Origin of the sequence: Streptomyces sp. NPDC014734, assembly GCF_043083325.1 — a bacterium.
Lineage (GTDB): Bacteria > Actinomycetota > Actinomycetes > Streptomycetales > Streptomycetaceae > Streptomyces.
On sequence record NZ_JBIBYN010000018.1, the window covers coordinates 142,193 to 199,863 of the forward strand.

47 protein-coding genes, 1 tRNA gene and 1 riboswitch (1 of these 49 cut by a window edge) are annotated in these 57,671 nt (G+C 71.1%); of the genes, 28 read left to right on the forward strand and 20 right to left on the reverse strand.

Features of this window, described 5'->3' with window-relative positions:
- Positions 1–179: 179 nt before the first annotated feature.
- The 7 genes from shc (at position 180) to ACF1CT_RS26105 (ending at position 6,681) form a co-directional block, all read left to right on the forward strand.
- Positions 180–2,180: a squalene--hopene cyclase gene (gene shc / locus ACF1CT_RS26075; RefSeq protein ID WP_391786380.1), complete on the forward strand. Its 2,001-nt coding sequence runs from the start codon at positions 180–182 to the stop codon at positions 2,178–2,180.
- The gene (locus ACF1CT_RS26080) at positions 2,180–2,839 is read left to right on the forward strand and encodes a 1-hydroxy-2-methyl-2-butenyl 4-diphosphate reductase (RefSeq protein WP_391786381.1); all 660 of its coding nucleotides are present in this window, start codon (positions 2,180–2,182) and stop codon (positions 2,837–2,839) included. The genes shc and ACF1CT_RS26080 overlap by 1 nt, the downstream gene beginning before the upstream one ends.
- 5 nt (positions 2,840–2,844) lie before the next feature.
- Entirely contained in the window at positions 2,845–3,864 is a 1,020-nt protein-coding gene (gene hpnH, locus ACF1CT_RS26085; protein WP_391786382.1) for an adenosyl-hopene transferase HpnH, read from the forward strand.
- A 177-nt stretch (positions 3,865–4,041) separates the two neighbouring features.
- The gene (locus ACF1CT_RS26090) at positions 4,042–4,389 is read left to right on the forward strand and encodes a hypothetical protein (protein ID WP_391786383.1); all 348 of its coding nucleotides are present in this window, start codon (positions 4,042–4,044) and stop codon (positions 4,387–4,389) included.
- Complete coding sequence (locus ACF1CT_RS26095; RefSeq protein WP_391786384.1) at positions 4,386–5,783, forward strand: aspartate aminotransferase family protein; 1,398 nt, start codon at positions 4,386–4,388, stop codon at positions 5,781–5,783. Before ACF1CT_RS26090 ends, ACF1CT_RS26095 begins: the two co-directional genes overlap by 4 nt.
- Positions 5,784–5,871: 88 nt before the next feature.
- A complete protein-coding gene (locus ACF1CT_RS26100; protein WP_391786385.1) occupies positions 5,872–6,480 on the forward strand; it encodes a helix-turn-helix domain-containing protein in 609 nt (202 codons plus the stop codon).
- 33 nt (positions 6,481–6,513) lie between these two features.
- On the forward strand, positions 6,514–6,681 hold the full coding sequence (locus ACF1CT_RS26105) for a DUF6126 family protein (RefSeq protein WP_177328335.1): 168 nt from the start codon (positions 6,514–6,516) through the stop codon (positions 6,679–6,681).
- 22 nt (positions 6,682–6,703) lie between these two features.
- Here the strand turns inward: ACF1CT_RS26105 and ACF1CT_RS26110 are convergent, their stop codons facing one another.
- A complete protein-coding gene (locus tag ACF1CT_RS26110) occupies positions 6,704–7,513 on the reverse strand; it encodes a tyrosine-protein phosphatase (RefSeq protein WP_391786386.1) in 810 nt (269 codons plus the stop codon).
- 253 nt (positions 7,514–7,766) lie between these two features.
- Between ACF1CT_RS26110 and ACF1CT_RS26115 the strand changes: the two genes are divergently transcribed.
- The 3 genes from ACF1CT_RS26115 (at position 7,767) to ACF1CT_RS26125 (ending at position 12,329) form a co-directional block, all read left to right on the forward strand.
- Positions 7,767–9,863 carry an alpha-galactosidase gene (locus ACF1CT_RS26115; RefSeq protein ID WP_391786387.1) on the forward strand — a complete coding sequence of 699 codons (2,097 nt, stop codon included), beginning with the start codon at positions 7,767–7,769 and terminating at the stop codon, positions 9,861–9,863.
- A 306-nt stretch (positions 9,864–10,169) separates the two neighbouring features.
- Positions 10,170–10,324, forward strand: a riboswitch (cyclic di-AMP (ydaO/yuaA leader).
- A 5-nt stretch (positions 10,325–10,329) separates the two neighbouring features.
- The gene (locus tag ACF1CT_RS26120) at positions 10,330–11,283 is read left to right on the forward strand and encodes a peptidoglycan DD-metalloendopeptidase family protein (RefSeq protein ID WP_391786388.1); all 954 of its coding nucleotides are present in this window, start codon (positions 10,330–10,332) and stop codon (positions 11,281–11,283) included.
- Between the two features lie 200 nt (positions 11,284–11,483).
- Positions 11,484–12,329, forward strand: coding sequence for an SGNH/GDSL hydrolase family protein (locus tag ACF1CT_RS26125; RefSeq protein ID WP_391786389.1), 846 nt, complete (start codon positions 11,484–11,486; stop codon positions 12,327–12,329).
- Between the two features lie 62 nt (positions 12,330–12,391).
- Here the strand turns inward: ACF1CT_RS26125 and ACF1CT_RS26130 are convergent, their stop codons facing one another.
- The 6 genes from ACF1CT_RS26130 to ACF1CT_RS26155 all read right to left on the reverse strand — a co-directional run bounded on the left by ACF1CT_RS26130 (position 12,392) and on the right by ACF1CT_RS26155 (position 18,582).
- Entirely contained in the window at positions 12,392–13,258 is an 867-nt protein-coding gene (locus ACF1CT_RS26130) for an STM4011 family radical SAM protein (RefSeq protein WP_391786390.1), read from the reverse strand.
- Positions 13,259–13,265: 7 nt separating this feature from the next.
- Positions 13,266–14,630 carry an STM4012 family radical SAM protein gene (locus ACF1CT_RS26135; RefSeq protein ID WP_391786391.1) on the reverse strand — a complete coding sequence of 455 codons (1,365 nt, stop codon included), beginning with the start codon at positions 14,628–14,630 and terminating at the stop codon, positions 13,266–13,268.
- Positions 14,627–15,442: an STM4013/SEN3800 family hydrolase gene (locus ACF1CT_RS26140; RefSeq protein WP_391786427.1), complete on the reverse strand. Its 816-nt coding sequence runs from the start codon at positions 15,440–15,442 to the stop codon at positions 14,627–14,629. The genes ACF1CT_RS26135 and ACF1CT_RS26140 overlap by 4 nt, the downstream gene beginning before the upstream one ends.
- A 73-nt stretch (positions 15,443–15,515) precedes the next feature.
- Positions 15,516–16,676: an STM4014 family protein gene (locus tag ACF1CT_RS26145; RefSeq protein WP_391786392.1), complete on the reverse strand. Its 1,161-nt coding sequence runs from the start codon at positions 16,674–16,676 to the stop codon at positions 15,516–15,518.
- On the reverse strand, positions 16,657–17,619 hold the full coding sequence (locus ACF1CT_RS26150) for an STM4015 family protein (RefSeq protein WP_391786393.1): 963 nt from the start codon (positions 17,617–17,619) through the stop codon (positions 16,657–16,659). Before ACF1CT_RS26150 ends, ACF1CT_RS26145 begins: the two co-directional genes overlap by 20 nt.
- Before the next feature lie 6 nt (positions 17,620–17,625).
- Complete coding sequence (locus tag ACF1CT_RS26155) at positions 17,626–18,582, reverse strand: STM4015 family protein (protein WP_391786394.1); 957 nt, start codon at positions 18,580–18,582, stop codon at positions 17,626–17,628.
- A 198-nt stretch (positions 18,583–18,780) separates the two neighbouring features.
- On the opposite strand from ACF1CT_RS26155, the gene ACF1CT_RS26160 reads away from it, so the two are divergent.
- Entirely contained in the window at positions 18,781–19,107 is a 327-nt protein-coding gene (locus tag ACF1CT_RS26160; RefSeq protein WP_391786395.1) for a hypothetical protein, read from the forward strand.
- A gap of 235 nt (positions 19,108–19,342) precedes the next feature.
- Positions 19,343–20,344, forward strand: coding sequence for a DUF6745 domain-containing protein (locus ACF1CT_RS26165; RefSeq protein ID WP_391786396.1), 1,002 nt, complete (start codon positions 19,343–19,345; stop codon positions 20,342–20,344).
- Between the two features lie 263 nt (positions 20,345–20,607).
- Here ACF1CT_RS26165 and ACF1CT_RS26170 read toward each other — a convergent pair whose 3' ends face one another.
- Positions 20,608–21,198 (reverse strand): carboxymuconolactone decarboxylase family protein, encoded by a 591-nt coding sequence (locus tag ACF1CT_RS26170; protein ID WP_391786397.1) that lies wholly within the window; start codon positions 21,196–21,198, stop codon positions 20,608–20,610.
- Positions 21,199–21,359: 161 nt separating this feature from the next.
- Here ACF1CT_RS26170 and ACF1CT_RS26175 point away from each other — a divergent pair, with 161 nt between their 5' ends.
- From ACF1CT_RS26175 to ACF1CT_RS26205, 7 genes are all read left to right on the forward strand, one after another.
- The gene (locus ACF1CT_RS26175) at positions 21,360–21,800 is read left to right on the forward strand and encodes a PPOX class F420-dependent oxidoreductase (protein WP_391786398.1); all 441 of its coding nucleotides are present in this window, start codon (positions 21,360–21,362) and stop codon (positions 21,798–21,800) included.
- 99 nt (positions 21,801–21,899) lie between these two features.
- Positions 21,900–23,144 carry an MBL fold metallo-hydrolase gene (locus tag ACF1CT_RS26180; protein ID WP_391786399.1) on the forward strand — a complete coding sequence of 415 codons (1,245 nt, stop codon included), beginning with the start codon at positions 21,900–21,902 and terminating at the stop codon, positions 23,142–23,144.
- Between the two features lie 723 nt (positions 23,145–23,867).
- Positions 23,868–25,814, forward strand: a complete 1,947-nt coding sequence (locus ACF1CT_RS26185) for an ATP-binding protein (protein ID WP_391786400.1) — start codon at positions 23,868–23,870, stop codon at positions 25,812–25,814.
- Positions 25,815–25,821: 7 nt separating this feature from the next.
- Entirely contained in the window at positions 25,822–26,256 is a 435-nt protein-coding gene (locus ACF1CT_RS26190) for a roadblock/LC7 domain-containing protein (protein WP_391786401.1), read from the forward strand.
- Between the two features lie 2 nt (positions 26,257–26,258).
- The gene (locus ACF1CT_RS26195; RefSeq protein WP_391786402.1) at positions 26,259–26,630 is read left to right on the forward strand and encodes a DUF742 domain-containing protein; all 372 of its coding nucleotides are present in this window, start codon (positions 26,259–26,261) and stop codon (positions 26,628–26,630) included.
- Between the two features lie 328 nt (positions 26,631–26,958).
- Positions 26,959–27,519 (forward strand): ATP/GTP-binding protein, encoded by a 561-nt coding sequence (locus ACF1CT_RS26200; protein WP_391786428.1) that lies wholly within the window; start codon positions 26,959–26,961, stop codon positions 27,517–27,519.
- The gene (locus tag ACF1CT_RS26205; RefSeq protein WP_391786403.1) at positions 27,516–28,097 is read left to right on the forward strand and encodes a GAF domain-containing protein; all 582 of its coding nucleotides are present in this window, start codon (positions 27,516–27,518) and stop codon (positions 28,095–28,097) included. Before ACF1CT_RS26200 ends, ACF1CT_RS26205 begins: the two co-directional genes overlap by 4 nt.
- 66 nt (positions 28,098–28,163) lie before the next feature.
- Here ACF1CT_RS26205 and ACF1CT_RS26210 read toward each other — a convergent pair whose 3' ends face one another.
- The 5 genes from ACF1CT_RS26210 to ACF1CT_RS26230 form a co-directional block, all read right to left on the reverse strand.
- Positions 28,164–30,074, reverse strand: a complete 1,911-nt coding sequence (locus tag ACF1CT_RS26210) for a DUF2264 domain-containing protein (RefSeq protein WP_391786404.1) — start codon at positions 30,072–30,074, stop codon at positions 28,164–28,166.
- Positions 30,075–30,195: 121 nt separating this feature from the next.
- Positions 30,196–32,619 (reverse strand): polysaccharide lyase 8 family protein, encoded by a 2,424-nt coding sequence (locus ACF1CT_RS26215; protein WP_391786405.1) that lies wholly within the window; start codon positions 32,617–32,619, stop codon positions 30,196–30,198.
- Between the two features lie 21 nt (positions 32,620–32,640).
- Positions 32,641–34,071, reverse strand: a complete 1,431-nt coding sequence (locus tag ACF1CT_RS26220; RefSeq protein WP_391786406.1) for a M60 family metallopeptidase — start codon at positions 34,069–34,071, stop codon at positions 32,641–32,643.
- A 158-nt stretch (positions 34,072–34,229) separates the two neighbouring features.
- Entirely contained in the window at positions 34,230–35,324 is a 1,095-nt protein-coding gene (locus ACF1CT_RS26225) for a LacI family DNA-binding transcriptional regulator (protein WP_391786407.1), read from the reverse strand.
- A 62-nt stretch (positions 35,325–35,386) separates the two neighbouring features.
- On the reverse strand, positions 35,387–36,373 hold the full coding sequence (locus ACF1CT_RS26230) for a hydroxyacid dehydrogenase (protein ID WP_391786408.1): 987 nt from the start codon (positions 36,371–36,373) through the stop codon (positions 35,387–35,389).
- 338 nt (positions 36,374–36,711) lie between these two features.
- On the opposite strand from ACF1CT_RS26230, the gene ACF1CT_RS26235 reads away from it, so the two are divergent.
- From ACF1CT_RS26235 to ACF1CT_RS26255, 5 genes are all read left to right on the forward strand, one after another.
- On the forward strand, positions 36,712–37,725 hold the full coding sequence (locus tag ACF1CT_RS26235; RefSeq protein ID WP_391786409.1) for an ABC transporter permease: 1,014 nt from the start codon (positions 36,712–36,714) through the stop codon (positions 37,723–37,725).
- 82 nt (positions 37,726–37,807) lie between these two features.
- Positions 37,808–38,668 (forward strand): carbohydrate ABC transporter permease, encoded by an 861-nt coding sequence (locus ACF1CT_RS26240; RefSeq protein WP_391786429.1) that lies wholly within the window; start codon positions 37,808–37,810, stop codon positions 38,666–38,668.
- 105 nt (positions 38,669–38,773) lie between these two features.
- On the forward strand, positions 38,774–40,447 hold the full coding sequence (locus ACF1CT_RS26245; RefSeq protein WP_391786410.1) for an extracellular solute-binding protein: 1,674 nt from the start codon (positions 38,774–38,776) through the stop codon (positions 40,445–40,447).
- Positions 40,444–41,913, forward strand: a complete 1,470-nt coding sequence (locus ACF1CT_RS26250; RefSeq protein WP_391786411.1) for a M1 family metallopeptidase — start codon at positions 40,444–40,446, stop codon at positions 41,911–41,913. Before ACF1CT_RS26245 ends, ACF1CT_RS26250 begins: the two co-directional genes overlap by 4 nt.
- Complete coding sequence (locus ACF1CT_RS26255; protein ID WP_391786412.1) at positions 41,910–44,129, forward strand: right-handed parallel beta-helix repeat-containing protein; 2,220 nt, start codon at positions 41,910–41,912, stop codon at positions 44,127–44,129. Before ACF1CT_RS26250 ends, ACF1CT_RS26255 begins: the two co-directional genes overlap by 4 nt.
- A gap of 125 nt (positions 44,130–44,254) precedes the next feature.
- On the opposite strand, the gene ACF1CT_RS26260 is transcribed toward ACF1CT_RS26255, so the two are convergent.
- Both ACF1CT_RS26260 and ACF1CT_RS26265 read right to left on the reverse strand, forming a co-directional pair.
- A complete protein-coding gene (locus ACF1CT_RS26260) occupies positions 44,255–45,157 on the reverse strand; it encodes a transketolase family protein (protein ID WP_391786413.1) in 903 nt (300 codons plus the stop codon).
- An 86-nt stretch (positions 45,158–45,243) separates the two neighbouring features.
- Positions 45,244–45,945 carry a transketolase gene (locus ACF1CT_RS26265; protein ID WP_391786414.1) on the reverse strand — a complete coding sequence of 234 codons (702 nt, stop codon included), beginning with the start codon at positions 45,943–45,945 and terminating at the stop codon, positions 45,244–45,246.
- 127 nt (positions 45,946–46,072) lie between these two features.
- Between ACF1CT_RS26265 and ACF1CT_RS26270 the strand changes: the two genes are divergently transcribed.
- A tRNA-Pro gene (locus tag ACF1CT_RS26270) sits at positions 46,073–46,146 on the forward strand.
- A 692-nt stretch (positions 46,147–46,838) separates the two neighbouring features.
- Here the strand turns inward: ACF1CT_RS26270 and ACF1CT_RS26275 are convergent.
- Genes ACF1CT_RS26275 through ACF1CT_RS26290 form a run of 4 tightly spaced genes read right to left on the reverse strand, consistent with a single transcriptional unit; the run spans position 46,839 to position 50,670 of the window.
- Positions 46,839–48,050 (reverse strand): cytochrome P450, encoded by a 1,212-nt coding sequence (locus ACF1CT_RS26275; protein ID WP_391786415.1) that lies wholly within the window; start codon positions 48,048–48,050, stop codon positions 46,839–46,841.
- Positions 48,051–48,079: 29 nt separating this feature from the next.
- Positions 48,080–48,919: a phytanoyl-CoA dioxygenase family protein gene (locus tag ACF1CT_RS26280; protein WP_391786416.1), complete on the reverse strand. Its 840-nt coding sequence runs from the start codon at positions 48,917–48,919 to the stop codon at positions 48,080–48,082.
- Between the two features lie 60 nt (positions 48,920–48,979).
- A complete protein-coding gene (locus tag ACF1CT_RS26285) occupies positions 48,980–50,209 on the reverse strand; it encodes a beta-ketoacyl-[acyl-carrier-protein] synthase family protein (RefSeq protein WP_391786417.1) in 1,230 nt (409 codons plus the stop codon).
- Positions 50,206–50,670, reverse strand: a complete 465-nt coding sequence (locus tag ACF1CT_RS26290) for an acyl carrier protein (RefSeq protein ID WP_391786418.1) — start codon at positions 50,668–50,670, stop codon at positions 50,206–50,208. The genes ACF1CT_RS26285 and ACF1CT_RS26290 overlap by 4 nt, the downstream gene beginning before the upstream one ends.
- A 209-nt stretch (positions 50,671–50,879) precedes the next feature.
- Here ACF1CT_RS26290 and ACF1CT_RS26295 point away from each other — a divergent pair, with 209 nt between their 5' ends.
- On the forward strand, positions 50,880–52,037 hold the full coding sequence (locus ACF1CT_RS26295) for a cytochrome P450 (RefSeq protein ID WP_391786419.1): 1,158 nt from the start codon (positions 50,880–50,882) through the stop codon (positions 52,035–52,037).
- Positions 52,038–52,298: 261 nt separating this feature from the next.
- Here ACF1CT_RS26295 and ACF1CT_RS26300 read toward each other — a convergent pair whose 3' ends face one another.
- Positions 52,299–52,607 (reverse strand): hypothetical protein, encoded by a 309-nt coding sequence (locus tag ACF1CT_RS26300; protein ID WP_391786420.1) that lies wholly within the window; start codon positions 52,605–52,607, stop codon positions 52,299–52,301.
- 407 nt (positions 52,608–53,014) lie between these two features.
- Between ACF1CT_RS26300 and ACF1CT_RS26305 the strand changes: the two genes are divergently transcribed.
- Positions 53,015–53,230, forward strand: a complete 216-nt coding sequence (locus ACF1CT_RS26305) for an MbtH family protein (protein ID WP_391786421.1) — start codon at positions 53,015–53,017, stop codon at positions 53,228–53,230.
- 124 nt (positions 53,231–53,354) lie between these two features.
- On the forward strand, positions 53,355–57,671 hold part of the coding region annotated (locus tag ACF1CT_RS26310; protein WP_391786422.1) for a condensation domain-containing protein (this coding region is incomplete at its 3' end). 208 nt of the annotated region lie beyond the right edge of the window; 4,317 of 4,525 annotated nt are visible.

Here is a 57,671-nt window from a genome sequence, read left to right on the forward strand (position 1 = left end):
GTCTCGCGCCCCTTGCGCGGGGGGGTGCCGGTGGGGGTTTTGGTTTTTTGTTTGATTCAATTATTGTTTGTGCCCTATGGTGCTCATTGGCCGGCCGGGGGGGGGGCGGCCCCCCGGGGGGGCCCCCCCCCGACGGAGACCCCAGCACAGCAGAGGAACCACTGCACGAAGGGGAAGCCATGACAGCGACGACCGACGGAAGCACCGGGTCCGTGAATTCCCGTGCAGCCGCGGCCAGCAACCCGACCGACACGAGCCTCGCCGCGGACGATGTGCTCGAAGCCGCGCGGCGCGCCACGGAACGCTCGGTGGAGCACCTCCTCGGCAGACAGGACGAGCAGGGCTGGTGGAAGGGCGACCTCGCCACCAACGTCACCATGGACGCCGAGGACCTGCTGCTCCGTCAGTTCCTCGGAATCCAGGACCAGGCCGTCGTGGAGGCGGCAGGCCGCTTCATCCGCGGCGAACAGCTCGCAGACGGCACCTGGGCCACCTTCCACGGCGGGCCCGGCGACCTCTCCGCCACCATCGAGGCGTACGTGGCCCTGCGGCTGGCCGGGGACCGGCCGGACGATCCGCACATGGCCCGCGCCGCACGCTGGATCAGGGAACAGGGCGGCATCGCCGGGAGCCGCGTCTTCACCCGCATCTGGCTCGCCCTCTTCGGCTGGTGGAGCTGGGAGGACCTGCCGGAGCTCCCGCCCGAGCTGATGTTCTTCCCCAAGTGGGTTCCGCTCAACATCTACGAGTTCGGCTGCTGGGCCCGCCAGACCATCGTGCCGCTCACCGTCGTCTCGGCGAAGCGGCCGGTGCGCCCGGCCCCGTTCCCGCTCGACGAACTCCACACCGACCCGCGCCGCCCCAACCCGCCGCGGCGAGCCGCCCCCGCCGCCAGTTGGGACGGGGTCTTCCAGCGCCTCGACAAGGCCCTGCACCTGTACCACCGGGTCGCCCCGCGCCGTCTGCGCCGGACCGCCATGAACGTCGCGGCCCGCTGGATCGTCGAACGCCAGGAGAACGACGGCTGCTGGGGCGGTATTCAGCCGCCCGCCGTGTACTCCATCATCGCCCTGCACCTGCTCGGCTACGACCTGGACCATCCGGTGATGCGGGCCGGTCTCGCCTCGCTCGACCGGTTCGCCGTGTGGCGCGAGGACGGCGCCCGGATGATCGAGGCGTGCCAGTCCCCGGTCTGGGACACCTGCCTCGCCACCATCGCCCTGGCCGACGCCGGGGTGAGCCCCGACCACCCCGCCCTGGTCAGGGCCGCGGACTGGATGCTCGGCGAGGAGATCGACCGGCCCGGTGACTGGGCGGTGCGCCGTCCCCGGCTCCAGCCGGGCGGCTGGGCGTTCGAGTTCCACAACGACAACTACCCGGACATCGACGACACCGCCGAGGTCGTCCTCGCCCTGCGCAGGGTCCGCCACCCCGACGCCGCGCGCATCGAGGCGGCCATCGGGCGCGGCGTGCGCTGGAACCTCGGCATGCAGTCCCGCAACGGGGCCTGGGGCGCGTTCGACGCCGACAACACCAGCCCGTTCCCCAACCGGCTGCCCTTCTGCGACTTCGGCGAGGTCGTCGACCCGCCGTCCGCCGACGTCACCGGACACGTGGTGGAGATGCTCGCCGTCGAGGGACGCGCGGGGGACCCCGCCACCCGGCGCGGCATGGAGTGGCTGCTCGCCGAACAGGACGCGTGCGGAGGCTGGTTCGGCCGCTGGGGTGTCAACTACGTCTACGGCACGGGGTCCGTGGTGCCCGCCCTGGTCGCCGCCGGACTGCCCGCCGCGCACCCGGCGATCCGCCGCGCGGTCGTCTGGCTGGAGTCCGTGCAGAACGACGACGGCGGCTGGGGCGAGGACCTGCGCTCGTACCAGGAGGACAAGTGGATCGGCCACGGGGCCTCCACCGCCTCCCAGACCGCGTGGGCGCTGCTCGCCCTGCTCGCCGCGGGACGGCGGGACAGCGCGGCCGTGCGACGAGGCGTCGCCTGGCTCACCGACACCCAGCGGAGCGACGGCTCCTGGGACGAGCCCTATTTCACCGGCACCGGCTTTCCCTGGGACTTCTCCATCAACTACCACCTCTACCGGCAGGTCTTCCCGCTCACCGCACTCGGGAGGTACGTGCACGGCGAACCGTTCGCCGGCCGCACGGCCGGCCGCGAGGGGGCCTGATGGGCGATGGCCCAGGGCACGCCGGCCCCGCGACCCCGCTGCTGATCGCCTGTGCGCTCGGCATCGAGCAGTTCGCCCTGCGCAGCGGCAGGAGCAGGGCCGGAGCGGCTGCCGGCCCCGTGACCGTACTGCGTACGGGCATGGGCCCCAGGGCCGCCGGGACGACCGTGTCGCGGGTGCTCGGCCGGGACCGGCCGCCCGGCACCGCGGTCCTCGCCTCGGGCTTCTGCGCCGGGCTGTCACCCGGCATGCACCCCGGTGACCTGGTGGTCGCCGACGAGACCCGGGGCGCGGGGGACCCGACTCCCTGCACCGGCACGGGGCTGCTCGCCGAGGCCCTCGCCCGGGCGGTTCCCGGCCGCACCGTCCACATCGGCCCACTGACCGGTTCCGCCCATGTCGTGCACGGACACGAGCGGGCCGAACTGCGGGCCGCCGGAGCCATCGCGGTGGACATGGAGTCCGCCGCCACCCTGGGCGCGGCGCTGCGGTCCGGGCCCCGCCCGGTTGCGGCCGTACGGGTGATCGTGGACGCTCCGGAGCACGAGCTCGTCCGTATCGGGACGATACGCGGTGGAATATCGGCTTTCCGTGTTCTCCGTGCCGTCCTGCCGGCTTTCTATGAATGGCACCGTTCCTTGCCGCTCCCCAGGAGGTGAGCCAGATGGCCATGCCGCTCCGTCAGTCCATCAAGGTCGCGACGTATCTGATGGAACAGAAGCTCCGCAAGCGGGACAAGTTCCCGCTCATCGTGGAACTGGAGCCGTTGTTCGCCTGCAATCTCGCGTGCGAGGGCTGCGGGAAGATCCAGCATCCGGCAGGGGTGCTGAAGCAGCGCATGCCGGTCGCCCAGGCCGTGGGCGCCGTCCTCGAATCGGGCGCCCCGATGGTCTCCATCGCCGGTGGCGAACCGTTGATGCACCCTCAGATCGACGAAATCGTCCGGCAACTGGTGGCCCGGAAGAAGTACGTGTTCCTCTGCACCAACGCCATGCTGTTGCGGAAGAAGATCGAGAAGTTCACGCCCTCCCCGTTCTTCGCGTTCGCCGTGCACATCGACGGGCTGCGCGAGCGGCACGACGAGTCCGTCGCCAAGGAAGGCGTCTTCGACGAGGCGGTGGCGGCGATCAAGGAGGCCAAGCGGCGCGGTTTCCGGGTCACCACGAACTCCACCTTCTTCAACACCGACACCCCGCAGAACGTCATCGAGGTCCTCAACTACCTCAACGACGAGCTGAAGGTCGACGAGATGATGATCTCGCCCGCCTACGCGTACGAGAAGGCGCCCGACCAGGAGCACTTCCTCGGTGTCGAGCAGACCCGCGAACTGTTCAAGAAGTCGTTCGCGGGTGGCAACCGGCGGCGCTGGCGGCTGAACCACTCACCGCTCTTCCTGGACTTCCTGGAGGGCAGGGCGGACTTCCCCTGCACCGCGTGGGCCATTCCGAACTACTCGCTTTTCGGCTGGCAGCGGCCCTGCTATCTGATGAGCGACGGATACGTTCCCACGTACCGCGAACTCATCGAGAAGACCGACTGGGACAAGTACGGACGCGGCAAGGACCCGCGTTGCGCCAACTGCATGGCGCACTGCGGCTACGAACCCACAGCCGTCCTCGCCACCATGGGATCGCTGAAGGAGTCGCTGCGCGCCGCGCGTGACACCGTCTCGGGCAACCGCTGACGACGACGACCGCAGGGGAACCGGCTGCCGGCCCGGCCGTCCGCGACGCGCCGCGCCGTGCGAATCGGCCGGGCCGGCGGCGCGTCGGCGGCCCGGGGCACGGGCGGCGCGGGAACCCGCCGGGCGCTCCCGCGCCGTTGTGGGCCGAACAGGATGCAGGGAGAGGGGGGAGCGGGCGTGACGTCCGTCGAGAACATCCGCGGGCCGCGCGTGCTCAGGACGCCGGGCGAGGAACGACTCACCGAACCCGCCCGGGAAGCCGGGGAGTTGCCCGGTCCGCGCGGTGGGTCCCGTCACCGGCGCACTTCACCCGGTCGCCGCCGTCCGCGCCGCCTTCTCGGCCGGGCCCCCGGCCCGGCCCGCCGGGGGGCGCGCGCCGACGTCCCCGAGCGGCTCCCCGCCCACGGCAGGCGTGCCGGGGCACCGCCGGACAGCGGACTCGCCCCGGTCGGGATCGACGGAAGGATCAGCGCCGATCCGGTCACCGGGGGAGCGGCGGAACGGAGTGAGGAGAGCGCGGAATGAAGGACGACGGATCCAGCGGTTTCGATCTGGCTCGGCTCCTCGCGGAGCGCGGCGCCGAGCGTTACGAACTGCACACCAGGCACCTCAACCACCAACTGCCCCGGATGCTGCACACGATCGGCTTCGACAAGGTCTACGAACGGGCCGAGGGCGCGTACTTCTGGGACGAGGAGGGCAACGACTACCTCGACATGCTCGCCGGATTCGGCGTGATGGGTCTCGGCCGCCACCACCCCGTCGTGCGCAAGGCGCTGCACGACGTCCTGGACGCCTCGCTCGCCGACCTGACCCGCTTCGACTGCCAGCCACTGCCGGGACTGCTGGCCGAGCGGCTGCTCGCGCACAGCCCGCACCTGGACCGGGTCTTCTTCGGCAACAGCGGCACGGAGGCCGTGGAGACCGCGTTGAAGTTCGCGCGGTACGCCACCGGCCGGCCCAGGATCCTCTACTGCGCCCACGCCTTCCACGGGCTGACGACCGGCTCGCTCTCGGTCAACGGTGAGAGCGGATTCCGGGACGGCTTCGCCCCGCTGCTGCCGGACACCGCCGTCGCGCTCGGCGATCTCGACGCGCTGGACCGGGAGCTGAGGCGCGGCGACGTCGCCGCGCTGGTCGTCGAGCCGATCCAGGGCAAGGGCGTCCACGCCGCACCGCCCGGCTATCTGCGGGCCGCGCAGGAACTGCTGCACCGGCACCGGGCGCTGCTGATCGCCGACGAGGTGCAGACCGGCCTCGGCCGCACCGGCGACTTCTACGCGTACCAGCACGAGGAGGGCGTCGAGCCCGATCTGGTCTGCGTCGCGAAGGCTCTCTCCGGTGGCTATGTGCCCGTCGGGGCGACGCTCGGCAAGGACTGGATCTTCAAGAAGGTCTACTCCTCGATGGACCGGGTCCTGGTCCACTCCGCGAGCTTCGGCTCCAACGCCCAGGCGATGGCGGCCGGGCTCGCGGTCCTCGCGGTGATGGAGGACGAGGAGATCGTCGCCCGCGCCCGCCGCACCGGAGATCTCCTGCGCGAACGGCTCGGCGCGCTGGTCGGCCGCTACGAGCTTCTGCACGAGGTGCGCGGTCGCGGACTGATGATCGGCATCGAGTTCGGCCGGCCGTCGTCGTTGAAGCTGCGCGGCGGCTGGACGATGCTGCAGGCGGCGCGCAAGGGCCTCTTCGCGCAGATGGTGGTGGCACCCCTGCTGCGCAAGCACCGCATCCTCACCCAGGTCTCGGGCGATCACCTGGAGGTGATCAAGCTGATTCCTCCCCTGGTGATCGGGGAGCCGGAGGTGGACCGGTTCGTCACGGCCTTCACCGCGGTGATGGACGACGCGCACAGTGGCGGCGGACTGATGTGGGACTTCGGCAGGACCCTGGTGAAGCAGGCCGTCGCCAACCGCTGACCGTCCGCGCCGGTCCGCCGGGGCGATAGGCTTTTGCCTCGGAGGCAAGAGATTTGCCTCCGAGGAAAGTTTTTGGCCCAATGGGCACATGAACACTCCGGATGGAGCGGCGGCCGACGAGCTGCCCGAGGTCGCGCCGAGGCTGCGCGATCTGCGCCGGGGCCGCGGTCTCACGCTGGAGGCCGCCGCCCAGCGGGCCGGGCTGTCGCCCGCCCATCTCTCCCGGCTCGAAACGGGCCGTCGCCAGCCCTCGCTGCCGATGCTGCTCGGTCTTGCCAGGATCTACGGTACGACGGTCTCGGAATTGCTCGGCGAGACACCCCCGGAACGTGACGCGATCATCCGCGGCGGAACGTTCGAGGGGGCCGAGGCCGACGGCTGGCTGTATCGACGGGCCGGCGGTTCGGGCCACGGGATGCAGGCACTCCGCGTCCGGGTCCCGTACGGCGCGCAGGGCGACCTGGTGCGTGTGCACCCGGGCGAGGAGTGGCTGTACGTGCTCGCCGGCCACCTGCGGGTCACCCTCGGGGACACCCTGCACGATCTGGCGCCGGGGGACAGCGCGCATTTCGACTCGCTGACCCCGCACCGGATCACGGCCGTCGACCGCGACGGTGCCGAGCTCCTCTTCGTCCACACCCTGCTGCAGAGCCCCGCCGCCGAGCTGTGTCTCGGCGGCGGCATCCACCGTCACTGAGACCGGTCCGGCCGGTTACCAGAGAGGACTGTCATGTCCGATTCGGAGAACTTCGACCCGCTCGGGTCGACCAAGAAGTACGAGGCCCAGGAGCGGAAGTTCCCCCGCGGCGTGGTGATCCGGCTGTTCGCGTATCTCATCGCCGGACACATCTTCGCGGCCTTCCTCTACCTGTTGTTCGCGGTGGCGGGCAAGGGCTGACCGCCACCGCGGACAGCCGTCGTCAGGCCGTGTCCAGAAGCCGGTCGCGCAGCCGCTCGCGGGCCCCGGGGGTGAGCCCCAGCCCCTCGGAGAGGTAGCGCTCCGTGCTGCCCCAGGTCTCCTCCATGGTGGCGAAGGCCGCGGCGAGGTAGTCCGGCTGGGCGCCGAAGAGCGGATTCAGCAGCTCCATCACCTCGGCCGACATGCCGTCCGCCGAGGTGTCGCTGCGGTGGATCCGGTACCGGCGGTGCGCGTCGTTGGACTTCAGGTAGTCGGCCTCGATGGCGTCGCGCTCGACGCCGACCGCGAGCAGCGACACGGCGATCGACAGACCGGCACGGTCCTTGCCCGCGGCGCAGTGCATCAGAGCCGGAACACTGTCCTCGGCCAGGGCGCGCAGCACCCGGCCGTGCTCGACCGTGCGGTCCAGGACGATCGAGCGGTACGAGGCGATCATCCGGTCCGCCCCCTTGCCGTCCGCGAGGAGCGAGCGCAGCTGGTCGAGGTCGCCGTCGCGCACCATCCGCCAGAATTCGGCGCCGTCGGCCGGGTCGGAGAGCGGGATGCTCAGATTCCGCACGCCCGGCAGCTCCACGTCGAGGCCGTCGAGCCGGCGATCGGAGGCATTGCGGAAGTCGAAGACCGTGTGCAGCCCGAGACCGCTGAGGAACGCGGTGTCCGCGGCCGTGGCGTGCGCGAGGTGCCCGCTGCGAAACAGCCTCCCGTGCCGCACCCGTCGGCCGTCCGCGGTGGGCAGTCCGCCCACGTCGCGGAAGTTGCGGACGCCCGCCAGCTCCGGTTCCGTCGACGGGATCTGCGGCTGCTGCGTCACGGTGACTCCTGAGGGTGTGCTGGCGTCGACGCGAGCCGCCGGCAAGGCCACCGGCCGCGACGCTACGACATCGGTTCCTCAGGCAATCATCTCGTCCCTTCTCCTGTCGATACCCCGCCCCCTTCCCGTGCCGTCACACCGCCGGCCGTCGTGCAAGCGGTCGTGAGTCCGTCGGTGGATCACGCGTCGCAACCGTTGCCCCGCTGCCTGTGATGGTTGATGATGTGCGGAACTGTTGGAATGTGGGGATGCGATGATCGAGACGGGCGACTCGGGCCGGACCTGGCTGCTCACCGGGGCGAGCAGCGGCTACGCACTACGGCTCACGGAGCGGGACGAACTGATCCACCTGCACTGGGGGCCACGGATCTCCCTCGCGGCGGCGGAGGCCCTGGCCGCCGCGCCGGAGCCGCCGCCCAGGGGGTTCGAGTCCCCGCTCGACGGCCGCGAGGAGTATCCGGTCGAGGGCGGCCCCCGGTTCGTGCGTCCGGCCCTCTCGGTGCGCACCCCGGAGGTTCGCGGCACCGAGTGGACCTTCGTCGACGCCGTGGTCGAAGGCGACGAACTGCGGGTCCACTTCACCGACCGGGTGCACCGACTCGCCCTCACCCTGCACTACCGGATGCGGGACGACTCCGACGTGATCGAGCGCTGGGCCACCGTCGCCCACGCCGGGCCGGACGGACCCTCGCTGGAACTGCTGCGCGCCGACGCCGCCGCGTGGACGCTGCCCGCCCGGGACGGCTGGCGGCTGAACCGGCTGCACGGCCGCTGGGCGGCGGAGACGCGACTCGCGCGGACGGAGCTCACCTACGGCGAGAGCGTCATTTCCAGCAGGCGAGGCCACACCGGGCACCAGCACCTGCCGTGGGTCGCGCTCGACGCGGACGGCGCGGCCACCGAGGAACACGGCGAGGTGTACGGCTGCGCCCTCGGCTGGTCCGGCTCATGGCGGATCTCCGTACAGCAACTCCCCGACGGGGTCGTGCAGATCACCGGAGGCGCCGGCCACGACGACGCGGGGCTGCTGCTGCTCGCGCCGGGCGAGTCGTACGTCACCCCCGTCTTCGCCGGACTGTGGAGCGGGGAGGGCTTCGGCGGTGCGAGCCGCGCCTGGCACGCCTGGCAGCTGGCGCACGTCGTCCCGGACGCACGGCAGTTGCGGCCGGTCCTCTACAACTCATGGGAGGCGACCGGCTTCGACATCTCCCGGGACCAGCAACGCACCCTGGCGGAGCGCGCGGCGGCGATGGGCGTCGAGCTGTTCGTCGTGGACGACGCCTGGTTCGGGCGGCGCACCAGCGACCGGGCCGGACTCGGGGACTGGACACCGAATCCGGACCGCTTCCCCGGCGGGCTGAAACCACTGGCCGACGAAGTGCACGGCCTCGGCATGCAGTTCGGCATCTGGGTCGAACCGGAAATGGTCAATCCCGACAGCGATCTCTATCGTGCGCACCCCGAGTGGGTGCAGCATTTCCCAGGACGTGAACGGACCGAGTTCCGTCATCAACTGGTGCTCAATCTGGCCCGGAGCGACGTTCGCGAGTATCTCTGGGAACAACTGGACGCCCTGCTGACCAATGCTCCGATCGATTACGTGAAATGGGACTTCAACCGCAGCTTCACGGACGCGGGATGGCCGGGTGAGGAATATCCGCAGAAACTCTGGGTCGAACATGTCGACGGTCTGTACGCGTTGATCGACCGGCTGCGGGCCGCGCATCCCTCGGTGGCCTTCGAGTCCTGCTCGGGCGGCGGTGGCCGGATCGACCTGGGCATCCTCTCCCGCACCGATCAGGTGTGGACCTCGGACAACACCGACCCGCTCGACCGCCTCGCCATCCAGGAGGGATTCGGCCAGATCCATCCCGCCCGGGTGATGGCAGCCTGGGTCACCGACAGCCCGAACGTGCAGCTCAACGACCGGGTCAGCTCCCTGCGCTTCCGCTTCGTGAGCGCGATGGCCGGCGTGCTCGGGGTGGGTGGCGACCTTGCCGAGTGGAGTGCGGAGGACCTGGCCGAGGCGCGGAACTGGGTCGACCTCTACAAGGAGATCCGGCCGGTGGTGCAGCACGGGGCGCTGTACCGGCTGCGCGCCCCGCGCGGCGGGCTGAGCGCGGTGCAGTACGTCCACGGCGAGGAGACCGTGGTCCTGATGTGGCTGCAGGCGCAGCGCTTCGGGGAGCGGCCGCCGGCCCTGCGACTGCGCGGACTCGACCCGGCGGCGACGTACACCTGTCTGGACACGGGGTCGGTGCACCACGGGTCGGTGCTGCTCCACCAGGGGCTGCACAGCGGGCTCCGGGGCGACCTGGACGCGCGGGTGCTGAGGCTGCGGCGCGCGTGAACGCGCACCGATCTCTGCCATGTCCGTAATGAGTTGATTTTATGGAATGTGTGTCGATTGATCCGCTCGCGGGTTTCCGGCTCGTGAGCGGGATCATATCCGTGACCGTACGTGCTGGCGGAGGGGTCGGATATTCCGTGTGCGGCGCGGAAATTCAAGATCCGTAATCCACGGAGGGTGACCGGAATTCCGCGCCGAATTCCCGGCGTGGAATCCGGTGCGGAACCAATGGCTTGTTCTCGCCGTCCCGACTCGCTTACGGTCACCGTCAATCCGGCCGGACCGCCTAATCCTGCCGCCGACCGGATATCGCACCCACTCATCGCGTGGCAGGAGCGGGGGAACCAGGTAGGCCGCCGAACGGAGAAATCCGGTCGGCTCGGGGTGAAGTCGCGCTCGCCGCGACCGGGCATCTCCAGCCCGAACCCGACAGCTCACCTCGTAGGCGCCGGAGAGGAAGCACGTCATGCCCATCGCGGGTAAGCACCGTCGTACCAGGACCAGCACCATCGCCCGCGGCGTCGCCGCCGTGAGCACCGGCGGCGCCGTCATCGCCCTGCCGCTGCTGGGCGCCACCGGCGCCCACGCCGCGGAGCAGTCGGCCCCGGCCGCCGCCCCGAAGTCGGCCTCCGCCGCACACGCCGCCCCGGCCCAGCAGGCCGCCCAGAAGCAGGCCGCCACCACGACGTACTCCGTCGTCGCGGGCGACTACCTGTCGAAGATCGCAGCCGAGCACAAGGTCGACGGCGGCTGGCAGAAGCTCTACCAGGACAACCGCGCGGTCGTCGGCGACGACCCGAGCCTGATCTTCCCGGGCATGAAGCTGACGCTCGGCGCCAAGGCCTCCGGCGCCTCCGCGCCCACCGGCGCGGGTGCGGGCTCCTCGCTCCCGTCGAAGGCCCCCGCGGCGCCGTCGGCGACCGTCGAGAAGTCCGCCCCCGCCAAGTCGGCCCCGGCCAAGCCCTCCACGGTCACGGAGTCGAAGACGTCCGCCCCGGCCGACCGGAGCAGCGCCTCCGGTTACGTGCACCCGGTTCCCGGCAACCACACCACCGGTTACCGCGCCTCCGGCTCGAACTGGTCCAGCGGCAGCCACACCGGGATCGACTTCCCCGTCTTCACCGGCACCGGCGTGAAGGCCATCACCTCCGGCACCGTCGTCACCGCGGGCTGGGGCGGCGCGTACGGCAACCAGGTCGTCATCAAGCACGCCGACGGCCGCTACTCGCAGTACGGCCACCTGTCCTCGATCTCCGTCTCGGCGGGCCAGTCCGTGGGCGCCGGTCAGCAGATCGGCCTCTCCGGTTCCACCGGCAACGCCACCGGTCCGCACCTGCACTTCGAGGTCCGCACCGGTCCGGGCTACGGCTCGGACATCAACCCGATCGCCTACCTCGCCGCGCACGGCGTCTACGTCTGAGCCGAACGGCCGGACGGCCGCAGCGGCCAGGTGTGACCTGGGCGACAACGAAGGGGCGGTGCGCGGCGGCGCACCGCCCCTTCTGCTCCCCAGCTCGTTATTCCCCTGTCGCAGACCCTGACCGGGTGGTCTATCTCACCACCCGTCAACCCCTTATTACGGTCGCGTAGGTCACATTCGTCGGTGCAGGATAAGCCCTTGTGGCAGACGATTCGAGAAACAACCAACGTGACGTCATCGACCGGCAGGGCGTCATCGGGTCGTACGCGGCGATCGGCGACAGCTTCACCGAGGGAGTCGGAGACCCCGGTCCGGACGGGACCTACGTCGGCTGGGCGGACCGTTTCGCGGTACTTCTCGCGGACCAGCTCCCGGACCCCGACGCGGCGACGAGCACCGAAGGCCCCACGCACGCGGATTTCAGGTACGCCAACCTCGCCGTACGCGGACGCCTCCTCGACCAGATCGTCGAGGAGCAGGTGCCGCGTGCCAGGGAACTGGCACCCGACCTGGTGACCTTCTGCGCCGGCGGCAACGACATCATCAGGCCCGGAACCGACCCGGACGACGTGGCCGAGCGGTTCGAGCGCGCCGTCGCCGAGCTCGCCCGGTCGGTCGGCACCGTCATGGTCACCACGGGCTTCGACACCCGGGGCGTTCCCGTGCTGCGCCACCTGCGCGGCAAGATCGCCACGTACACCGCCCACGTGCGGTCCATCGCCGACCGCTACGACTGCCCCGTCCTCGACCTGTGGTCGCTGCGCTCCGTCCAGGACCGGCGCGCCTGGGACGACGACCGGCTCCACCTGTCCCCCGAGGGACACACCCGGGTCGCACTGCGCGCCGCCCAGGTCCTCGGGCTGGAGGTACCGGCCGACCCGGACCAGGCGTGGCCCCCGCAGGACCGGCGCGGCACGCTCGAAGTACGCAGGGACGACATCCACTGGGCGCGCGAGTACCTGGTTCCGTGGATCGGCCGACGGCTGCGCGGTGAATCCTCGGGCGACCACGTCGAGGCGAAGCGCCCGGACCTCCTCCCGCTCTGAGACGCGTCCCGGGACGCGCCCCGGGCCGGACGCCGCCCCGGGCGCGTCCGGCCCGTCGGTGCTCAGGCCGGGCCGGTGGGCGCCGCCGGTATCCGCTCCAGCACCCCGCCCGCGAACACGTCGTACAGCGGCAGCGTCTCCAGGTGCACGTAGCCGATGTGGCAGTCGCACACGGCCAGTGGACACGCGCGCGGAGCGAGCGCACGCCGGTAACTGCCGTCGTAGAGGTTGCCGAGCTGCGCCGGAACGAAATGGCAGCGCCGCACCGTCCCGTCGCCGTCGACCGAGATCACCGACTCGCCCGTCCGGCAGGGCAGCCCGGCCGAGCGGTGCGGATGCCGGCTGTACGGGAAGAGCGGATCGAGGGCCGTCCAGCGATCCGCCTCCGGGTCCGTGTAGGTGTGCCCCTCCGCGGCGTTCACCCAGAGGTAGACCTCTTCCGGAAGCGCGGCCCGCAGCCGCCGTGCCTCGTCGAGATGCTCGTCGAGCCCGACGACACCGACACTGTGACGGATGCCGAGGGCGGACAACTCCCGGCACTTGCCCAGGAACCGTTCGTACGGCGTCTGCCCCGGGTGGTACGTGCACCAGAGCGCGATCTTCTCCCGCCCGGCGTCACCCGCCTCGGCCAGCCAACCGGTACGGCTGCTGAGATTGGTCTGGATCGCGACCCGGCCGATGTGCGGCAGTCGCGCGAGCTCCACCAGCGCACGGCGGTACCAGGACCGGACCAGCCCCTCGCCCCACGGGGTGAACAGCACCGAGAGCCGGTCGCCGGTCTGCTCCGCCGCCCACGCGGTGAACCGCTCCAGCGCCGCCCGGTCGGCACGCAACTGCTCCCGGCTGTCGCGTCGCTTGGCGAACGGGCAGTACGGACAGTCGTAGTCGCAGGACGCGAGCGGGCCCCGGTAGAGGATGGTCAGGTCCATAGCGTGCTCACTTCAGTTCGTACGCGGCCATCGCGGCCCGCACGCGGGGGGAGAAGAGTTCGGGGCCCAGCGCGTCGGAATGGGCGAGACCCTCCGGGGAGAGCCGCAGCAGGCCGGACGCCCCGGCCGCGGTGTCGAGCCAGCCGCGCTCCTCGAACCGGGCCAGCTCGATGGGGAAGTCGTCGGCGGGGGCGCTGCCGAATCGCTGTCGGTAATCGGCCAGGGACAGCCCCTCGGCCTGGAGGACCGACTGCAGCAGGTGGCGCCGCCGGGCCTCGTCGCCGTCGACGAACCGTCCGACCTCGGCGCGCGAGAAGTCGTCCGTGGCGGTGTAGCCGTCGATGATCGCCCGCACCTCGCGCATCTCCACCGCGTAGTCGAAGGAGTAGTGCAGCCTCGTGGTGTACGAACGGGCGCCGCACCCCAGACCGATCATGCCGTCGGTCTGGCACGCGTAGTCGTCGGGGCCCTCCGTCCGCGGTGCGTCGACGCGACGGAACATCCGCATCGACACCTGCTCGTAGCCGTGGGCGAGGAGGTGGTCCCGGCCGGCGCGGTACAGCCGCAGCCGCTGCTCGTCCCACGCGGCGTCCGCCGCCGCCTCGCCGTCCGCGCCCAGCCGCCCGAGCCCGGTCAACGGGCGGACGTACAGCGGGTAGAGGTACAGCTCCTCCGGCCGCCAGTGCAGCGCCGCGTCCAGCGACGTGCGCCAACTCTCCTCGGTCTGGCCGTCGATGCCGTAGATCAGGTCGATGTTGAGGATAGGGATCCCGGCATCGCGTATCCGGTCCAGCGCCGACTCCACATCGGCGCGCCGCTGCGGTCTCACGGCGGCCCGGGCCTCGGACTCGACGAAGCTCTGCACGCCGATGCTGATCCTTGTCGTTCCCCGGTCGGCGAGCACGGCCAGCCGGTCGGCGGTCGCGGTCGAGGGCGAGGTCTCGACCGACAGCGGAACGGCCCGCAGGTCGGCGCCCATCCGCTTCTCCGCGATGTCGCAGAGCCGCTCCAACTCCGCGGCGGTCAGATATGTGGGCGTGCCCCCGCCGAACGCCGCCGCGGCGAAACGCACCGGGTCGGCATCGCCCAGCGCGTCACGGACGGCGACGGCCTGCCGGTCCAGCGCGTCGAGGTACCGGGTCGTCAGCTCGTCGGGGGCGCCGATCCGGGTGAAGAGGTTGCAGAAGCCGCAGCGGACCTCGCAGAACGGTATGTGGAGGTAGAGCGAGAGCGCGTCCTTGCGCTCGGCTGCCCACAGCTCGCGCAGCTCGGGCCGCTCCGCGAGCGGCCGGTAGGCGGTCTTGTGCGGATAGGCGTAGACATAGCTCCGGTACGGGCGGACGGTCCGCGCGGCGGTCGTGGTGCGGATCATGACGCGGTGGCCCCCGGTTCCAGGAAGAAGTGCGCGTACGGGACCGTCCACACGGACTCGTGGCCGATCCGGTGCCCGGTGTAGCCGTCGTCCCCGTACGCGGTGCCGTGGTCGGAGCAGACGATGGCGAAGCAGCGGCGGCGGCTGCTCGCGGCGGCGAAGAGGCGGCCGATGTGGGCGTCGACATACTCCAGGGCGGCGGCGTGGCTGGCACGGGAATCGCCCGCGTCCCGCGTCGCCCCCGGCAGATGGAACCAGTTGGGCTGATGCAGCGCGGACACGTTCACGAACAGGAACAGCCGCCGGTGCGCGGGAAGACCGGCGACGACCCGCTCGGCACGGGCCACCTGTGCCTCGAAGGACGTCGGCGAGGCGACACCGAACTCCGGCTCCCAGTGGCTCTCCCGGAACAGGCCCGGCAGGACCGATCCCAACGGCCCCTGTTTGTTGAAGAACCCGACGCCGCCGATGCACACCGTGTGGTATCCGGCCGCGGCGAGCCCGGACGGCAGATCGGGCGTGTCGAAGACGAAGGTGCCCGACGCGGTCGACTCGCTGCCCGCGAACCGGGCCGCGAACAGCCGGGGGTGCGGCCCCGGACCCGCCGGTGTCGGCAGGAACCCGGCGAACATCGCCTGATGGGAGGCGTAGGTGAAACTGCCGGGCGCATGCCGCTCCTCCCAGACACCGCCCGGCAGATGACGTGCGAGATGAGGGATGCGCCCCGCTGCCGCGAGCTCCGTCGCCACGTCGTGGCGCAACGTGTCCAGGGTGACGAACAGCAGGTCGTGGCTGCCCACGACCTCGCTCATGTCGGGGTTCCCGCACGTGCCGGGGTTCTCGTTCGAGGCCGGTGTCCCGGCGGTCTCGGCGGGGTGCGCGGTGTCAGTGAGTGGCGGTTGCACGGAGGTTCCTTGCTCTGTTCAGTACGGCGGCGACCTGCGCCGCATAGGTGTCCAGCCCCTCGGCGCCGCTGCCGGGAAGGCCGGTCAGCCGTGGCAGCAGGTCGCCGAAGGCGTTGACCTCGCAGACGGCGAAGCGCCGCAGGTCGGAGGAGGGCAGCAGATCGACGCCCACGCACAGCGTGTCCGGGAAACACGCCGCGGCGCGTTCGCACACGGTCAGGGCCTCGGCCCAGTCGCCACCCGCGGCCCGGACGGCCGCGCGGAAGTCGTCGAGGCTTCCGCGCGCGCCGCCGAGGTGGAGATTGGTCATGGGGGAGCGGCTGGTGCGCACGACGGCGTGAGTGGCCCGGCCCGCCACCACCACGACCCGCAGATCGGCCGCCCGGCCGTGCCGGGTCGCCTTGGGAAGCCAGCGTTCCATGTGCAGGCCGTCCGGTGCGAGAGCGTCGACGATCTCCGAGATCTCCCGTTCCGTGGAGCAACGCCGCACCCGCAACGAATTGAAGAGCCGGCCGTCCGCGTCACGTTCCACCGAGGTGGTGGCCCGCACCCGGCCGGGACCGCCCGTCTCGACGGCCAGCACCCCGGAGGCGGACGAGCCGTGTGCGAGCTTCACGAAGGCCCTGCGCATGCGATGGGCCTCCATCCGCTCGCGTACGTCGGCCCAGTCGCGCACCGCGGGAGCCGCCGGTCCCGAGGTCGGCGACGGAGGAACCGGAACTCCGGCACGGTCCAGAACGGCGTGGCAGAGCCGCTTGTCGAAGAGCACGGCGATGTCGCCGGGGTCGTCGAGCAGCACGGCACCGGCCTCGCCCGCCATGCGCGCGACCGATCGCGCGGCCGCGGTGAACCGGGCGTACCACAGGGCCGTGCCCTCCACCCTGGTCGGGTCCTCGACCGCCCGCAGTCGCCGCTCCACCTCGGCGTCCTCGCCCGGAGAGTCGACGCGGACGGTCTCCCCCGGCCGGAACACCGCCTCGCCGCGCAGGACGTCGAGCCAGGGAACGACCCGCACGGGTGGCAGCCCGGCGGCGCGCACGGCGTCCCGGAAGAGCGCGACCCGGCGATTACCGGGCACTCCCACGACGGCGAAGCGCGTCGCCGGGCCGTCCGGCCCCGGACTATTCGCTGACGGCGACATAGCGGAAGTCGTCGGGGTCCGCGTACTCGACCTCGTCGATGTCGCAGTTCACCCGGTCGCCCAGGAGATTCCGCAGACGCTCCACCAACGCCTCGCCCACATAGTGGTGATGCAGGTCCAGCGAGGCGAGATGGGTGAGCGGCTGGCCCGAGAGCAGCGCCTCGGCCCCTTCGTCGCCCAGGGTCCCCATCGCGAGCGAGAGCGATTCCAACCGCGCGACGACCGGGGCGGAGGCCACGGCGGCGGCGATCTCGTCCTGGATCTCGCTGTTCTGCAACCCCAGATGGCGCAGGGCGGGGAACGCCGCACCGGACAGCAGGGGAGCGAGGTCCTCGACGGCGGTGTCCCCGCCGTACTCGGAGGTGCCGAGCCAGAGCTCCAGGTGCTCCAGCGCGGGGAGTCCGGACGCGCCGACGGCCCGCACGACGTCGGACGGCAGACCGCCCGATTCGAATCGCAGCACGCGCAGCGAGCCGTGCCGCACCGGGCGCAGGCCGAGCCTCGACCGGCCGTCGTAGTCGTCGCCGCAGCCGCGTACGGTCAGCTCCTCCAAGCCGTCGAACGCCTCGATGACCGGGGTGATGTCGGCCATCTCCAGCCAGGACAGTTCACACTCCTCGCCGACGACATCACCGAGGAAGAGCGCCCGCAGCTCCGGGAAGCGGTCCGCCTCACCGGCCAACAGATCGACGACCTGCGCGAACGACTGGTAGTCCTCCTGCCACCACGGTCCGATCAGCAGGGCCCTGACTCGCGTGGTGTCGACGGCGTCGAGAAAGTGCTTCCACAGCGCGGCGAAGGTCAGATCGCCCCGCCAGGCGCTCTCCAGCCGCCACGCGACGGTGTCCGCGGCGGGGAGCGGGGCGGTGTCCTGATCACCGGGATCCGGCAGGGTCAGGACCGGGAGGCCGTGAAACGTCTCGGGGTGGTCGATGTCGGTCATCGCGTCTCACTCCGAGACCGCGGTGTAGCGGCCCTCGGCGCCGCCGTCGTTCCACGGCTTCTCGCGCTCCGACACGTCGACCCGCACGCCGTGGGGTTCCAGGGCCTGGGCGATCCGGCGTTCCATGGGCTCGGTCATGAAGTGGTGGTGCAGGTCCAGCCGTTCGAGATGGGTCAGCGGCTGGCCGTCCAGCAGCGCCGCCGCGCCCTCGTCGCCCAGCGTGCCGTTCGACAGGTCGAGAACCCGCAGCCGGGCCACGACGGGGGCGGACGCGACGGCCGTCGCGATCTCGTTCTGCACCTCGCTGTTGCGCAGGCCGAGGTGCGTGAGCCGGGGGAAGCGGGTGCCGGCGAGCAGCGGGGCCAGGTCCGCCACATCGGCGTCGCCACCGTACGTGGAGACGCCGAGCCAGAGATCGAGCCGCTCCAGCGCGGGCAGTTCGCTGTCCAGAACGCCGCGCAGCGCACCGACCGGCAGACCGCCGGTCTCGATGGTCAGCGCCCGCAGCCGTGCGTGCTCGCAGGCCGGGAACACCAGCTCCGAGCCGCCGCGCACGCCCAGCTCCAGCAGATCGGGGAACGTGTCGAGCAGCGCCGTGACATCGGACTGCTCGATCCAGGAGATCTCGTTCTCCTCCATGGTCATGTCGCCGACGAAGACGGCCCGGAGCGAGGTCAGCCGGTCCGCGGCGGCGGTCACCAGCCCGATCGGATAGGCCGAGGTCTCCTCGTACGACTCGCCCCACTGGCCGATGATCAGCGCGCGGACCCCGGCGGGGTCGACCGTTTCGAGAAAGGCGTGGAACGCCTCCTCCCAGGTCATCTCGGACTCGTCGTCGTACGGATCGACCGAGATGCGCCAGGCCGCCGCATCGGCGGCCTGGGCGGGCTTTTCACGCGTCGTGTGCTTGAAGTCGACGGCGGGCAGGCCGAGCAACTCGTGCAGATGGTCCACACCGGACATGGCCCTGTGCTCCTGGTACTGGGGAACGGCTGATGTCCGCAAGGTTTATCAAGCCGCACTGACAACGGCGCGACCGGGGACCGTACGGCGCCCGTCCGTCGAGGACCACGACGGCTCACCGGTCGATTGTCAGACCCTCCCCGTAGCGTCTTTCTCGTGGTCGTCACAGCGAGTGCGGCCCGTCGAGGGGAGAGGTCTGTGTACCGACAGGGCGATGTACTGATCATGCCGTTGGAGGAGTCGGCGGTGCCCGCGCATCTCGTGGAGGCGCCGGGGGAGCCCCGGGACGGCCGGGGGCGCATGGTCCTCGCCCTGGGAGAGGTCACCGGCCACGCCCACGCGGTCCAGGGGCCGGGCCGGCTGATGCGCGAGGCGGGCCCCTTCGGGCCGATGCTGCTGCACCTTCCCGAGGGCGGGCGCGTGGTGCACGAGGAACACGCGGCGATACCGCTGACGAAGGGCTGGTACCGCGTGGTGCGACAGCGGGAGTACGCGCCCGGAGCGGTTCGCATCGTCGCCGACTGACGACGGCCATGTGACGACTCGGACGGGTTCAGGAGCCGACCGCGGCGGACGGACGGGGGCTCCGGAGCCGCGAAGGATCAGGAACACCCGGGACGGGCGAGCCCCGCGGCGCGGGAGCCGCACGGCGCGGCCACCGCGGATGACGACGCGGCCGTGTGCGAGTGCCGCGCGGCACCCGCGCGCGGCGCGGGAGCGCAAGAAGACCGGACAACGAATCAGGGGATGGGGAAGACCGATGCAGTACGTGGACTCATGGCGGCGGGTGGCGGCGGCGACCGGTGCCGCGGACCGGGGTGCGGCGGAGGACGGGTTGCGGCTCGCCTACCGGCGCGCGGGGCTCGCGGAGCCGGAGCGGATCGTCTGGGTCGACTCGCCGAGGGCCGCGGTGGAGGTCGTCGAGAAGCTCGTCGACGCCGGCCGTTCGGTGCGGGACGAGGTACGGACCCGGCCCTGGGCACAGGAACGGCGGCGGATGTACGACGAACTGGGCCCGGCAGGCTGGGCCGCCCTGTGGTCGGCCACGGGGGCCCAGCTCTGGGAGACCACGGCGGCGCTCGCCGAGCGCATCAGGTCCGGTGTGGTCGCGGACCTCGCCAAGCGCCCCGAGGACGAGTCGGGCGTCCGGCTCATCATGCTGGACGCGGTACTGGGCCAGCACGACGCCGCGTGGCTCGCCGCGTTCGACGGCCGGGGCGACCGGCTGGACGGCCTGGCCGAGGTGGCCAGGAACGCGGGCTGGTGGTGGCCCTACGAGCGCGTGGTGGTGATCAGCGAGCGCCCGGAGGAGCTTCACCGGGACGAGGCGGGGCGACTCGACCGCGGGGACGGCCCGGCGCTGGCCTACCGTGACGGTTTCTCACTCCACGCCTGGCGGGGCATGCCCGTGCCCGCCGAGTTCCTCGCGGAGCTGAACACCTTGACCCCGCAGCGCATACGCGAGGAGGAGAACGCGGAACTCCGGCGCGTGATGCTGGAGTTCTACGGCTACGACCGTTACCTCTCCGAGTCGGGCGCCGAGCCGGTCCACCGGGACGAGACGGGGATACTCTGGCGGATCGGGCTCGTCGGCGACGAGGACGTGGTGATGGTCGAGGTGGTCAATTCCACCCCCGAGCCGGACGGAACCCACCGCACGTACTGGCTCAGGGTGCCGCCGGGCACGCGGACGGCGAAGGCGGGTGTGGCGTGGACCTTCGGACTCGACGGGGACGCGTACGCGCCGGTGCGTCAGACCTGACGTGCCCGGCCCGGTGGACACCGGGGTGCGACGGGCCGGCCGGACGACGGCACCCGGCCGCCGCACCGGTGCGACGGCCGGGCACGGAGCACGGACGGGCCGTCGGCGCGGCCGACCGCGTCCGGCTCGGCCGACGGGCCCGCGACGACGCCCGCCCGTCGAGCGACGTCACGGGCACCCGGCGCCGCCGGTACGGTGCTCCGGGCCCGCCCGGGAGCCGGCCGAACCGCTCCGCCGCCGCTCCCGACGCGATTTCCGCCGCATCAGTGGTCGGCCGCCGGATCGTGCCGGCTTTCGGCCGGGGGGCGTCCCACCTCGCACCTGTCCCTGAATCCCTGGCTCGTGAGGCCGAGGGCGGAATTGGTGCGGGAGCGCATGTTCTCCACCGACACCACGGTGGTGAGCTCGACGAGAGCCGCCTCGCCGAGCGAGGTGCGCAGGCGCTCCACGAGTTCGTCCCCGACCTGGGGCGGTGTGAGGGTCATCGCTTCCGCGTACGCCAGCACGTCACGCTCCAGAGGTGTGTAGACGTCACTCTCCTGCCACACCGGCACATCACGCAGTTTGTGCGGGGCCATGCCATGGCGGTGGTTCTCCCAGTAGCCGAAGTCGATGCACCAACTGCAGCCGACCGTGGCCGCCGCACCCATCACGGCAAGTGCCTTGAGCTGCGGATCCAGCTTCTTCCAGCGGCCCACCGCGAGTTCGAACCGGGCCCCGGCCCACAACACCCCGGTGTGGTGGGCGGTGGCCCGCAGCGGGTCGATGACCTTGCCGAACGTGCGGTTCGAGTACCACGACACCGCACGGAAGAGGAGGGAACGAGGCGGATCGAGCGAGATGCGTGCGGTCATGACCGGTCTCCTTCGGCACGGCTCGGATGCCGTGCGGCGGTGTCGTGGGATGTCGTCGGACGGCTGCGTCCAGGGATGTGACGGAAGGAGACCGCTCGGATGTGACACGGCGGGGCGGGCGGATGCGGAATCCCGGCGGGGACACGGACGTTGGACGGGGCATGACGGAAAACGACGCACCCCACGACGCGCTGCTCCGCTTGCTCGGTGAGGAGAACGGCGGCGTACTCGTGACGCTCAGGCGGGACGGCGGGCCGCAGCTCTCCAACGTCAACCACTTCTACTACCCCGACGAGCGGATCGTCCGTGTCTCGGTCACCGAGGACCGGGCGAAGACGAAGAACCTGCGCCGGGACCCGCGGGCCAGCTACCACGTCACCAGCGCGGACCGCTGGGCGTGGACGGTGGTGGACGGCACCGCCGATCTGTCCCCGGTCGCGGCCGACCCGCACGATGCGACGGTGGAGGAGCTGATCGCGCTCTACCGCGACGTCCGGGGCGAGCACCCCGACTGGAGCGAATACCGCGCCGCGATGGTCCGGGACCGACGTGTCGTGCTCCGGCTGCACATCGAGCACGTGTACGGCCAGCCGCGTGGCTGACGGGGCACGGCCCGGGCTTCAGCCACTCGGCCGCTCCGCTCTCGCGCCGTCGAACCCCCTGCCCATAATGAGACGACACCGACTCCCTCAGGAGATGCTGTGACCGGCGCAGACCCCTTGCCTCCGTTCCGCACCCGGCTGCGATCGCTGCGCCCCGCCGCGTTCGGCGCCGATCCGGCCGGTGCGCGTATGGAGCGCATCCGCCGCTCGCCCCACTTCTCCGACGGCGTCTTCCAGAACCCCGTGGGGGCGCGGACCAGGCCGTCCGGATCCACTGTCGAGTTCGCGAAGACCTACTTCCGAAAGGAGGAGCGTGCGCTGAGGGCGCCGACCGGCACCGTGCCGGTACACGCCACCACGTACGCCGACCTCGCCGAGCCGCCCGCGTCCGGACTGCGGCTCACCTGGATGGGCCATTCCAGTGTGCTCGCCGAGATCGACGGCCGACGGGTGCTCTTCGATCCGGTGTGGGGCGAGCGCTGTTCACCCTTCGCCTTCGCCGGGCCCAAGCGGCTGCATCCCGTGCCGCTGCCGCTGGCCGCGCTCGGCCCCGTCGACGCGGTGGTGATCTCCCACGACCACTACGACCACCTCGACCTGCCGACGGTCCGTGCGCTGGCGGGCACGGGCACGGTGTTCGCCGTCCCGCTCGGTGTCGGCGCCCACCTGGAGCGGTGGGGCGTGTCCGTCGACCGGATGCGCGAGCTCGACTGGAACGAGACCACAGAGATCGCCGGGATCCGGCTGACCGCGACCCCGGCCCGGCATTTCTGCGGTCGGGGTCTGCGCAACCAGCAGCACACGCTCTGGGCGTCCTGGGCCGTCGCGGGGCCCGAGCACAGGATCTACCACAGCGGTGACACCGGCTACTTCCCGGGCTTCGCGGACATCGGCGCGGCGCACGGCCCCTTCGACGCGACCATGATCCAGATTGGTGCGTACTCCCAGCACTGGACCAGGGACCACACGGACCCCACACCGCTCCCGGGGGCGTGGCCGGACATTCACATGACACCGGCCGAGGGTGTCGAGGCACACCTCGACCTGCAGGGACGAAAGCCCCACGGCGTCCTGCTCCCGATCCACTGGGGCACCTTCAACCTCGCCTTCCACGCGTGGGCGGAGCCGGGCGAGTGGATGATGGACGCCGCCGCGGACGCGGGTCAGCCGGTGGCGGTTCCCCGGCCCGGCGAACCCTTCGAGCCCGCGGGCAGCCTTCCCACCGATCCCTGGTGGCGCCCCGTGGCCCGGCCGATCGCCCACCCCTGGCGGCGCCCGGAGGTGACGACACCCGTGTCCGGTGCCACGCCCCGGGACGATCTCGATCTCGCGCGGGAGCGGTGACCCGGAGTCGTACGACCCCGTCCCGGAAGGACGGACGCCGTTCGATGGCATGACGCCGCGCAGCGCGTGAAGCGCGTACGGCATGACCCGGACCCCAAGGGGCCGGACCACGATTCCGCTCGGTCCGGCCCCCGCTCCCCGGACCGGTGGCAGCGCTCCGGTACCGGCCGGGGCGATCGCCTGCCGGGCGTTCCCGGCACACGGAGCGATGGGCGATCCCGCCCCTGCCCCCCGGTGGCCGGTCCGCCGGATCGCGGCGTACCGGCCACCGGGGGGCAAGGGTTCGCGCTCCTAGGCCGTGTCTGACCATTCCACGCGGGCGGGCGCCGCCCCGCACGGGACCTCGCCGCGTTGCCGAAAAGCCCTGGTAGCTCCGCTACAAGGACTTCCCGGCGCCTTGCGACGCACCGCACAGGACGACGCCCGCTGATCCACGCGGAATTGTCAGACACGTCCTAGCCCGTTCGGGTGATCACGGGCCGGGCGGCCCGCGAACAGTAATCGGCCTCGCGTGCGATGCCTCATACCAGAGTGGGACGGTTGGCGGGCAAGTTCGACAACTGCCCGTCGCGCATACGTGATTGACGACTACCGTGTGTGCTCGGTGATCAACGGTGGGCTCCTGTTGTCGAGCCCTCCCGGTGATGAACCGCCTCTTACCGACCACCGTAGGTGCCACCACATGGACGCCGATTCCTGGTGCCCCACGTACCGAGGACACTGATGTCTCAACTTCGCGCCCCCGACGCGCGACCGGAACGCCGAGAGGGCGGACGGCACGGCCGACCGGGAAACCGGTCGCACGCGGGCCCGGCGAGGCCACGCGTAGCCCAGCCACCCACCGAGGCGCGCATACGGCCCCAGTTGTTGCGCGCCGCGCTGCTGCCGGCCGTCGCCGCCGTGCTGTGCGGTGCCGCGGCGGTGATCTCCACGGTCCGTTCCACCGGAACCCGGCCGTCCACGGAACTGTGGATCGTGCTGGGCGGTGCCGGAGCCCTGTCACTCACCGCCGTACTGGCCGCCTACCTCGCCGCCAACCGGGTCGCCACCGCCGTCTTCGGCCGCTGTCTTGCGCTGCGCCGCACCAGCGCCCAGGGCCAGGCCGAACTTCGGCAGGCGGTCGAGCACCTGCGCAAGGGCGAGCCCGTGCCTGCGCGGAGGTCCGCACTTCCGACCACCCCCGGCAGCGACCCGTTCGAACTGCTCGCGCAGGAGATCGGCCGCCACCAACAGGTCGCCGTCGCCGCCGTCGTGGAGACGTCGCGGCTCGCGGACCACACCGGCGAGGAACAGAAGGTCGAGGTCTTCGTCAACCTCGCCCGCAGGCTCCAGTCGCTCGTGCACCGGGAGATCCAACTGCTCGACGAGCTGGAGCACGAGGTCGAGGATCCCGACCTGCTCAAGGGCCTCTTCCACGTCGACCACCTCGCCACCCGCATCCGCAGGCACGCGGAGAACCTCGCGGTGCTGGGCGGAGCCGTCTCCAGGCGGCAGTGGAGCAATCCGGTCACCATGACCGAGGTCCTGCGCTCGGCGATCGCCGAGGTCGAGCAGTACCCCAGGGTCAAGCTCGTCCCACCGATCGACGGCACCCTGCGCGGACACGCCGTGGCCGACGTGATCCACCTGCTGGCAGAACTGGTGGAGAACGCCACAGTCTTCTCCGCCCCGCACACCCAGGTGCTGCTGCGCGCCCAGCAGGTCACCGCCGGTCTGGCCCTGGAGGTCGAGGACCGGGGGCTCGGCATGCCGGGCAACGAGCAGCAGCGGATGAACGCCCTGCTCGCCGATCCCGACCAGGTCAATGTGGCGCGTCTCCTCCAGGACGGCCGGATCGGTTTGTTCGTCGTGGCGTCGCTGGCCCGTCGGCACGGCATCGCGGTCCGGCTGCAGAGCAACATCTACGGAGGCACACAGGCCGTACTCGTCCTCCCGCAGACCCTGTTGGGCGCGGACGAGGACACGCCGGCCGGCGGCGACGCGACTCCGGTGTCGCCACCGGGGCACGCGCACCGCCCCCTGGCCGGACACGACACCGGCGCCCACCACCGGCCCCCACCGGGGACGAGCCCGAACCCCGTCGCCGGTCTCGCCGTCGGCCCCGCCGACGCACGGCCGGGCACCGGCCGGCAGCCGTACGTTCCCAGCCAGCCACTGCGCACCCACCGGTCGCCCCAGCATCCGGCGCCCCAGGACGAAGCTCCTCCGCTTCCGCTGCGCGCCGCGCACCCCGACCGCGCGGCCCAGGGCGAAACCCGCCCGGGGCCCCGTCACGCGGACGACGGCCGGGACTCCGGAGCCGGGCACGGCACCGCGGACCGGCCCCAGTTGCCCCGGCGCGCCCATCAGGAGAACCTCGTCCCGCAGCTCAGGGAAGCGCCGGCCACGCGCACCGAGGACGAGTACGCCCTGCACGACCCCGGCCTCATGGCAGCCTTCCGGCGCGGCATCGATCTCGCCGAGGCACGCAGCGAGTCCGAGGCCGACGGCGACACGGACCAGGGCCACGACCGGACGGGCACAGCGGCCTGGCAGGCCCGGACCTCACCCGCCCCGCTGCCGGTCCGGGGCCGGACAGCGCCCCCCACCCCGCACCGCCCGGCTCCGGAGCCGGGCGCGTCCTCCGCCCCGGCCGCCGACCCCCTCGAAGCGAACATCCCCAAGGAGTAGATGCCCCATGACGACCGATATGCCGTCCGGTCAGGTCTCCGACCTCGACTGGCTGCTGAGCGGACTGGTCCAGCGCGTTCCGTACACACGCAGCGCAGTCCTCCTCTCCGCCGACGGACTGGTGAAGTCCCTTCACGGCATGGACGCCGACAGCGCCGACCACATGGCCGCGCTGGCCGCCGGTCTGTACTCGCTCGGTCGCAGTGCCGGCGCGCGCTTCGGCGACAACGGCGACGTGCGTCAGGTGGTGGTCGAGCTGGACTCGACACTGCTGTTCGTCTCCACCGCCGGATCGGGCACCTGCCTCGCGGTTCTCGCCGGACGCGAGGCGGACGCCGCCGTGCTGGGATACGAGATGACCATGCTGGTCAAGAGCGTCCGTCCGTATCTGGCGACCCCGGTCAGACAGTCGGCGGGGGCGCCGGGCACCACGGGGCTGTGAGGGTGTCGCTTCCGCAGGACGGGCCGTTGCTCGACGACGCGGCCGGCAGGCTCATCCGCCCGTACACCGTGAGCAACGGCCGCACCCGCCCGACGACCGTGCTCGATCTGCTCTCCCTGGTGATGGCCACGGGGGCCGAACCGCAGGCCGCCCTCGGTCCCGAACACTCCGTCGCCCTGGGGCTGTGCGGCGGGCCCACCTCGGTGGCCGAGATCGCCGCGCACCTGCGACTGCCCGCCGTCGTCACCAAGGTGCTCGTCTCCGACCTGGTGGACTGCGGGGCGGTCACCGCGCACCCGCCGGCCTTCCATGACATGCCCACCGACCGATCCCTGCTGGAGGCAGTGCTCGATGGCTTACGACGACAGCTCTGACGGCTTCGGCAGCTTCGCCGCGTACGAGAACAGCGCAGGCCCCGAAGACCAAGGACACTTCGGAAGCCACGGAATTCAGGAAGTCCACGGAACGTACGAGGGCTTCGGGAGCAGGGGAGACCAGGAAGGGTTCGGAGACATCGTCCAGCCCCAGGGGTTCGGCTGGGCCTACGACGCCGACGCGTCCTACGGTTCCGGTGGGTCCGGCACGCCCGCCGCGGCCCTCGATCCCGGCTCCCACGAGGCGGTCGGCGCGCACGGGTCCGGACCCGGTCCGGGTGCGGTCGCGGGGTCCGGCGGGGCCGAGGGTTTTCCTGTCGCGCTCAAGGTGCTGGTGGCAGGAGGGTTCGGTGTCGGCAAGACGACGTTCGTCGGCGCGGTCAGCGAGATCGCACCGCTGAGCACGGAGGAACTGCTGACCCAGGTCAGCGCCGCGACCGACAATCTCGACGGCATCGAATCCAAGACGTCCACCACCGTCGCCATGGATTTCGGCCGGATCACCCTCGACGAGCAGCATGTGCTCTACCTGTTCGGCACACCCGGCCAGGAGCGTTTCTGGTTCATGTGGGACGAGCTCTCGCAGGGAGCGCTGGGGGCCGTCGTGCTCGCGGACACCCGACGGCTCGCCGAGTGCTTCGCGGCCGTCGACTTCTTCGAACGCCGCGGCATCGGATTCGTCGTGGCCGTGAACGAGTTCGACGGAGCCCACCGCTACGGCCCCGAGGAGGTACGAGCCGCACTCGATCTGGGACCGGACGTGCCGGTCGTGCTGTGCGACGCGCGGATCGCCAGTTCCGGCACGGGCACTCTGGTCACCCTGGTCCAACACCTGATCAACGCCACCTCCGCCCCGGCCCCGCTGACCGGATTCGGAGCCCGCCCGTGACCCGGCACGCCGCCGGCCGGCTGCTGCTCACACCCGTCGACCCGGACGCGGCCGTCCGTACCCGGCGGCTGCGGACACTGGATCTCGGGGAACGCGCCGACGCCTCGTTCGACAACTTCGACGCGTTCGCCGACCGGGTGGCCGAGGTCACCGAAGTGCCCTTCTCGATGGTCAACTTCATCGACGGGAACCGGCAGTTCTTCGCCGGACTGCACACCCCGACCGGCACGCACAAGGGAACCGACCTGGGCGCCGCCGCGGCGGGCAGCAGCAGGGCCGGCCGGTACGTCGCCCTGGACCGCGGCTACTGCCCGCACGTCGTCGTACGGCGCAAGGCGCTCGTCCTGGAGGACGTCTGCGACTACCCGCGGTTCGCCGGCAATCCGGTGGTGGACGACATAGGCATCCGTTCCTACCTCGGCGCACCACTGATCGACCGCACGGGCGTGGCACTGGGAGCCGTCTGCGCGGTCGATACGGTGCCCCGTTCCTGGGGCAGGGCAGGACTGGACACGATCAAGTCCCTGGCACGGGAACTCATCGGGCACATCGATCAGCGGGAGGGCACCGGGATCTGACGGGACGGCCCGGTGGCCGCACGGGTGCGGACGCGCCACCGCGAGCGCGTCACGCCCCGGCCGCTCTCAGACCTCCACCGACGTACCGTCCAGGAAGGTCAGCACCACCGAGTCCGCCCCCGCGTGCACCCGCACCGAGTCGCGCAGCGCCTCCGGATGCACGGTGTCCCGTGACAGGGCGACCAGCGAGACGTAGGTGCTGCGGCCTCCCGGATGCGGTCGGCTGCGCAGGTACGGGACGGCGGAGTACGGACCGAACGCGTTGGACTGGACGTCACGTGCCACGGCGGCCCCTTCCGCGCCCCCGTCCCAGCCGTGCAGTGCGACGAGGGCGCTGGTCAGACCTTCCGCCGTACGGGCGAGTGCCCAGTCGGGCCCCGACCGGGCGAACGGGCTCCGCGCATGGGCGACCGCGTGACCTCCCTCCCGCACCACCGCGCCTTCGGGCGCCTCGACCCGGTGCACCCGGACCTCCCACGGGCCGTGCAGCACGCTCGTCGTCTCGATCCGGTACGCCCGGTCGTCGCCGGGAAGCTTCGCCGCGTACCAGGAGGCGGCCACGCGGTCCTCGCAGCGCAGTGGATGGATGCGCCGACGCAGCGACGGGGTGCCGTCCGGGGCCACGAGCGCCAGATGTCCGTCGACGGAGCGGGCCACGGCGTGCGGAGCGGTCTCGGGCGCGGTCGCGGTCGAGAAGGCGAACTTCGCGTAGTGCGGGTCATGGGTGCCCTCCGACGGGTCGTCGGCGTCGTCGTGCGGCGGATTGTGGTCGCTGCCGTGGTTGATCAGCCGGACGATGCCGTCGTCACGGGTGCCGTGGAGCAGCCAGCCGGGTGCGGGAAGCGCGGTGTACTGGTCGGACTCCTCGATGGGCAGCGGCAGTTCGCGTGCGGTCCACACCGGGTGGTCGGCCGGCAGCAGCAGTCCGAGGAATCCCTTGCTCGCCCAGTACGGCGACGCGGGGCCGGAGTAGGGCTGGGTGGTCGGCAGGAACGTGTCGTACCAGCCCAGTGTGAGCAGTCCCCGTTCGTCCGGCACCCCGCGCTCCACGAAGTGCCGCATGGTGCCCGAGGCGAGCCGACGGGTGAGCCCCGGCGCGAGCGGGGTGCAGTCCGCGAGGGCCCCCATCCACACCGGCGCCAGCGCGGCGAACCGGTACGCCAGCGAGCGGCCCTGGTGGACGGGGGCTCCGTCGGCTCCGAAGAAGTGCGGGTAATCCTTGAGGAAGCGGCTCAGCCGCTCACGGTAGACAGGGGTCCGGCCCCCGTCGTCGGCGCCCGCGATCCGCGACCACAACAGCGGATAGAGATGCATGGCCCAGCCGATGTAGTAGTCGAAGTTGCGGCCGTCCCCGTCGGTGTACCAGCCGTCCCCGGCGTACCAGTCCTCGATCCTGTCCAGGTTGTTCTCGATGTCGGACCGGCTGTACGGGGCGCCGACCGAGGCGAGGAACTGCTCGGACACCACCTGGAAGAGCCGCCAGTTGTTGTCCCAGGTCCGGCCGCCGACGAAGCCGGAGAACCAGTCGACGACGCGCTCCTGCACCCGGGCGTCCAGCCGGTCCCAGATCCACGGCCGCGTCTCGTGCAGTGCCACCGCGACCGACGCCGCCTCCACCATCTGCTGCGAGCAGTCCGTCAGCTCCGGCCAGGCTTCCCCGCTGCCCGGGTCGGTGCCCGCGGCCAGGCCCGCCGCGTACCGCTCGACGAGCGCCGGGTCGACCGCCCCGCCCGCGCCCGCGATGCGGAAGGCGGCGAGCAGGAACGACCGGGCGAACCCTTCGAGACCGTCGGAGACGACCCCCGACCAACTGCCGCGGCCGGGCAGCCGGTACTGGGCGAAGCCGGGGGTCGCGTACGGCACCAGCGCGTCCAGCATCCGGTCGGCCGTCGCCTCCCAGTGTGCCCGGGTCCACCCGGTGCGGGACGACAGGAGCCGGTCGGTCGGCGGCAGGTGCAGATGCGGTGCGACGGACATGATGGTGCTGCTCCTCGGAACGGAACTGGATGGAACGGATCGGAACGGGACGGGCAAGGACGGCTGACGAAAGGGAGGCGAGCGGGGAGGCGGAGGCGGCGGAGGGTCTCGGTGCCGGGGCCTAACGGACGAGTTCCGCCCGGTGGGTGTGGCCGCGCGATCCTCCGACGGCGACGGTGAGTACGGTCCGGCGGCCGGGAACGACGGTCACCGTGTCGTCGGCCTCCGCCACCGTCCGCATCCGGAAGGGGAGTTCGACCGAGAGCGTGGAGAGCGTCCGGCCCGGGTCGGCGATCGCCACGGAGATCCGTGCGCCTCGGCGTCGTACGAGCACCGAGGCAGGTCCGGAGGAGACGATCCCCGCCGCGTTACCGGCCTTCCAGAAGTTCACCGCGGTGAGCCCCGCGCCGCGTACCTCCACGGCCTGCGCGGTGGTGTCGTTGGTGACGACGCGGACCGGCCGGGAACGCGACCACACCGAGGTCGTCGCGGCCGACGCGCCGGGCAGCAGCACGTAGGCGTACCCGGCGTCGGTGGGGGAGGCGCCGTGGCCGATCCGGAGAGTGAGATAGCGCCGGGTGACGGGGTCGGCGCTGCCGCCGGTGTCCGCGCCGGTGTTGATGTCCCGCCAGGCGCCGGTACGTTCCTCGCGCGCGGCGTGCAGGGAGGCGCCCTCGGGGAAGACGTAGCCGCCCACCCCGTCGAGATGCCCCCACCGGGCCCGGGCGAAGTGCTGGGACCAGCCCTGTTCGACGGGGTGCGGGAGGCCGTCGATCAGCAGCCGGTGCCGGCCGTGCGCGCCGAGGTTGCGGTTCTCGACGACGGTCTCCACCTCGTGTCCGTCGTTCGCGGTGATGCCCGCGCCGAGGGCCACCACCGCGTCGTCGAGCAGGAACCATGACTTCCTGGCCCTCAGCGTGGTGTCCGGGGCGCCGGTCAGCTCCATGGCGGCGGCCGTGTACCGGTCGTCCAGCACGGCCCCGCCCGCGACGGCGTTCGTGGGGCAATGGGTGGAGGTGCCTGCGCCCGTGCCGAGGTCGGTCCGCGGCCGGGTGTCGACCGTGGTGCCGGGCAGCCGGTACGGATCGACGGTGGGCCAGAACCCGTCGTTGAACTGCCCCAGGTCGTCGCCGTCGTACAGATAGGTCATGCCGTCGCCGGTGTACCAGCCGTGCAGGTTCTCGCCGTTGCCGGCCTCGTACGCCGAGATCCGCTTCGACGACAGCGACAGCGCGCAGGCCCAGCCGGGGCGGCGGTGCACGACGCGGTCCATGTCGGCGAAGACCTGGCTGCCGGTGGTACGGGGCCGTGCGACCACCGCGCGGTCATTGAGGACGGCCTTGGCCAGAGCGAGTTGGGGAATCGTCGCGAGACCCGCGAACGGGGTGGTGCGGTTGCGGGTGAGCCATCCTTTCACCAGGGCCCGCCAGCGGTTCGCGTGCTCGGCGGGTGCGCCGGAGGCGAGCAGCAGGATCGCACCGACGGCCGTGGCGCCGTCGCGGTGGTCACCGGCGCGTTCCCGGGAGACGGCGCGGCCGCGCACCGAGTCCATCATCAGCCCGTCGAAGATCACCGGGGCGAAGGTCCGCTCCACCGCCTCGTACATCACCGACAGCCGTGGATCGGTGACCGCCCACGGGGAGCCCGCGAGCAGCGCCAGCAGGTAGGCCGTGCCGCCCAGCAGCACGACGCCGTACGAGCCCGTGTAGGCGACCACGTCGTGCTGGACGAAGGAGCCGTCCTCGTAGAAGCCGTCGCCCGACGTCACGTACCGGAAGAGGCTGTTGCGGCCGGAGTCGCGCACGTCCGAGAGGGCGTCGCGGGCCGAGACGAGTGCGGCGGCGTCGTGGCCCAGCAGCCCCCGCAGGGCCACGATGACGGCCTTGTCGGTGCGGTTGGCACCGGTCTCGGCGAGGGCGGGGTAGTTGGTGCGGCGGTCCGCGTCGGGGCAGAACCGGTCGACGACCGCCAGGTAGTCCGCCAGATCGGCCGCCGGGAGCCGGTCGCGCAGGACGACGCAGCAGTCCATCAGGGCACGCGGGGCACCGATCTCCCAGAACCACCAGTTGCCGGTCTCCTTCCGGGCCGGGTTGTACGCGGTGTCGTGGGTGAGGCGCAGCGCGGCGATCAGCGCGTCCGCCACCTCCCGGTCCCCTGAGAGGGAGGTGCCCCCGGTCGCCCAGGCGGTCGCCAGGGTCCGCAGCCGGGTGTAGCTCTGCCCGAAGTTGCCCGGTTCGGTGAGCGGGGTGAGGTCGGGCCAGAGCGCGGTCCGCCCGGTGCTCCGGTCGAGCGTGTCCCAGAGCCCGGCGGCGGTGGTGTCGAGGGCGGTGACGGCAGCGGTGAAGTCGGGGTCGGACGGGTCGAACCCACGGCCGGTGAGCAGTGTTTCGGCCCGCTGGAGCAGGGTGTCGAAGTCCGTGTCCGCCGGGGCCCCGGCGGGCGCGGCCGGTACGGCGTCGGCCCGGGCCGGGCCGGTCCCGGCGACGAGGGCCGTGGCGGCCGTGGCGCCGCCCGCCGCGATGAGGGTTCTTCTGCTGAGGTTCATGGTGGCTCCCGGTCGCCGCGGTCAGTCGGTCAGCGTCGACGGGTCGACGGGGGGTTCGGGCAGATGGAGCGAGGCCAGTTCGGCCCTCCCGGCGGCGTCGATCGGGAACGCCCAGGTGTTCACGAAGAAGTCCGTGAGGTCGTGGCCGGCCACACGGCTGGAGAAGGTGGCGAGGGCCCGGTACCGCTTGGCGTCCTCCGTGTACGCGGACTGGGGGTTCTCCTCGCGCACCAGTCTGTGCAGCCGGGGCCAGAAGTCGTCGCCGAAGGCCAGCTCCAGTTGCCGCAGCGGGACGAGCTTCTCGTAGGCGCCGAAGGACTTCTCGTACGTCAGCCCGGCGGTCCCGAACTTCTCCCGCGCCGACTGGAAGTACGTGAGACCGGTCGCCGGGTCGACGGTGAGGAGGTTGGACGGCTGCCCAAGGGTGCGCTGTGCGGCAAGGGCGTAGATGTTGACCGTGACCTCGGTCAGCCCGGCCGGCTTGTACGCGAACTGCTGGTGCAGGTGTCCGAGTTCGTGGTAGAGCCCCCAGCCCCGGGTGCGCAGGCCCTCCACGGTGGTCGCGCGGTCGAGGTAGGCCCGCGGGAAGCCGTTGTAACCGTGCGTCGCGTACGCGCCGACACCGGAGGGGACCTTGCTGACCTCCGTGAAGTGGTACGGGCCCGCCTTGCGCCGGTGCACCGGGCGGGAACCGTCGAGCCCGCTGATCCGGGCGTGGGAGTCGATGATCGTCTCGACCAGTCCGAGCAGTGCGGCGTGGTCCTCGTCGCGGTACAGCAGCGCGCCCTCGCGGGTGAGCGTCATGATCGTGTGCGGTGCGTGCAGTTCGACGTACGGCGATGCCGTGAGGGTGTCCAGTTGCCGTTGGTAGTCGGCCTCCGTGGTGCGGCCCAGGGCGAAGACCGGCATGGCGACCGCTCCGGAACGGATCAGTACCCCGGCCCGTTCGCCGTCTCCCGTCAGGGTGAGGTAGACGGGACCGCCGTGCGGATCCGTCACGGTGTTCGCCCCCGCGGTCAGCGGATAGGAGCGGGGCTCGGTGATCTCGCCGTAGTAGTCCCAGGCACCGATCCAGAGGGTGGGCAGCACGCCGTCGTGCGGCTGGACGGTGAGGGAGAGGGTGGCGCCGGGCGGGAGGTACAGGCCGGTGGCCCGGAACTCCGAGCCCCGCAGCGCCTGTCCGAGCCGCAGCCGTTCGGCCTCGGCGGCGGGCCGGGCGGTCAGCGCGATCCTGACCGGGCGCCCGCCGCGCGGACCGGCGGGGGCGCCGGCCGTCGCCGCCCGGGCGGTGCCGCCGCCCAGGACGAGCGCCGCGCCCGTGGCCGCGGTGACGGCGAGCACCGAGCGCCGGGCGACGGAGGACGTGTCCGAAACGGTGTCGGATGCCGAGGATCCGTCGCCGGACGAGGCGAAGGGGGTGGAGGAGCCTGCGGGGTCTGAGGGCATGCGCATGCGGAACTCTCCCTGCGGTGACGAGTGAGGGGCGAAGGCGTGCGGATCGGGTCCTGCTCGGCCGCCAGCATGTAAGCGGTTGCTACAGAGCCGCAAGAGGGGAGGGCGAGTTACTGTGATTTTCTATGGTCGACTGCGGACGGGATGGGAGTAACCGGTCACACCTTGTTGGACCGTTTGCGCCGTGCGGCGACGGAATCGCGTACTACGATGTGGGTGCCGAGCCGCAGCGCACCCGTGGTCGGCTCGCGCCATTCGTCCTCGTCCCCGCTGTTGACGGCGAGCCGCACCGCCTGGCGCCCCATCTCCTCCAGCGGTACGTGGACGGTGGTCAGCCGCGGCCGCAGTTCCTGGGCGACGGGGATGTCGTCGTACCCCACCAGGGACACGTCCTCGGGCACCCGGACTCCGGCTTCCTCCAGAGCCTGCGCGGCGCCGGCCGCGACCATGTCGTTCGCGGCGAAGACCGCGGTGAAGTCGGGTCCGTCCCGCAGCAGCTCCGCCATCCGCCGGTACCCGAAGCCCCGGCTGAAGGCGCCCGGACGGACGAGTTCGGGGTCCGGGGCGACGCCGCGCAGTTCCAGGGCACGCCGGTGTCCGGCCAGCCGGTCGCGCGTGGTCGAGAGCCTCGGCGGGCCGCCCAGGTAGAGGATCCGCTCGTGTCCCTGCATCAGCAGGTGGTCGGTGATCGCGAAGGCGCCGCCCTCGTTGTCGTACTCGACCGACGCGGTGGGGACGTGGTCACCGATCGGTGGCCTGCCGCACAGCACGAGCTTCGAACCGCCCGCGTCCAGGTCGTGGGCCCTGCGCGCCAGTTCGCTGGTGTAGCCGCGGTCCGCGAGGGAGCCGCCGACCACGACCACCGCGTCCGCCCGGCGTTCGTGCATCAGGTCGATGAAGGCCAGCTCGCGCTGCGGGTCGCCCTGGGTGCAGCAGACCAGGCAGAGCCGCCCGCCGAGCGCCGCCTCGCGCTCCACACCGCGCGAGATGTACGCGTAGAACGGGTCGATGAGTTCGTTGACGATGATGCCCACGGTGCGATTGGACACCCCGGCCAGCGCACGGGCGTGGGCGTTGACCACGTAGCCCAGTTCGCGCATCGCTGTCTCCACCCGCTCCCGAGTCGCCTCGGCGACCGGGTAGTTGCGGTTGAGCACACGGGAGACCGTGGCCGTCGAGACTCCTGCGCGCCGCGCGACGTCGGTGACCGTCGCACGGCGTTGTCCGTCCGCGGCTGTGCTCTGCCGGCGCATCCGGCTCACCCCCTGGTGGCTGTTGTGTGACGCAGAGCCTAGAGCCTGCTCGGGGCCGGGGTTCACGCGATCCTTCCCAGGTCGGCCGGGTGCACCGGGTGCGCGAAGGGCACGCCTCGCGCGTAGCGCGCCAGTTCCTCCACGGCGAGTTCCCCGAGCCGGCCCACCTCGTTGCCCTGGGCGCCCGCCAGATGCGGGGTGAGGAACACGTTCGGCAGGTCCCACAGGGGGTGGTCGTCCGGCAGCGGTTCGGGCGAGGTCACGTCGAGCACCGCGTCGAGCCGGCCGCTCACCAGGTGGCCGGTCAGTGCCTCGGTGTCCACCAGGGGCCCGCGGGCGGTGTTGACGAGCAGGGTTCCCGGGCGCATCAGGCCGATCCGCCGGGCGTCGATGATGCCCCGGGTCTCCGGCGTGTCCGGGGCATGGACCGTCACCACGTCGCTGGTCGCCACCAGGGTGTCCAGATCGGTGGGGGTCACGCCGAGGAGTTCGGCCTCCGCCGCGTCGAGGTACGGGTCGTAGAGCAGCACCTTCGCGTCAAGTACCCGCAGCAGCTCGACGACCCGGCGGCCGATCCGGGACGCCCCGACGACGCCGACGGTCAGGCCGTGGGTGCCCAGCCAGTGCTGACGGTCGAGGTCCGCACCGGTGCGGTGGGTGCGCCGGGCGCGGAAGAGCCCGGCCAGCGGGAAGACCCGCTTGGCGCCCATGATGATGGCGGCCAGGGTGAACTCGGCGACCGGCACGGCATTGGCGGCCGCGGCCGAGGAGACGACGATCCCGCGATCGAACGCGGCCGGGGACAGGAACGTCTTCACCGTGCCGGCCGCGTGGACCACGGCGCGCAGCGCGGGCGCCCGGTCCAGCAGCGCGGCGTCGACGGGCGGGCAGCCCCAGCCGGTGAGCAGCACCTCCGCCTCGGCCAGCACCGCGGCGGCCCGCGGCGAGTCGAACTCACTGATCACGGAGGGCTGGAGGAGATCGGCGACCTCCTCCAGGCGGGCCCGTACCGGTGGTGGGAAGACGTCGTCGAGGAGCCGTGGGCTCATGACCAGGGCCGTGCGAGGCCGTCGTGGGGGCGGTGCCGCAGCATCGCTACCGGAATGAGCCGGTGCCTCTTCGGTGGTTCGCACCCTGCCTCCGGATAGTAATCGCGTTCTATGGGATGACCGGAACGCTAGGGAGCGTGGCGGCCGACCGTCAAGCTCACACGTCAGTCAACTGCCCTTTTCTTTCGTATTTGTGCCTTTTCGTCACTCCGAATTCGATCATTGAGGGCCGCTGGCGCGACGACTTTCAGCCGTTCCCTTGACGCTTGGGTTAACCGCTTACTAACTTGCGGCCCCAGAAGGCTCACCACGCGCCACCCAGCCGAACAGGACGCTCCATGGCTGAAACAGCACCCCCCTTGCCGCGGGAGAAGCGGCGGCCGAAGGCCGAAAAACCATCTCCGCCCACCGGCCCGGCCGCCGTCGTACAGCACCGGCTGACACTCCGGCAGCGGCTGAAGCGGGACCGGGTGATGCTGCTGCTCACCCTCCCCGGTCTGCTGTACTTCGTCGTCTTCCACTACGTGCCGCTGCTCGGCTACGTCGTGGCGTTCCAGGACTACCAGCCGTACCTCGGCTACATGCACAGCGCGTGGGTGGGATTCGCCAACTTCACCGCGGCGTTCGGCGAGCCGGCCTTCTGGTCCGCCACGTTCAACACCCTGGAGATCGCCCTCGTCCAGCTGGTGTTCTTCTTCCCGATCCCGGTCGCGCTGGCCCTGCTGCTCAACAGCATCACCAGCGACCGCGTCCGGCGTTTCGTGCAGAGCGTCGTGTACCTGCCGCACTTCATCGGCTGGGTCATCATCGTCTCGATCTTCCAGCAGATCCTCGGCGGTGCCGGCCTCCTGCCGGACGTGCTCGACGGTCTGGGACTGCCGCGCTACGACATGATGAGCGACCCGGACGCCTTCCCCTGGCTGCTCACCCTCCAGGTGGCCTGGAAGGACGCGGGCTGGGGAACGATCATCATCCTCGCCGCGCTGCTGAACATCGACAAGCAGCAGTACGAGGCCGCCGCCATCGACGGCGCAGGCCGCACCCGCCGCCTGTGGCACGTGACCCTGCCGGGCATCGCCCCGGTGCTCATCCTGCTGCTGATCCTCAACCTGGGCCAGATCCTCTCCGTCGGCTTCGAGCAGGTCCTGCTCCAGCGCGACGCGGTCGGCCCGGACGCCGGTGAAGTCCTCGACACCTACGTCTACTACCACGGCATCAAGGACAACGACTGGGGCGTCGCCGCCGCCGTCGGACTCGTCAAGGCGGTCATCGGCACCGCACTCGTCCTGAGCGCGAACAAGTTCGCCCACCGACTCGGCCACGAAGGGGTGTACCGCGGTGCTGACCGCTGAGAAGACGCGCGCCACGACGCCATCCACCGCACCGGAGTCCCCGGCCCCCGCCCCCCGGAAGTCCGACGGCCGACCGCCGTGGATGGAACGGCCGAGCCGCCTCGGACAGTTCGCCAAGGGCCTCGCCATCGTCGTGGTCGTCCTCGCCGTCGCCTACCCGCTGGTCGGCGTGATCGGCACGAGCTTCGCCTCGCAGACCGACATCATCAAGAGCTCGGGCCTCGTCCTGTGGCCGGACCACCCCACCCTGGACGCCTACCGGACCATCTTCACGGGCGGAGTCGTCACCCGCGCCCTGATCGTGTCCGTGGGCATCACCGTGTTCGGCACCCTCGCCAGCCTGCTGGTCACCGTCGGCATGGCGTACGGGCTCTCCCGCCGCGACGTCACCGGCTCCCGTTTCATCCTGATGACGGCCCTGTTCACGATGCTCTTCAACGCGGGCATCATCCCGAACTTCCTGCTGGTCAAGGGGCTCGGCCTGTACGACACCTACGCGGCGCTCGTCATGCCCACCCTGGTCAGCGCCTTCAACCTGGTCGTCCTGCGGTCCTTCTTCATGAACCTTCCGGAGGAGCTGTACGACGCCGCGAAGGTGGACGGCGCGGGGGACTTCCGCATCCTGGTGCGGATCGTGCTCCCGCTGTCCAAGGCAGTCCTCGCGGTGATCAGCCTCTTCTACGCGGTGACGTACTGGAACGCCTTCTTCAACGCGCTCCTGTACCTCAACGACTCCGACAAATGGCCGCTGCCGATGGTGCTGCGCACCTACGTCCTGCAGGGCCAGAGCCTGAACGCGGCCTCGGCCGGCGAGGTGCTCGCCCCGCAGCAGGCCGTCCAGATGGCGGTCCTGGTGATCGCCGTCGTACCGATCCTCTGCGTCTACCCGTTCCTCCAGCGCTACTTCACCAAGGGCGTGCTCACCGGCGCCATCAAGGGCTGATCGCGAGCCCACGCCAGCGGGGCCGAGCACGGCCCCGCGCCATCACGGGGCTGAACGCAGCCGCCGCCCCCCACTCCTTCCCTCCCCTCTCCCAAGGAGATCCAGGTGTCGAGCTCCACCCCCATCAACCGCCGCACACTGTTCCGCCTGGGCGCGGGCGTCGGCCTGGGACTGGCCGCCGCACCGCTGCTCGCGGCCTGCGGCGACGGTGCGACGACCGCGAAGGCGGAGGCCAAGAGCGCCTCGCTGCTCCCCAACTCCGCGGTCCGCAACATCGGCCTCAAGCCCGACCTCCAGGGCACCGCCGCCGGTGTTCCCCAGGGCTTCTTCAGCTACCCGGCCAAGCCGCTGCGCGCCACGAAGGAGACCCCGCTCAAGGGGGCGAAGCCGATCAGCGCGACGCTGGAGACCTTCTCCCCGCCGCCGCCCGCCCGCGGCAAGAACGCGGCCTGGCAGGAGATCGAGAAGCTCCTCGGCGGCCGGGTCGACGTCACCGCCGTTCCCGCCGACGACTACGGCACCAAGTTCTCCACCATGATCGCCAGCGACAGCCTGCCCGACCTCTTCATGTACCCCGAGTCCGGCGGCGTCGACAACAAGGCGGCCTTCCTCCAGGCCAAGTGCGCCGACCTGACCCCGTACCTCGCCGGGGACAAGATCAAGGACTACCCGAACCTGGCCGCGATCCCGAAGGGCGCCTGGCAGGCCGCGATCTTCGGCGGGAAGCTGTTCGGCATCCCGATCGCCCGCACCGGCACCGGCGGCGCCGGCTTCTACCGCCACGACCTGTTCGAGGAGGTCGGCGTTACCAGCCTCGACCAGATCACCGGCCTCGACCGGTTCGTCGAACTCTGCAAGGAGCTGACCCGGCCGAAGAAGGACCAGTACGCGATCATCGCGGGCGCCACCACGATGCTCGCCATGTCGGCGGGCGCGCCCTACGCCTGGCGGCTGGACGAGAAGACCGGCAAGTTCACCTCCGACCTGGAGACGCCGCAGTACCGCAAGGCCGTGGAGACCGCCCGGCTGCTGTACGAGGCGGGCTGCTACTACCCGGGCACCCTCCAGATGTCCGGGGCGCAGAAGGCCCAGTACACGGACATGTTCAAGAACGGCAAGGGCGCGTACGTCTACGACGGCATGCCCACCTACCTGACGCCCGGCGTCGGCTACATCGCCACCATGGGAGCGATCAACAAGAAGTACGACCCCCGCCCCTTCGTCCCGGTCGGCAAGGACGCCATCTCCTGGATGGACAACCTCAAGCTGGAGAACACCCACGTCAAGAAGGCGTCGGAGGAGCGGGTCAGGCAGGTTCTCGCACTCGCCGACTTCGCCGCCTCGCCGTTCGGCAGCCAGGAGTACACGCTCATCAACTACGGGGTCGAGGGCAGGGACTTCACCCGCGACGCCAAGGGCAACCCGGCGCTCACCAAGCAGGGCACCCAGGACGTCACCGTGCCCTGGAAGTTCATGGCCTCAGGCGTTCCCGCGGTCTTCAGCGCCGACTCGGAGCAGGGCGTCCGCCACGTCCACGAGGCGTTCATGAAGATGATCCCGATGATGGAGCCCGACCCGACGCTCCAGTACTCCTCGCCCACCTGGGACTCCAAGGGCTACGGCAGCCTCTACACGCTCAAGCAGGACGCGCTCAAGGACATCGTCGCGGGCCGCAAGCCGATGTCGGCCTATGACCAGCTCGTCAAGGACTACCTGGCCAAGGGCGGCGAGAAGGCCCGCGGCGAATTCGAGGAAGCCTTCCAGAAGGGGAAGAAGTGACGACGACACGACGCACGGTTCTCCAGCTCGGCGGCGCGGCGGCGGTGGCCGCCGTCGCCGTACCCGCCCTCGGCTCGCCCGCCGCCGCACAGCCGCACGGCTTCGACCCGAAGCCCGGCTCCGACGGCGTCGGCGACCCGCTCTTCCCGACCCTCGGCAACGGCGGCTACCAGGTCGTCCACTACGACCTCACCTTCGACTTCACCCCGGTGACCTATGACTTCACCGCCGTCGTGAGGATCGACGCCAAAGCCACCCAGGACCTCTCCGCGTTCAACCTGGACACCGACGGCCACACCATCGACGCCGTCACCGTCGCCGGCCGCCGCGCCCGCTGGGAGCTGTCGCCCGGCCAGAGCGGCCAGGAACTCACCGTCACCCCGGCCCGCCCGCTCCACCGCGGGCAGGCCTTCACCACCGAGGTGCGCTACCGGGGCAACGGCAAGGCTCCCCGGCTCGGCCTGACCGGCTGGAAGTTCGGCAGCGACGGCGGATTCGCCTCCGCCGCCCAGTCCTCCCGCGCCGACACCTTCCTGCCCTGCAACGACACCCCGTCCGACAAGGCGACCTGGACCTTCCACATCAGCGCCCCCCGGGGATACGTCGCCACCGCCAACGGTGAACTGCTGTACAAGTCCCCGCGCGCCGACGGCTCCACGGTCTGGCACTTCGCCCTGCGCGAGCGCATGGCGACCGAACTCATCGGCATCGCCGTCGTCAGGGGCACCTACCTGTACGGCACCAGCCACCGGGGACTGCCCCTGCGGCACATCGTTCCGCAGGGCCAGGAGGACACCTACGGGCCGATCGTCGCCCGCACCGCCGACCATCTCGCCTGGCTGGAGGCGAAGTTCGGCCGGTATCCGTTCTCCGTCTACGGCGTCCACATCTACGACGGATACACCGACGCCCTGGAGAACCAGACTCTCTCGCTGTTCTCCACCAACTGGTTCAAGCCCGACGCCAACGGCCGCCCCGGTTACGAGGCCACCATGGTCCACGAGCTCGTCCACCAGTGGTTCGGCGACTCCGTCACCCCGCACGACTGGCAGCAGGCCTGGCTCAACGAGGGCCCCGCCGTCTACTACGCCGGACTGTACGCCGAGGAGCGCGGCTGGTCGGTCCTCGCGGACAAGATGAAGGCCGTCTACGCGAAACTCGACGCCGTCCGTGCCACCGACGGCCCGCCCGGACTGCCCAAGGAACTCGGCGGCACCAACATCTACGACGGCGGTGCCCTGGTCCTGTACGCCCTGCGCATGCGCGTCGGGCAACGGGCCTTCGACACGGTCATGCGCGAGTGGGTGAAGCGCTTCAGGGACTCCACGTACACCAGCGAGGCGTTCATCCGGCACACCGTCGACGTCACCCGCGACCGTTCCCTCGACCCGTTCCTGCGCGACTGGCTCTTCGGAGCCGTGAACCCGCCCATGCCCGGCCACCCCGACTGGAAGGCGACCGCGTGAAGCGCCGCACCCCGAACGTCGTACGAGGAACCGCCGCCGCCACCGCCACCGTCGCTGTCCTGACCGCTCTCCTCGCCGCCCCGACGGCGCAGGCCGCCCCCGGCGCCCGTACCCTGTACGCCGCCCCGGGCGGACACGGCACCGCCTGCACGGTGACCCGCCCCTGCACCCCGCAGGGCGCCCGGGACCGGGCCCGCACCGAGACCGGGCGCGATGTCCGCGTCCTCCTGAAGGACGGAACGTACCGCCTCAGCGAACCCCTGAGGCTCGGTGCCGCCGACTCCGGGAGGAACGGCCACACCGTCACCTGGACCGCCGCCCCCGGCGCCCGCCCCGTCCTCTCCGGCGGGCGGGACCTCACCGGCTGGCGACACAACACCGACGGCACCTGGACCGCCGACGTCCCGGCCGGAGTCACCCCGCGCCAGCTCTTCGTCGACGGCAGGCGCGCCGTCCGTGCCCGTGGCGAGGCGTGCGCGGCGAGCACCTGCGACGCCACCACGACCGGCATGACCGGCGCCACCGCCACCGGCATCGCGGACTGGAAGAGCCCCACCGACGCCGAGGCCGTCATCCGGGTCCGCTGGCGCAACTACCACTGCCGGATCACCGGCGTCGTCGGCGATGTCATGACCTTCGCCCAGCCCTGCTGGACCAACTCGGCGAGCGGCACGAACCGCACCGGCCCCGCCTGGGACTCCACCGCCGTCGACTCCACCCGCTACAGCGGCGTCGCGTACTTCGAGAACGCCGCCGAACTCCTCGACGAACCGGGCGAGTTCGTGTGGAGCGCGCAGGACCGCACGGTCACCTACCTGCCGCGCGAGGGCGAGAACATGCGCCGCGCACAGGCCGTCACCCCGCACACCGAGCAGCTTCTCGTCATCGACGGCGCCCACGACATCACCGTCAGCGGCATCGGCTTCGCCTACGCGGCGTACCGGCAGCCGGACACCGACGAGGGCTACGCGGGCATGCAGGCAGGGCTCACCCTCACCGGCGCCACCGGCCCCGTCGACCACGCGGGCCGCTACTACACCAAGCCGTCCGCCGCGCTCACGGTCCGCGGCGGACGGCACATCGACATCGACGGCGCCAGGTTCGACAGGCTGGGCGGAGCCGGCGCGATCCTCGAATCCGGCACCAAGGACAGTTCCGTCACCCGCTCCTCCTTCAGCGACCTCTCCTCGGGCGCGGTGTACGTGGGTGACACCGAACCCCTGCCCGGAGCGGCGCTCACGGGGGAGCGGAACACGGTCGCCCGCAACACCATCACCCGCACCGGAGTCGAGTACACCGACTCCGTCGGCATCTGGGCCGGCTACGAGGCCGGGCTGACCATCGACCACAACACCCTGGAACACCTTCCGTACTCCGGGATCTCCGTCGGCTGGGGCTGGAACCAGCCCGAGGCCCAGAAGTCCGTGCTCCGCGACAACCGGGTGACGAACAACCGCATCACCCACGTCATGGAGGTCGACAAGACCCAGCACGACGGCGGCGCGATCTACACCCAGGGCGCGCAGCCCGGAACGGTCGTCTCCGGCAACTACATCAACCGTTCCGCCTTCGGCAACACCGAGCGCGACGGCAACGGCATCTACCTCGACGAACAGTCCTCGCACATCCTCGTCGAACGCAATGTCATCACCCGCATCGGCTACAAGTGGGTGTCCAACTGGGCCGACTACGGCATCCGGAACACCGCCCGGGGCAACTGGACCGACACCGCCGCACCCGCACTCGGCGGCGAGGGCTCGGTCATGGCGGACAACCACGCCGGTCTGGACCGGCTGCCCGCCGAAGCGCTCGCGGTCGCCGCCCGGGCGGGGGCGAACGGCGGCCCGGTCGAGCAGCTGCGCACCGACCTGGCGCGGGCCGGGACGGCGTCCCAGTCCTCCACCGAGGGCACGGCCGTCGCGGCACTCGCCCTGGACGCCGACACCAACACGGACACCCGCACCCTGTCCGAGGCGGGAGCCCGGTGGCAGGTCGACCTCGGTGCCCGCAAGCGCGTGCGGCAGATCGAGATCTGGAACGACGCCTCCGCCACGACGGGCGACTTCGACGTGGTCACGGACGACGCGACCGTCCACGTCGACGGCAAGGCGCTGCGTCCGACCGTCCTGAACCTCGACAGCAGGACCCGCACGGTGCGGATCGTGACCTCCGGCACCGGCCGTGTGGCACTCTCCCAGGTGCTCGTCCACCCCTGACGCCCGGTCCGCCCCCGCCGAAGTGAGCGGGGGAGAGCTCTCGGCAACGCCCGCCGGCCGCCGGTCATCCCGACCGGCGGCCCCCGGACGTCCGGGGGCTCACCCGGTTCCGCCGTCCGCCCCGGTCACCGGGGTACGAAGGCCCCGATCCGCTCCCGCAGTCCCCGCGGGTCCAGGCCGTGGGCGGCCAGGTGCTCGTCCATCTCCCCGTACGCGCGCAGTTCCGCCCGTCCCACCCCGAGCCCCAGCACCCGGTGCGGCAGATCGGCGAGGGCGTCATTGGCCGCGGCCGTGGACGTACCCGCCAGGTACGGTTCGACCACCACCACGTCGGCGGCCCCGCGGCCACCGACCGCCCGCCGCAGCCCGGCCGCGTCGAACGGGCGGATCGTCGTCGCGTACAACACCGTGACGTCGAGACCGTCGGTCGCCGCGAGCACGTTGTCGAGCATCGGACCGACCGCGATCACGGTCCCGAGCGTCCCTTGCCGCACCGTGGTGAACCCGCCCCCTTCCCCGAGCGGGCGGGCCCGGTCGTTCGACTGGAGCGACAGCCGCACGTACACCCGCCCGTCACCGTTCGCCGCCTGCCGCAGCAGCGCCTCGGCCTCGTCGGGGTGGCCCGGGACGTGGACCGTCCAGCCGTCGAGGGTGTCCATGAGGGCGACATCGCCCGGCGACATATGGGTGAACCCTCCTGCCGGCCAGTCGTACGAGGCCCCGGCGCTCACCAGTACCCCGCTCACCCCCTGATGGCCGAAGTCCAGCTTGACCTGTTCGAACGGCCGCTCCACCAGAAAACTGGCGAAGGTGTGCACGATCGGTCGCAGTCCGGTGAGCGCCATCCCGGCGCCCGCCCCGACCAGTAGCTGTTCCCTGATTCCCACGTTGACGACCCGGTCCGGATGGTCGCGCAGGGCCGGGTCGAAGCCGTCCCGGCTGATCTCCGCCAGCACCAGTGCCAGACGGGGGTCCTCGTCGAGCAACCGCGTCACGGTCGTGATGAATCGGTCACGCATCGTGTCCATGTGAGCTGTCCTTCTCTCGGTCCGTGGCGCCCGTGCCCTCGTGGCCGTCGTGTCGTCGGCCCCCGGGCCGGGCCGCGCCCGTGTGATCAGTTCTTGGGGTCGACGTGTGCGACCACGGCCCGCGGCCGTCCGGGGTGCGGTGCGGTGAAGGCCGCGTACAACGCCTCGTGATCACGGCCGTCCACGGACGCGACCGACCATCCGGCGACCTCGAACCGGGCCGCGATCCCGCCGGTCCGCGCATACGACGCGGAAGCGTTGTCGATCACCACGGTGTGCAGCTGCTCCAGCCCGGCCGGACCCGCGTACGCGATCGCCTCGTGGTTGCTGCCCTCGTCCAGCTCGGCATCCCCGACCAGCACCCACACCCGCGGATCGGTGAGTCCCTGTGCCCGGAGGCCGAGTACGCTCCCGACGGCCAGCGGCAGCCCGTGGCCCAGCGAACCGCTGCCGATCTCGACACCCGGGACCAGCGTCCGGTCCGGGTGGTGCCCCAGCGGCGAGCCGTACGTCCCGAAGCCGGGCAGCAGCTCCTCGCCGAAGAAGCCGCGCGCGGCCAGAACCGCGTAGTACGCCATCGGGCCGTGCCCCTTGGACAGCAGGAAACGGTCGCGGTCGGGTGCGTCGACGGTCCCGGGCGTGACCCGCAGCACGCGCTCGTACAGCACCCAGAGGGCGTCCAGCGTGGAGGTCGCCGCGGGACCGTGTTTCTCGTCCCCGGTCATCAGGCTCATCAGCCGGTTCATGTCGTCGTAGGTGCCGGTGGCGGTGCCAGTCGTCCTCGTCATGCGTCCAGCGTCGAACATCAAGCTTGGTTGAGGTCAAGCGCGACAAAGCGGTTCGTGACCACCCGTCCGAGTGCGGTATTGTTCTCATGCGCGTTCGGCCAGGGGAAAACCCAGGTCAGACGGGTATCGGGACGTGGCGCAGCTTGGTAGCGCACTTGACTGGGGGTCAAGGGGTCGCAGGTTCAAATCCTGTCGTCCCGACTGGAGACAGTCGCAGGTCAGGGCCGGTTTCGGAGGTATCCGAAACCGGCCCTCGATCATTCCTGGGGATCAGCGGGGGACAGACGTCCTCGACCGGGGGCAGCGGGTCACGACGGTCGGACTCGGCGGCGCCCGTGGTGCGTGCGGCGCGCCGAGGTGGGCGGAGAGCCGCCCCGACGGCCGTGACCTGTGTGCGCTCGGGTGCAGACAGCGCCGACACGCAGAGGTCCAGTGTTTTCGGCCCCGGGCCGAACGCGTTTCGAGATCGTCATGAGAGGCGGCCCGTGAGGGGCTGAGCGGTGCGTCGGCGGCGCAGGATCGAGGAGTCCGCCCTCGGGCGAGCGGCGAGGTCACTTCCTGAATACCGCGCGTCGGTCGGGAGAGGCGCTGGGGCATCGGCGGAGAGGACATGACGGCGGGGAGCAGTGCCGCACGCGGCCCCTGCTCGTGACACGGTTCCGCGTTGGCCATGACTGTTGTCGGGTCATTGCGCGGGTACGGCTGTTCTCCGGGGAGTACGGAACACCGGACGGATTGGTGGAAGAGCCCGGAGACGGGCGACGCAGTTCGCGAACGGAGAACGTGTGCGGCGAATTCCGGGCCGGAAGCAGCGACGCGCCTTCCCTGTCGCTCATTGACCGGCGTCTCGTGGAGTTCACCCGTCGGTCAAAGCGGCAGGGGCGGCGTTCCTGTCACGTTGAGGCCAAGGAGACGGGCAGTCGTTCAGGGCCGTTGACCACGATGGAACTCAGCAGGGTCGGCTCGCCGTCAAGCTCGATGTTGATTGACTGGGCAAGCAACTCGTTGTACAGGTGGCGTAGTTCGACGCGGGCGAGCATGCTGCCGACGCAGAAGTGCTCCCCGAAGCCCAGTGCCAGGTGGCGGTTGGGGCTGCGGCGGATGTCGAAGCGGTCGGGATCGGGGAACACCGACTCGTCGCGGTTGGCCGAGGGCAGCCAGAGCGCGACGCGGTCGTTGGCAGCTATGTGCCGCCCGCGTATCTCCACCGGCCGTGTCGCGGTGCGCATGATGTGCGTCGCGGTCGAGGTCCAGCGCAGAACCTCCTCGACCGCGGAGGGCAGCAGGGCTGGATCGTCTCTGAGGGCATGCCACTGGCCGGGGTGGTGCAAGAACGCCAGCATGCCGCCGGACGCGGCGATGCGCGTGTTCTCGGTACCGCCGACGAGAAGGTTGTCGCAGTTGAGGATCACGTCGTCCGGGGTGAGGGGCTCGCCGTCGATCTCGGCCGTCGCGAGGACGCTCACCAGGTCGTTCGTGGGGTTCTTCGCCTTGTCCTCCCGCAGGGCGTCGAAGTACCCGAGGATGTCCAGGTGCGCGAGGCGCTGCGTCAGTGGATCGCCGGCCCCGAAAGCATCGCTGGTCAGCGTGAACAGCCGTTCCCAGTCGGCGCCGGGGATCCCCATCAGCTTGCAGATCACATAGAGCGGGACGCGGGCGGCGATGTCCGCGACGAAGTCGCATGCGCCCCGTTCGAGGGCCTCGCCCACCACACGATGCGCCACCTCCCGGATGTCCTGCTCGATGGCGCGCACCGACCGGACCGAGAACCACTCGTCCACGAGTCCGCGCAGTTGCTTGTGGCGAGGCGGATCGGTCAGCGCGAGGGTGCGCCCGCCGCCGGGGTCGGCGCCGTGACTGCGGGGGCGCAGCAGAATGCCCTGGGCGGAGCTGAACGTGGTCGCGTCCCGGTAGGCGGCGCGGACGTCGTCGTACGTCGTCAGGGCCCAGAAGCCGGGGAGGTCGGTCGGCTCGTGCCAGTACACAGGCGCGTTGGCGCGGAGCCAGCGCCACTGGACGAACGGGTCGCCCGTCGCGTAGAGGTCCGGGTCCACGAGGTTGATCTGCGGTTGCTGCCCGGCCGGTCGGATCGGTTCGGTCGCCATGTGGATGTCTCGCAATTCTGCTCGGCGCTTCAGTACGACACCAGGTCGAGGCGCTCGTCGGCGCGGCGCTGCACCGGTGTGGTGTCCCGGGAGACCAGGAAGGCGGGGCGGGCGGGGTGCGCGGGGGAGTTGGCGACGGCGTTGTACGTGATGAGCAGCAGCGCCCGGTGATCTGGCGACAGGTTGTTGGACGAGGAGTGGACGATGCTCGGGTGGAAGACCTGCACGGAGCCGCGCGGCCCCGTGAAGACCTTGCGGCCGTGCTCGGCGGCCAGGGCCTGCGCCCGGTCGTCGTCCACGGTATGGGTGAGGTCCGCCGACACATGCGAGCGCCAGTCGGACTCCGCGCCGTCCGTGCGGCCCTCGGGAAGGTCGAGCAGACCCAGCCGGTGCGAGCCCGGTATGGCGGTGAGCGGTCCGTTGCCCTCGTGGACATCGTCCAGGGAGACGGCGATGTTGACGGCGTCGGGGCTCGGCATGCCGTCCTCCTTGTGCCAGAACGAGAAGTCCTGGTGCCACGGCCAGGCCGCCCCCTCGTGCGCCTGCTTGAGGTTGACCTTGAACTGGTAGACGTAGACGGGTCCGCCGGCGAACTCCTCCGCGAGTTCCACAAGCCGGGGCAGGCGGACGAGGGCCGCACACACCTCGTCGAAGGCGTGGCAGCCGTGGATGGCCCGAACTGTGCCGCTGTCCTTCTCGTGCACGACCTCGGGCCGCTGCTCACGGCTGATGGAGAGCACGCGCTCCCGCAGCAGCGCGACGGCGTCGTCGCTGAAGCGGAACGGCGGCTCGCACCAACCGTCCTTCTCGTAGGCGTACTTGAGGTCGGCGAGCGAGTTGACGGCAGCGTTTGCCGCGGTGCTGGCCATGGACACGAATCTCCTGGGTGACATGGGGAAGGGGCGCGGGCCGTGCGCGGCCGGGGTGTGTCAGGCGGAGGCGAGGACGAGGGCGGCGTTCTGGCCACCGAAGCCGAAGGACGTGCTGAGCGCGTTGGTGGCGCACACGTCCCGGGGCTTGTCGGCCACCAGGTCGAGCCCGGCCGCCGCGTCGTCCACCCGCTCCAGATTGGCGGTGGGCGGCACCTGCCGGTTCGCCAGCGTCAGCAGGGTGAAGGCCGCCTCCATGGCTCCGGCCGCGCCCAGGGTGTGTCCGGTCAGGCTCTTGGTGGCCGTCACCGGCGGGGCGTGCGGGAACACACGGGTGAGCATGCCCGCCTCCGCGATGTCACCGAGTGGCGTCGCGGTGCCGTGGGCGTTGATATGCCCGATGTCGGCCGCTGTCAGACCGGCGTCGGCGAGCGCCGTGCGCGTGGCGAGCTCGGTGCCGCGGCCCTCGGGGTCGGGTGTCGTGTAGTGGTGGGCGTCGGCGGAGGCGCCGTACCCGGCGACATGGCCTCGGACGCGCGCCGAGCGAGCCCGCGCGTCCTCGGCCCGCTCCAGGACGAGTATGCCCGCGCCCTCGCCGAGCACGAAGCCGTCGCGCTCCGCGTCGAACGGGCGGGAGGCCGCGGCGGGAGCCGCGCCGCGCGTCGACAGCGCGCCCATGCGGCTGAAGCCGATGCTGGCGATCCGTGCCCGGCCGGATTCGGCGCCACCGACGATCGCGATGTCGCAACTGCCGGCCCGCAGCAGATCCCGCCCGAGGCCGATGGCAGTGGCGCCGGATGCACAGGCCGTGCTGACGCTCAGGCTCGGGCCGCACGCGCCCAGGTCCGTGCTGATCTCGCCGGCCGTGATGCCGGTCAGGCAACGGGAGATGAACAGCGGCGACACGCGGGAGTGATTCTCGGCGGCGAAGTGCTTGGACTGTCTGTCCCAGTGCTGGGTGCTGGTGCCGCCCACGCCGAGGATCACCGCGACCCGCGCCCCGTCCCAGGACTCCGGGGCGAGCCCGGCGTCGGCCACGGCCTGCCGGGCGGCGACGATCGCCATCTTCGCGTAGGGCTCAAGGCGCCAGGAGAGCGCGCGGCCGAGCAGGGCGTCCCCGTCGAAGCCGGGCACGGCACAGCAGAAGTCGACGGACAGGCCCTCCAGAAGGGAGTCGGTGGCGGCGGTCGAGGCGCCGGCCAGCAGCCCCGCCCAGTTGGCATCGACACCGATGCCGAGCGGGGAGACCAGGCCGAGGCCGGTCACGGCCACTGCTGAGGAGGCGTTCACGAGGAGGCCTCGGTCCGGCTGCTCATCGCCGCCTCCACGAGAGCCACCGCCTCACCGATGGTGCTGTCCGGCGTCAGCTGCAGCGGGGGCACACCGTATTCCTCGTCGAGGATCACGGAGAACTCGACGAGCGCCAGCGAGTCGATCTTGAGCTCGACGAAGGTGATGTCGGAGGTGATGAGAGATTTCTCGATGCCCAGTGCATCCGAAAGGCGCTGGAATATCTCGTCATGGGTACTGGACATCGGGGTTTCCTTCCGAGAATGGCCCGACAGGATGCGCGTCATCGACTTTCGGTGCATGCGGGTTCCGGTCAGAATTTCGATGGAACTCCAGCATTCCGTGATGTGTGTGGAAATGGGCTGAGTATGTGGCAGCCGCGACAATTCGCGCATGAGTCCTTGTGCAACCATGAAATTGCGGTCGGTCGTCTCCTGCCGCTTCAGACCTGGTCCGGTCACGATAATCGTGACCCTAGACCACGGATCTCCGTCGTGGCAAGCAGTGATGTGCCGAGGTATTCGGCGTTATCGTTCGCCTGCACCCTTCACCAGGCATGATCGGCTTCGGGGGTGTTCCGGTTTCATCCGGCGATATATGAATGAAAGCGAAGTGATAGGCGGCCGGTGCATTGTGCCCGGCGACGTGTCACGATGGGGGATGTGCAGGGATGCCGAATTCCAGAGACGTACTCGATGGGCTGCCGGTCGGCCCGCTGCCCATTCCCTGTGACCCCGAGGGCGCACCCCCCGTCCAGTGGATGCACATGCCGAACGGAGTGGGCGTCTGGGCGGTCTCCGACTACCACCTCGCCCGCCAGGTGCTCGCCGACCCGCGGTTCAGCCGCACGGCCGCCGTCGCGCCCGACGTGCCGAAGGTGGCCAGCATCGACCCGTCACCCGACTCCATCGTCAGCCTCGACGGCAAGGAGCACGCTCGGCTGCGCAGAATCGTGGCGGGGGCCTTCACCGAGCGCCGCATCAGCGCTCTCGGCCCGTTCATCGAGACCCGCGCCGGCGAGCTCCTGGACGCCATGGCCGCAGGTGGGCGGTCGGCGGACCTGGTCGCCGATCTTGCCGCACCGCTCCCGCTCAGCGTGCTCTGCCACATGCTCGGCGTCCCCGAGGCCGACCGCGAGAGCTTCCGGGAGTGGGTACCGGTCCTCTTCGACCTCGACGGAGAGGGTGCCGAGAGCCGCACCCGGGCGTTCCTCATCACCCACTACATGACGAAACTCATCGGCAGCAAACGCCGGGAGCCCGGCGGCGACCTCATCAGCGCCCTGATCCAGGCGGCCGACGAGGAAGGGAAGCTGACCAGCCGGGAGCTCGTCACCCTCTCCCTGGCGCTCCTCATGGCCGGCTACGACTCCACCGCCGACCAGATCACCCTCGTCTTCCTCAGTCTGCTGCACGACCCCGCTCGCGCCGCAGCCCTGCGCGCCGACCCCGGTCTCGTCCCCGCAGAGGTCGAGGAACTTCTGCGAACCAACCCCTCCGCGCCCCTCAGCTTCAGTCGCGCGGTCACCGAACCCCTCCAGTTGGCGGATGTCACCATTTCACCGGGAGAGCCGGTCCTGGTATTCCTCATGGGCGCGAACCGAACCCGCGACGTTTCAGGAAACCCCGCCGGAAACCCTCACCTCACTTTCGGTCGCGGAGTGCACCGCTGTCTCGGCGCCCCGCTTGCCCGACTGCAACTGGCGACGGTCGTCCGCCTGACCCTCGACCGCTTCCCGCACCTCGCGCTCGCCGAAGACATCGACGGTCTCGACTGGAAGCCCGCCGCGGCGACCCGCGGCCTCAAGTCCCTTCGGGTGCACTGGTGATCCGTTCGCCAGCTCGGCCACCCCGGCCGCGCCCGCCCGGCCGCGCGCGGCCCGCGACTACCGGCTGACACCCCAGGAACCCCCGGGGAGCCACGCCGGGCAGTGGCCCGCCGCGAAGAGCAGGCGCACCGGACACACCTGCCCGGCGATTCCACCGGACAGGGGCGAGCGGTATCTCGACACCGTCCACCGGGAGAACTGGATGGAAGGGACATGCGGCCGCGAGGCGCTGAGGCCCGGGCGGCCGGATCCGACCGGGCGTCAGATCAACCGGATCCGACTCCGTTGGGCCTCGTCCAGAGTGGCCGCGTAGCAGTACGAGGCGCGGCCCGTGGAGAGCAGCGGCGCGTTGCGCACCCCCGCCGCGTACGAGGAGTGGCAGGCCGCGAGGACTTCCGGACCCTCGATGTGCCGGTCCACCGATCTGGCGTACAACTTGCCCGCCGACGCCGCCTCCTGCGCGGTCAGCTCCAGCAGTTCGACACCGTCGCGACCGAGCAGCCCCTGCACGGCGGTGCCGACGCCGGACCGATGAGGTTTCGTGCAGTATTCATCCCAACAAGTGCGCATGGCACAGGAAACCGCAAAAGTGACTGCGGGTATCACGAGGCGGAGTTCTCCGGCGCTCGTGGCCGCTTTGACGGAGGACGCGGCCGATGAGTGGCCGACCGCGATCTCGTACAGGGCAAAGGAATCGGGTACTGCGCACCCGTCCGATGTTCCCAGAAGGTCGTGCAGCTTCACTGATGCTCCCCTCGGTCTCAGGGCAGTTTGTGTGACGGAGGGTCAAAGGATAGCTGTCGAAGGCTCCGAGGAGACCCCCGCTCGCACATGAGAATCAGAGAATTACCGCGCGATATCGAAGTGATGAAAGCCCGTGGTGGGATGGGGTCCTCGGGCTTGTGAACACGGCCGGGCCGGCCACGGGGCCGCCCTCTCCACGGCGCCGGCCCCTCTATCGAAAACGAGGTTGTGGTGTGACGAACCCCTTTGACGACACCGAGGGAAAGTTCCTCGTCCTCATGAACCAGGAGGAGCAGTACTCGCTGTGGCCCAGCTTCATCGAGGTGCCCGAGGGCTGGCGGACCGTCCTTGACGAGACGGACCGGAACACCTGTGTCGAGTTCATCGAGAAGAACTGGACCGATATGCGGCCCAAATCCCTCCGGGACGCAATGGACGCGCGCGCCTGAGGAACGAACGCCGAGCCAGGACGGGCCACCCGTGCGGTGACGCCCGCCCTGGCTCGCTTCTCTTTCCTCCCCTTCCTTCCGTTCCTCCCTTTTCGTCGTTCACAACTCATGGGGCAGGTAGCAGGTGTCTGACGCTCAAACCACTCGTCGGCCGTTGTCCGCCGCGCAGCACGGTGTCTGGTTCGCCCACCAGCAGGGGCTCACCGACCTGGACTTCGGTCTCGCGCAGTGCGTCGACATCAGCGGCGGGGTCGACGCGGACCTCTTCAGGGAAGCCGTCGGCGCGGCCCTCACCGAGGCCGAGGCCCTGCGCGTCCGCTTCACCGAGGATGCCGACGGCGTGTGGCAGACCCCCGTGCCCGTCCCCCGGGACGCCCTGACATGCCACGACGTCTCGGCGGAGCCCGACCCCGCCGAGGCCGCCCTGCACTGGATGCGCGAGGACCGTGCCCGGTCCGTCGACCTGCTCGCCGACCGCCTCTACGACCTTGCCCTGTTCCGCCTCTCACCGGACCGCCACCTCTGGTACACGCGCGCCCACCACGCCGTCATCGACGGCCACGGCGCCACAGTGTTCACCCGCCGCGTCGCCGAGATCTACACCGCCCTCGCGGAACAACGTCCCCGCGAAGACTCGACGTTCGGGACCCTCGCCGCCCTCGTCGAGGAGGACGACGCCTACCGGTCCTCGCCGGACTTCGCCGAGGACCGGGCGTACTGGGATGCCCAACTCGCCGACCGTCCCCAGCGGTTCAGCCTGTCGCGCCGCACCGCCACCTCGCGCGGTTCCTCGCTGCGCGCCACCACCCGTCTCGCCACTGACCTCAACGACGACCTCGTCGCCGCCGCGCGCACCGCCCGGACCCACTGGTCCGTGGTCCTCACGGCCGCCGTCGCGCTGTACGCCCACCGCATGACGGGCGCCGACCGCATCACGCTCGGCTTCCCCGTGACCGCCCGCGTCACCCTCACGGCCCGCCGTACCCCCGGCATGACCGCGAACGTCGTGCCGCTCCGGCTCACCGTGGGTGCGGACGACGACTTCGGGCAGCTCGTCGCGCACACCACCCGGGCCGTCAAGGAGGCACTGCGCCACCAGCGGTACCGCCAGGAAGACCTCCAGCGCCACTTCGCGCCGTCCCCCGACGCCTCCGGTTCCTTCGGGCCTCTGGTCAACATCATGGGACTCCAGGACGGCCTCACCTTCGGCGGGCACCCCGGCAAGCTCCTCAACCTCGGCAACGGCCCTCTCGACGACCTGGCCTTCGACGTCTACGGCACAGCACGCGGCGAACAGCTCGTCATCCACCTCGACGGCAACAAGACCCTTTACACCGCCGACGAACTCACCTGGCACCTCGCCCGGTTCGAGCACACCCTTGCCGCGGCTCTTGCCGAGCCGGACCGCGCCGTCGGCAAGCTGGACATCGTGTCCGCCCAGGAGCGGAGGCTGCTCCTCGACGCCTGGAACACCACGGCCGCGCAGGAGCGGACCGCGGCGCCGACGGAGCGGATCGCCGAACTGGCACGGCGCACCCCGGACGCGCCCGCGGTACTCGCGCAGGACGCCGTTCTCTCGTACGCGCAGCTGAACGCCCGTGCCAACCGGGTCGCCCAGTTCCTCATCGAGCACGGCGCGGGCCCGGAACGCACCGTCGCCGTGGTCAGGAACAGGTCCGCCGACTGGCCCGTGGCGCTGCTCGCGGTGGCGAAGGCGGGAGCGGCGTGCCTGGTGCTGGACCCGGAGGCCGATGCGGGGGCCGACGCGTGCGCCGACATCCTGGAGGCGGCCCGGGCGGTGTGCGTGCTCACCTCCGTACACGCGCCAGGACCGGTGGAGGGGCAGGTGACCCCGACCCGAACCCGCATCAGCCTGGGCGAGCCCCGTACCGAGGAGGCGCTGGCCGACCGGCCGGACGCCGACATCACCGACGCGGACCGCACCGCGCCGCTCATGCCCTGCCACCCCGCGCAGGTGAACCGCTCGACTGGCCTGACCAGCACGTACGCGGCCCTCGCCAACCAGCTCTCCTGGCTGCGGACCCGCCATCCGCAGGGCCCCGGCGACCGCGTCCTGCAAGGGACCGCGCCACTGTGGGAGTGCCACTGGGCGCTGGACGGCGGGGCGACGCTCGTCGTCCCCGATCGCGCGGCGGCCCCGCGCGACGCGGCCCGCGTCGCCGCCGACCTGGCCGCGGACATCGTCACCCGGCGGATCACGACCCTGCATACCACCCCGACCGTGCTCGCCGCCCTTCTCGCCCACCTCGATGAGCCGGGCACGGAGACGTACCCCTCCCTGCGCACCGTCGTTTGCGACGGCGAACCCCTTTCGCCTCATCTCGTCGCACGCTTCGAGGAGGTACTGACCGGTACCGCCCTGTGTACCGCGTACGCTCCCGTGGAAACCGCGGTGCACGCCACGGCCGAGGACGCCGAGACCGCGGCCCAGCTCGGTGGCGCCTCGATCGGCAGGCCCGTGCCCGGAACCCGGGTCTACGTCCTGGACGCCTCACTGCGCCCGGCACCCGTCGGCGTGACCGGTGAACTGTACGTGGGCGGACAGCAGTGCGCCCGCGGCTACGCGGGCCGTCCCGGGCCGACCGTCGAGCGACTTGTCGCCGACCCGCACGGTGCGCCGGGGGAGCGGATGTATCGCAGCGGCGACCTCGCGCGCTGGCGTGCCGACGGAAGCCTCGAACTCGTCAGCCACACGGTGGAGTGCGGAGGTGTCGCCGAGCCGCGTACGGAGGTCGCCGCCGCCGTCGCCACCCACCCGCACGTCGGTCAGGCGGTGGCCGTCGTCCGCGAGGAGGCGGACAGGGGCGCCGTCACCACCGCCTACGTCGTGCCGCCGGCCAGGGCGGAAGCCGACCCGGAGGCGATCCGGCTCCATGCCGCCGAACGCCTGGGCGAGGCGCAGGCGCCGACGGCCGTGGTCGTGCTCGACGCGTTCCCCGTCACTGCCCGGCACACCCTGGACCACGCGGCGCTGCCGCTACCGGCCCCCACGGCCGCGAGGACCCGACGCACCGCGCGAAATCCGCGCGAGGAAGTGCTCTGCCGTGCGTTCGCCGAGGTCCTCGGCGTCGACACGCCGGGCATCGACGACAGCTTCTTCGAGCTCGGTGGCCAGTCCCTGACGTCGATCCGGCTGCTCAGCCGGGTCCGCACCGAACTCGGTGTCGAGCTGCCGGTGCGAGCCCTGTTCGAGGCACCCACCGTCGCCCGCCTTGCACGGCGTGTCGACGAGGCCGAACAGGCCACCCGCGTCGGCCTCGCCCCCGCGGCGCGCCCCGACCAGCTCCCGCTCTCCTTCGCGCAGCGTCGGCTGTGGTTCCTCAACCGCCTCGAAGGGGCGGCGTCGACCGCCTACAACATGCCGTTCGCCGTGCGTCTCACCGGAAACCTGGACCGCGAGGCCCTGGCCGCCGCGCTGCGGGACGTCGTCGTCCGGCACGAGTCGCTGCGCACGGTCTTCCCGGAGGGCGCGGACGAAGCGCCCTACCAGAAGATCCTGGACCCCGACGAGATCCCCGCCGGCCTCCTCGCTACCGCCCCCGCGACCGCCGGCGACCTTCCCGGCCTGCTCGCCCGCGCCGCCGACACCTTTGACCTGACCCTCGAACTCCCCTTGCGCGCGACGCTGTTCACACTCGACGTGACCGAGCATGTGCTGTTCCTGGTGATGCACCACATCGCCGGCGACGGCTGGTCGATGGTCCCCCTCGCACGGGACCTGGTGACGGCGTACGAGCTGCGCGTGGCTGGGGAGTCCCCGGACTGGAAGCCGTTGCCGGTGCAGTATGCGGACTACACCCTGTGGCAGCACCGCACCCTCGGCGACGAGAACGACCCGGAGAGTCAGATCTCGCGTCAACTCGCCTACTGGGAAAAGGCGTTGGAGGGCATTCCCGAGCATCTCGACCTGCCCGCGGACCGACCCCGCCCGACCCTGGCCTCCCACCGGGGCGAGAGCGTGCCGGTCGAGATCGGCCCCGAGACGCACCGGGCCCTGGCCGCCCTGGCCCAGGAGAACGAAGCCAGCCTCTTCATGGTGGTGCAGGCCGCACTCGCCGCTCTGCTGTCGCGGATGGGCGCGGGAACGGACATCCCCATCGGTACGCCGATCGCGGGGCGTACGGACGAGGCGCTCGACGACCTTGTGGGTTTCTTCGTGAACACGTTGGTGCTGCGGACGGACCTGTCCGGTGATCCCACGTTCCGTGAGCTGGTGGGGCGGGTGCGGGAGACGGACCTGGCGGCATACGCCCATCAGGACGTGCCGTTCGAGCACCTCGTGGCGTCCCTCAACCCGGTCCGCTCCATGGCGTCCCATCCGCTGTTCCAGGTGATGCTCGCCTTCCAGAACAACGCTGCGCCCCACTTCGAGCTCCCCGGCCTCACCACGGAGATCGACCAGTTCGACACCGGGTCGTCC

What these genes read in the sequence shown, in the direction of transcription:
- shc (WP_391786380.1), top strand. Translation starts at nt 180, where the DNA reads ATGACAGCGACGACCGACGGAAGCACCGGGTCCGTGAATTCCCGTGCA.
- ACF1CT_RS26080 (WP_391786381.1), top strand. Translation starts at nt 2,180, where the DNA reads ATGGGCGATGGCCCAGGGCACGCCGGCCCCGCGACCCCGCTGCTGATC.
- hpnH (WP_391786382.1), top strand. Translation starts at nt 2,845, where the DNA reads ATGGCCATGCCGCTCCGTCAGTCCATCAAGGTCGCGACGTATCTGATG.
- ACF1CT_RS26095 (WP_391786384.1), top strand. Translation starts at nt 4,386, where the DNA reads ATGAAGGACGACGGATCCAGCGGTTTCGATCTGGCTCGGCTCCTCGCG.
- ACF1CT_RS26100 (WP_391786385.1), top strand. Translation starts at nt 5,872, where the DNA reads ATGAACACTCCGGATGGAGCGGCGGCCGACGAGCTGCCCGAGGTCGCG.
- ACF1CT_RS26105 (WP_177328335.1), top strand. Translation starts at nt 6,514, where the DNA reads ATGTCCGATTCGGAGAACTTCGACCCGCTCGGGTCGACCAAGAAGTAC.
- ACF1CT_RS26115 (WP_391786387.1), top strand. Translation starts at nt 7,767, where the DNA reads ATGATCGAGACGGGCGACTCGGGCCGGACCTGGCTGCTCACCGGGGCG.
- ACF1CT_RS26120 (WP_391786388.1), top strand. Translation starts at nt 10,330, where the DNA reads ATGCCCATCGCGGGTAAGCACCGTCGTACCAGGACCAGCACCATCGCC.
- ACF1CT_RS26130 (WP_391786390.1), bottom strand. Translation starts at nt 13,258, where the DNA reads ATGGACCTGACCATCCTCTACCGGGGCCCGCTCGCGTCCTGCGACTAC.
- ACF1CT_RS26135 (WP_391786391.1), bottom strand. Translation starts at nt 14,630, where the DNA reads ATGATCCGCACCACGACCGCCGCGCGGACCGTCCGCCCGTACCGGAGC.
- ACF1CT_RS26140 (WP_391786427.1), bottom strand. Translation starts at nt 15,442, where the DNA reads ATGAGCGAGGTCGTGGGCAGCCACGACCTGCTGTTCGTCACCCTGGAC.
- ACF1CT_RS26145 (WP_391786392.1), bottom strand. Translation starts at nt 16,676, where the DNA reads ATGTCGCCGTCAGCGAATAGTCCGGGGCCGGACGGCCCGGCGACGCGC.
- ACF1CT_RS26150 (WP_391786393.1), bottom strand. Translation starts at nt 17,619, where the DNA reads ATGACCGACATCGACCACCCCGAGACGTTTCACGGCCTCCCGGTCCTG.
- ACF1CT_RS26155 (WP_391786394.1), bottom strand. Translation starts at nt 18,582, where the DNA reads ATGTCCGGTGTGGACCATCTGCACGAGTTGCTCGGCCTGCCCGCCGTC.
- ACF1CT_RS26165 (WP_391786396.1), top strand. Translation starts at nt 19,343, where the DNA reads ATGCAGTACGTGGACTCATGGCGGCGGGTGGCGGCGGCGACCGGTGCC.
- ACF1CT_RS26170 (WP_391786397.1), bottom strand. Translation starts at nt 21,198, where the DNA reads ATGACCGCACGCATCTCGCTCGATCCGCCTCGTTCCCTCCTCTTCCGT.
- ACF1CT_RS26175 (WP_391786398.1), top strand. Translation starts at nt 21,360, where the DNA reads ATGACGGAAAACGACGCACCCCACGACGCGCTGCTCCGCTTGCTCGGT.
- ACF1CT_RS26185 (WP_391786400.1), top strand. Translation starts at nt 23,868, where the DNA reads ATGTCTCAACTTCGCGCCCCCGACGCGCGACCGGAACGCCGAGAGGGC.
- ACF1CT_RS26190 (WP_391786401.1), top strand. Translation starts at nt 25,822, where the DNA reads ATGACGACCGATATGCCGTCCGGTCAGGTCTCCGACCTCGACTGGCTG.
- ACF1CT_RS26210 (WP_391786404.1), bottom strand. Translation starts at nt 30,074, where the DNA reads ATGTCCGTCGCACCGCATCTGCACCTGCCGCCGACCGACCGGCTCCTG.
- ACF1CT_RS26215 (WP_391786405.1), bottom strand. Translation starts at nt 32,619, where the DNA reads ATGAACCTCAGCAGAAGAACCCTCATCGCGGCGGGCGGCGCCACGGCC.
- ACF1CT_RS26220 (WP_391786406.1), bottom strand. Translation starts at nt 34,071, where the DNA reads ATGCGCATGCCCTCAGACCCCGCAGGCTCCTCCACCCCCTTCGCCTCG.
- ACF1CT_RS26225 (WP_391786407.1), bottom strand. Translation starts at nt 35,324, where the DNA reads ATGCGCCGGCAGAGCACAGCCGCGGACGGACAACGCCGTGCGACGGTC.
- ACF1CT_RS26230 (WP_391786408.1), bottom strand. Translation starts at nt 36,373, where the DNA reads ATGAGCCCACGGCTCCTCGACGACGTCTTCCCACCACCGGTACGGGCC.
- ACF1CT_RS26235 (WP_391786409.1), top strand. Translation starts at nt 36,712, where the DNA reads ATGGCTGAAACAGCACCCCCCTTGCCGCGGGAGAAGCGGCGGCCGAAG.
- ACF1CT_RS26240 (WP_391786429.1), top strand. Translation starts at nt 37,808, where the DNA reads ATGGAACGGCCGAGCCGCCTCGGACAGTTCGCCAAGGGCCTCGCCATC.
- ACF1CT_RS26260 (WP_391786413.1), bottom strand. Translation starts at nt 45,157, where the DNA reads ATGGACACGATGCGTGACCGATTCATCACGACCGTGACGCGGTTGCTC.
- ACF1CT_RS26265 (WP_391786414.1), bottom strand. Translation starts at nt 45,945, where the DNA reads ATGACGAGGACGACTGGCACCGCCACCGGCACCTACGACGACATGAAC.
- ACF1CT_RS26275 (WP_391786415.1), bottom strand. Translation starts at nt 48,050, where the DNA reads ATGGCGACCGAACCGATCCGACCGGCCGGGCAGCAACCGCAGATCAAC.
- ACF1CT_RS26280 (WP_391786416.1), bottom strand. Translation starts at nt 48,919, where the DNA reads ATGGCCAGCACCGCGGCAAACGCTGCCGTCAACTCGCTCGCCGACCTC.
- ACF1CT_RS26295 (WP_391786419.1), top strand. Translation starts at nt 50,880, where the DNA reads ATGCCGAATTCCAGAGACGTACTCGATGGGCTGCCGGTCGGCCCGCTG.
- ACF1CT_RS26300 (WP_391786420.1), bottom strand. Translation starts at nt 52,607, where the DNA reads ATGCGCACTTGTTGGGATGAATACTGCACGAAACCTCATCGGTCCGGC.